Annotated in this window: 49 protein-coding genes; 30 read left to right on the forward strand and 19 right to left on the reverse strand. The window is 69.5% G+C overall.

The annotated features are described in order from the left end of the window. The first annotated feature begins 221 nt into the window (after positions 1 to 221). From AB0I88_RS29665 to AB0I88_RS29675, 3 genes are all read left to right on the forward strand, one after another. On the forward strand, positions 222 to 1499 hold the full coding sequence (locus AB0I88_RS29665; protein WP_361031789.1) for a glycosyl hydrolase family 18 protein: 1278 nt from the start codon (positions 222 to 224) through the stop codon (positions 1497 to 1499). 40 nt (positions 1500 to 1539) lie between these two features. After that, positions 1540 to 2745, forward strand: a complete 1206-nt coding sequence (locus tag AB0I88_RS29670) for a glycosyl hydrolase family 18 protein (RefSeq protein ID WP_361031792.1) — start codon at positions 1540 to 1542, stop codon at positions 2743 to 2745. A 149-nt stretch (positions 2746 to 2894) separates the two neighbouring features. Next, positions 2895 to 3809, forward strand: a complete 915-nt coding sequence (locus AB0I88_RS29675) for a hypothetical protein (RefSeq protein ID WP_361031795.1) — start codon at positions 2895 to 2897, stop codon at positions 3807 to 3809. Positions 3810 to 3870: 61 nt separating this feature from the next. Here the strand turns inward: AB0I88_RS29675 and AB0I88_RS29680 are convergent, their stop codons facing one another. Together AB0I88_RS29680 and AB0I88_RS29685 are read right to left on the reverse strand one after the other, a co-directional pair. After that, complete coding sequence (locus AB0I88_RS29680; protein ID WP_361031797.1) at positions 3871 to 5055, reverse strand: WD40 repeat domain-containing protein; 1185 nt, start codon at positions 5053 to 5055, stop codon at positions 3871 to 3873. Between the two features lie 139 nt (positions 5056 to 5194). Continuing rightward, entirely contained in the window at positions 5195 to 5506 is a 312-nt protein-coding gene (locus AB0I88_RS29685; protein WP_361031800.1) for a hypothetical protein, read from the reverse strand. Positions 5507 to 6029: 523 nt separating this feature from the next. On the opposite strand from AB0I88_RS29685, the gene AB0I88_RS29690 reads away from it, so the two are divergent. From AB0I88_RS29690 to AB0I88_RS29700, 3 genes are all read left to right on the forward strand, one after another. Then, positions 6030 to 6233, forward strand: coding sequence for a cold-shock protein (locus AB0I88_RS29690; protein WP_361031803.1), 204 nt, complete (start codon positions 6030 to 6032; stop codon positions 6231 to 6233). 311 nt (positions 6234 to 6544) lie between these two features. Beyond that, positions 6545 to 7198, forward strand: coding sequence for a lysophospholipid acyltransferase family protein (locus AB0I88_RS29695; RefSeq protein WP_361031806.1), 654 nt, complete (start codon positions 6545 to 6547; stop codon positions 7196 to 7198). Positions 7199 to 7349: 151 nt separating this feature from the next. Next, positions 7350 to 9368 carry a hypothetical protein gene (locus AB0I88_RS29700; protein WP_361031809.1) on the forward strand — a complete coding sequence of 673 codons (2019 nt, stop codon included), beginning with the start codon at positions 7350 to 7352 and terminating at the stop codon, positions 9366 to 9368. A 187-nt stretch (positions 9369 to 9555) separates the two neighbouring features. Here the strand turns inward: AB0I88_RS29700 and AB0I88_RS29705 are convergent, their stop codons facing one another. The 3 genes from AB0I88_RS29705 to AB0I88_RS29715 are packed head-to-tail and all read right to left on the reverse strand — an operon-like array spanning position 9556 to position 11939. Next, positions 9556 to 10137 carry a helix-turn-helix domain-containing protein gene (locus tag AB0I88_RS29705; RefSeq protein ID WP_361031811.1) on the reverse strand — a complete coding sequence of 194 codons (582 nt, stop codon included), beginning with the start codon at positions 10135 to 10137 and terminating at the stop codon, positions 9556 to 9558. Positions 10138 to 10155: 18 nt separating this feature from the next. After that, positions 10156 to 10842, reverse strand: coding sequence for an ABC transporter ATP-binding protein (locus tag AB0I88_RS29710; RefSeq protein ID WP_361031814.1), 687 nt, complete (start codon positions 10840 to 10842; stop codon positions 10156 to 10158). Next, positions 10839 to 11939 carry an ABC transporter permease gene (locus tag AB0I88_RS29715; protein ID WP_361031817.1) on the reverse strand — a complete coding sequence of 367 codons (1101 nt, stop codon included), beginning with the start codon at positions 11937 to 11939 and terminating at the stop codon, positions 10839 to 10841. Before AB0I88_RS29715 ends, AB0I88_RS29710 begins: the two co-directional genes overlap by 4 nt. A gap of 174 nt (positions 11940 to 12113) precedes the next feature. Between AB0I88_RS29715 and AB0I88_RS29720 the strand changes: the two genes are divergently transcribed. Both AB0I88_RS29720 and AB0I88_RS29725 read left to right on the forward strand, forming a co-directional pair. Beyond that, positions 12114 to 12740, forward strand: a complete 627-nt coding sequence (locus AB0I88_RS29720; protein WP_361031820.1) for an ATP-dependent Clp protease proteolytic subunit — start codon at positions 12114 to 12116, stop codon at positions 12738 to 12740. Further along, positions 12737 to 13351, forward strand: a complete 615-nt coding sequence (locus tag AB0I88_RS29725; RefSeq protein ID WP_361031823.1) for an ATP-dependent Clp protease proteolytic subunit — start codon at positions 12737 to 12739, stop codon at positions 13349 to 13351. Before AB0I88_RS29720 ends, AB0I88_RS29725 begins: the two co-directional genes overlap by 4 nt. Here the strand turns inward: AB0I88_RS29725 and AB0I88_RS29730 are convergent, their stop codons facing one another. After that, positions 13352 to 13705, reverse strand: a complete 354-nt coding sequence (locus AB0I88_RS29730) for a helix-turn-helix transcriptional regulator (RefSeq protein WP_361031826.1) — start codon at positions 13703 to 13705, stop codon at positions 13352 to 13354. Positions 13706 to 13816: 111 nt separating this feature from the next. Beyond that, complete coding sequence (locus AB0I88_RS29735; RefSeq protein WP_361031829.1) at positions 13817 to 14308, reverse strand: hypothetical protein; 492 nt, start codon at positions 14306 to 14308, stop codon at positions 13817 to 13819. Between the two features lie 298 nt (positions 14309 to 14606). On the opposite strand from AB0I88_RS29735, the gene AB0I88_RS29740 reads away from it, so the two are divergent. Both AB0I88_RS29740 and AB0I88_RS29745 read left to right on the forward strand, forming a co-directional pair. Beyond that, entirely contained in the window at positions 14607 to 15560 is a 954-nt protein-coding gene (locus AB0I88_RS29740; RefSeq protein ID WP_361031832.1) for a hypothetical protein, read from the forward strand. A 72-nt stretch (positions 15561 to 15632) separates the two neighbouring features. Next, positions 15633 to 17117, forward strand: a complete 1485-nt coding sequence (locus AB0I88_RS29745; protein WP_361031834.1) for a gamma-glutamylcyclotransferase family protein — start codon at positions 15633 to 15635, stop codon at positions 17115 to 17117. 173 nt (positions 17118 to 17290) lie between these two features. Here the strand turns inward: AB0I88_RS29745 and AB0I88_RS29750 are convergent, their stop codons facing one another. From AB0I88_RS29750 to AB0I88_RS29760, 3 genes are all read right to left on the reverse strand, one after another. After that, positions 17291 to 18040: a SprT-like domain-containing protein gene (locus AB0I88_RS29750; protein ID WP_361031837.1), complete on the reverse strand. Its 750-nt coding sequence runs from the start codon at positions 18038 to 18040 to the stop codon at positions 17291 to 17293. Between the two features lie 187 nt (positions 18041 to 18227). Beyond that, entirely contained in the window at positions 18228 to 18947 is a 720-nt protein-coding gene (locus tag AB0I88_RS29755) for a hypothetical protein (RefSeq protein WP_361031840.1), read from the reverse strand. A 131-nt stretch (positions 18948 to 19078) separates the two neighbouring features. Then, positions 19079 to 19966 (reverse strand): NYN domain-containing protein, encoded by an 888-nt coding sequence (locus AB0I88_RS29760; protein ID WP_361031843.1) that lies wholly within the window; start codon positions 19964 to 19966, stop codon positions 19079 to 19081. Positions 19967 to 20319: 353 nt separating this feature from the next. Between AB0I88_RS29760 and AB0I88_RS29765 the strand changes: the two genes are divergently transcribed. Together AB0I88_RS29765 and AB0I88_RS29770 are read left to right on the forward strand one after the other, a co-directional pair. After that, positions 20320 to 21498: a GTPase domain-containing protein gene (locus AB0I88_RS29765; protein ID WP_361031846.1), complete on the forward strand. Its 1179-nt coding sequence runs from the start codon at positions 20320 to 20322 to the stop codon at positions 21496 to 21498. Beyond that, positions 21495 to 22208 carry a hypothetical protein gene (locus tag AB0I88_RS29770; RefSeq protein WP_361031849.1) on the forward strand — a complete coding sequence of 238 codons (714 nt, stop codon included), beginning with the start codon at positions 21495 to 21497 and terminating at the stop codon, positions 22206 to 22208. The genes AB0I88_RS29765 and AB0I88_RS29770 overlap by 4 nt, the downstream gene beginning before the upstream one ends. Before the next feature lie 298 nt (positions 22209 to 22506). Here the strand turns inward: AB0I88_RS29770 and AB0I88_RS29775 are convergent, their stop codons facing one another. The 3 genes from AB0I88_RS29775 to AB0I88_RS29785 form a co-directional block, all read right to left on the reverse strand. Continuing rightward, the gene (locus AB0I88_RS29775; protein ID WP_361031852.1) at positions 22507 to 23322 is read right to left on the reverse strand and encodes an alpha/beta hydrolase; all 816 of its coding nucleotides are present in this window, start codon (positions 23320 to 23322) and stop codon (positions 22507 to 22509) included. 10 nt (positions 23323 to 23332) lie between these two features. Beyond that, on the reverse strand, positions 23333 to 24166 hold the full coding sequence (locus AB0I88_RS29780) for an alpha/beta hydrolase (RefSeq protein WP_361031855.1): 834 nt from the start codon (positions 24164 to 24166) through the stop codon (positions 23333 to 23335). A gap of 102 nt (positions 24167 to 24268) precedes the next feature. Further along, positions 24269 to 26989 (reverse strand): AAA family ATPase, encoded by a 2721-nt coding sequence (locus AB0I88_RS29785; RefSeq protein ID WP_361031858.1) that lies wholly within the window; start codon positions 26987 to 26989, stop codon positions 24269 to 24271. Positions 26990 to 27511: 522 nt separating this feature from the next. Between AB0I88_RS29785 and AB0I88_RS29790 the strand changes: the two genes are divergently transcribed. The 9 genes from AB0I88_RS29790 (at position 27512) to AB0I88_RS29830 (ending at position 39615) form a co-directional block, all read left to right on the forward strand. Beyond that, positions 27512 to 29296, forward strand: coding sequence for a CHASE domain-containing protein (locus tag AB0I88_RS29790; RefSeq protein ID WP_361031861.1), 1785 nt, complete (start codon positions 27512 to 27514; stop codon positions 29294 to 29296). Positions 29297 to 29310: 14 nt separating this feature from the next. Continuing rightward, positions 29311 to 29760 carry a response regulator gene (locus AB0I88_RS29795; protein ID WP_361031864.1) on the forward strand — a complete coding sequence of 150 codons (450 nt, stop codon included), beginning with the start codon at positions 29311 to 29313 and terminating at the stop codon, positions 29758 to 29760. Continuing rightward, positions 29757 to 31736 (forward strand): response regulator, encoded by a 1980-nt coding sequence (locus AB0I88_RS29800; protein WP_361031867.1) that lies wholly within the window; start codon positions 29757 to 29759, stop codon positions 31734 to 31736. The genes AB0I88_RS29795 and AB0I88_RS29800 overlap by 4 nt, the downstream gene beginning before the upstream one ends. Positions 31737 to 31866: 130 nt before the next feature. Next, positions 31867 to 32460 (forward strand): hypothetical protein, encoded by a 594-nt coding sequence (locus tag AB0I88_RS29805; protein WP_361031870.1) that lies wholly within the window; start codon positions 31867 to 31869, stop codon positions 32458 to 32460. A 55-nt stretch (positions 32461 to 32515) separates the two neighbouring features. Next, complete coding sequence (locus tag AB0I88_RS29810; RefSeq protein ID WP_361031873.1) at positions 32516 to 33079, forward strand: hypothetical protein; 564 nt, start codon at positions 32516 to 32518, stop codon at positions 33077 to 33079. Positions 33080 to 33300: 221 nt separating this feature from the next. After that, the gene (locus tag AB0I88_RS29815; RefSeq protein ID WP_361031876.1) at positions 33301 to 35628 is read left to right on the forward strand and encodes a S8 family serine peptidase; all 2328 of its coding nucleotides are present in this window, start codon (positions 33301 to 33303) and stop codon (positions 35626 to 35628) included. A gap of 82 nt (positions 35629 to 35710) precedes the next feature. After that, positions 35711 to 38023 (forward strand): helix-turn-helix domain-containing protein, encoded by a 2313-nt coding sequence (locus AB0I88_RS29820; RefSeq protein WP_361031879.1) that lies wholly within the window; start codon positions 35711 to 35713, stop codon positions 38021 to 38023. A 108-nt stretch (positions 38024 to 38131) separates the two neighbouring features. Beyond that, a complete protein-coding gene (locus AB0I88_RS29825; protein ID WP_361031882.1) occupies positions 38132 to 38533 on the forward strand; it encodes a hypothetical protein in 402 nt (133 codons plus the stop codon). 14 nt (positions 38534 to 38547) lie between these two features. Beyond that, entirely contained in the window at positions 38548 to 39615 is a 1068-nt protein-coding gene (locus AB0I88_RS29830; RefSeq protein WP_361031885.1) for a serine hydrolase domain-containing protein, read from the forward strand. A gap of 302 nt (positions 39616 to 39917) precedes the next feature. On the opposite strand, the gene AB0I88_RS29835 is transcribed toward AB0I88_RS29830, so the two are convergent. The 3 genes from AB0I88_RS29835 to AB0I88_RS29845 all read right to left on the reverse strand — a co-directional run bounded on the left by AB0I88_RS29835 (position 39918) and on the right by AB0I88_RS29845 (position 42780). Then, complete coding sequence (locus tag AB0I88_RS29835; RefSeq protein WP_361031888.1) at positions 39918 to 40121, reverse strand: hypothetical protein; 204 nt, start codon at positions 40119 to 40121, stop codon at positions 39918 to 39920. Between the two features lie 51 nt (positions 40122 to 40172). Next, the gene (locus AB0I88_RS29840) at positions 40173 to 41807 is read right to left on the reverse strand and encodes a PQQ-binding-like beta-propeller repeat protein (protein WP_361031890.1); all 1635 of its coding nucleotides are present in this window, start codon (positions 41805 to 41807) and stop codon (positions 40173 to 40175) included. Positions 41808 to 41904: 97 nt separating this feature from the next. After that, on the reverse strand, positions 41905 to 42780 hold the full coding sequence (locus tag AB0I88_RS29845) for a hypothetical protein (protein WP_361031893.1): 876 nt from the start codon (positions 42778 to 42780) through the stop codon (positions 41905 to 41907). A gap of 501 nt (positions 42781 to 43281) precedes the next feature. Here AB0I88_RS29845 and AB0I88_RS29850 point away from each other — a divergent pair. Then, complete coding sequence (locus AB0I88_RS29850) at positions 43282 to 44052, forward strand: arginase family protein (protein WP_361031896.1); 771 nt, start codon at positions 43282 to 43284, stop codon at positions 44050 to 44052. A 134-nt stretch (positions 44053 to 44186) separates the two neighbouring features. On the opposite strand, the gene AB0I88_RS29855 is transcribed toward AB0I88_RS29850, so the two are convergent. After that, complete coding sequence (locus AB0I88_RS29855; RefSeq protein ID WP_361031899.1) at positions 44187 to 45161, reverse strand: AraC family transcriptional regulator; 975 nt, start codon at positions 45159 to 45161, stop codon at positions 44187 to 44189. A gap of 390 nt (positions 45162 to 45551) precedes the next feature. Here AB0I88_RS29855 and AB0I88_RS29860 point away from each other — a divergent pair, with 390 nt between their 5' ends. From AB0I88_RS29860 to AB0I88_RS29870, 3 genes are all read left to right on the forward strand, one after another. Continuing rightward, positions 45552 to 46952 carry an MFS transporter gene (locus tag AB0I88_RS29860; protein WP_361031901.1) on the forward strand — a complete coding sequence of 467 codons (1401 nt, stop codon included), beginning with the start codon at positions 45552 to 45554 and terminating at the stop codon, positions 46950 to 46952. A gap of 101 nt (positions 46953 to 47053) precedes the next feature. Beyond that, positions 47054 to 47956, forward strand: a complete 903-nt coding sequence (locus tag AB0I88_RS29865) for an NmrA family NAD(P)-binding protein (protein ID WP_361031904.1) — start codon at positions 47054 to 47056, stop codon at positions 47954 to 47956. Between the two features lie 1175 nt (positions 47957 to 49131). Beyond that, positions 49132 to 49581 (forward strand): NUDIX domain-containing protein, encoded by a 450-nt coding sequence (locus AB0I88_RS29870; protein ID WP_361031907.1) that lies wholly within the window; start codon positions 49132 to 49134, stop codon positions 49579 to 49581. 39 nt (positions 49582 to 49620) lie between these two features. Here the strand turns inward: AB0I88_RS29870 and AB0I88_RS29875 are convergent, their stop codons facing one another. Further along, the gene (locus AB0I88_RS29875) at positions 49621 to 49836 is read right to left on the reverse strand and encodes a hypothetical protein (protein ID WP_361031928.1); all 216 of its coding nucleotides are present in this window, start codon (positions 49834 to 49836) and stop codon (positions 49621 to 49623) included. 654 nt (positions 49837 to 50490) lie between these two features. On the opposite strand from AB0I88_RS29875, the gene AB0I88_RS29880 reads away from it, so the two are divergent. The 5 genes from AB0I88_RS29880 to AB0I88_RS29900 all read left to right on the forward strand — a co-directional run bounded on the left by AB0I88_RS29880 (position 50491) and on the right by AB0I88_RS29900 (position 54328). Then, the gene (locus tag AB0I88_RS29880) at positions 50491 to 51246 is read left to right on the forward strand and encodes a metallophosphoesterase family protein (protein ID WP_361031910.1); all 756 of its coding nucleotides are present in this window, start codon (positions 50491 to 50493) and stop codon (positions 51244 to 51246) included. A gap of 92 nt (positions 51247 to 51338) precedes the next feature. Further along, positions 51339 to 51680, forward strand: coding sequence for a hypothetical protein (locus tag AB0I88_RS29885; RefSeq protein ID WP_361031913.1), 342 nt, complete (start codon positions 51339 to 51341; stop codon positions 51678 to 51680). A gap of 428 nt (positions 51681 to 52108) precedes the next feature. Further along, the gene (locus AB0I88_RS29890; RefSeq protein ID WP_361031916.1) at positions 52109 to 52408 is read left to right on the forward strand and encodes a hypothetical protein; all 300 of its coding nucleotides are present in this window, start codon (positions 52109 to 52111) and stop codon (positions 52406 to 52408) included. Positions 52409 to 52498: 90 nt separating this feature from the next. Then, complete coding sequence (locus AB0I88_RS29895; RefSeq protein ID WP_361031919.1) at positions 52499 to 53263, forward strand: TSUP family transporter; 765 nt, start codon at positions 52499 to 52501, stop codon at positions 53261 to 53263. A 78-nt stretch (positions 53264 to 53341) separates the two neighbouring features. Next, positions 53342 to 54328 carry a TauD/TfdA family dioxygenase gene (locus tag AB0I88_RS29900; RefSeq protein ID WP_361031922.1) on the forward strand — a complete coding sequence of 329 codons (987 nt, stop codon included), beginning with the start codon at positions 53342 to 53344 and terminating at the stop codon, positions 54326 to 54328. 121 nt (positions 54329 to 54449) lie between these two features. Here the strand turns inward: AB0I88_RS29900 and AB0I88_RS29905 are convergent, their stop codons facing one another. Beyond that, complete coding sequence (locus tag AB0I88_RS29905) at positions 54450 to 57473, reverse strand: BTAD domain-containing putative transcriptional regulator (protein WP_361031925.1); 3024 nt, start codon at positions 57471 to 57473, stop codon at positions 54450 to 54452. Between the last annotated feature and the right edge of the window lie 197 nt (positions 57474 to 57670).

Genomic DNA, 57670 nt, shown 5'->3' on the forward strand with positions numbered 1-57670 from the left:
CCTGTTCCTGCTCCACAACCCGTGTGGGGTTAACAAGGACAGCTGACACTGACGTACGACGAACGGGGCGGCCTCTGCGGAGGCCGCCCCGTTCGTCGTACGGTCCTCGCCGCCGCCTCGCCGGGATCGAGATTTAAGGATGTTTAAGGCGGCCGCGCTTTACTTCACTGTTAACAGTCCTAAGGATTGGAGGATCCCCGGCAACACTTGGAAGGACGGCGATGAAAGCCTCCAGATCGGTCATCCTCGCGACGGTCACGGCGCTGGTCGCCGGTGGAGCGGCGACCTGGTTCACAGGCAACGCCTCGGCCGCCACGGCCTGTGCGCCCGCGTGGAGTTCGACCGCCGTGTACGTCAAGGGCAACGTGGTCTCCCAGAACAGCCACAACTACACGGCCAAGTGGTGGACCCAGAACGAGTCGCCGGCCGTGCGCAGTGGCCAGTGGGACGTGTGGGCCGACAACGGCGCCTGTGCGGGCGGCACCACGCCCCCCACGACGACACCGCCGACCACCGCGCCCACGACCACACCGCCGACGACGACTCCGCCTACCACCACACCGCCGACGACTCCCCCCACGACGACTCCGCCCACCGGTTCGCTTCCCAAGCACTTCCTCACCGGTTACTGGCAGAACTTCGACAACGGCGCCGCGGCCCTCAAGCTCGCCGACGTGCCCGCCACGTACGACCTGATCGCGGTCGCCTTCGCCGACGCCACCGCCACTCAGGGCGCGGTCACCTTCAACCTCGACCCGGGCCTGGCGACCGCGGTCGGCGGCTACACCGACGCCCAGTTCAAGGCGGACATCGCCACGCTGCACTCACGCGGCAAGAAGGTGATCATCTCGGTCGGCGGTGAGAAGGGCACGGTCGCCGTCAACAGTGCGGCCGCGGCCACCGCGTTCGCCGACTCGGTCCACTCGCTGATCCAGAAGTACGGGTTCGACGGCGTCGACATCGACCTGGAGAACGGGCTCAACCCGACCTACATGGCGAGCGCGCTGCGCAGCCTGCGAGCCAAGGCGGGCGCCAACCTGATCATCACGATGGCGCCGCAGACGATCGACATGCAGAACCCGCAGTCCTCGTACTTCAAGCTGGCACTGGACATCAAGGACATCCTGACCGTCGTCTTCACCCAGTACTACAACTCCGGTTCGATGCTGGGCTGCGACAACAACGCCGCGTACAGCCAGGGCAGCGTCAACTTCCTGACCGCCCTCGCCTGCATCCCGCTGCAGAACGGGCTCCGCCCGGACCAGATCGCCCTCGGCCTGCCGGCCAGCACCCGGGCGGCCGGTGGCGGCTACGTCGCCCCGTCGGTCGTCAACAACGCGCTCGACTGCCTGGCCAAGGCCACCAACTGCGGCACCTTCAAGCCCCCGGCCACCTACCCGGGCATCCGCGGCGCGATGACGTGGTCGATCAACTGGGACGTCACCAACGGCAACGCCTGGGCCAACACGATCGACCCGCACCTCGCCACCCTCCCCTGACCCCTCTCACCCCTCTCACCCCTCTCAGGGAGCATCCCCCGTGAAACTCAGCAGGAAGATCGCCGTCGTCGCGGCGGTCGCGGCGAGCGGCACAGCCGTCGCGGTCCTCCCGATGGCCACCTCGAACGCGGCCGTCGCGTGTGCCCCCGCCTGGAACGCCTCCGCGGTGTACGTGAAGAGCAACGTGGCCTCGCAGAACGGCCACAACTACACCGCCAAGTGGTGGACGCAGAACGAGTCACCGGCCACCAACAGCAGCCAGTGGGCGGTCTGGGCCGACAACGGCGTGTGCGGTGGCACCACCACCCCGACCACGCCGCCGACCACCAACCCGACCACCAACCCGACGACCAGCCCGCCGGCGACCGGCACCAAGATGGCGGCCGCGCCGTACATCTACCCCGGCTGGGGCAACCCGCCGGCGCCGGCCACGGTCGTCAACGCCACCGGCATCAAGGCCTTCACCATGGCGTTCGTGCTGGCCAGCAACGGCTGCAACCCGGCCTGGGACGGTTCCACCGGTCTGACCGGCGGCGTGCACGCCAGTACCATCGCGGCGATCCGGGCGGCCGGCGCCGACGTGGTCCCGTCGATCGGCGGCTGGAGCGGCAACAAGCTCGGCCCGAACTGCTCGACCCCGGAGGCGCTCGCCGCCGCGTACCAGAAGGTGATCGACACCTTCCAGCTCAAGGCGATCGACATCGACATCGAGAACACCGACGAGTTCGAGAACTACGTGGTGGCGGACCGGATCGTCGACGCGCTCAAGATCGTCAAGCAGAAGAACCCGGGCGTGAAGACCATCCTCACCTTCGGCACCACGCCGTCCGGGCCGAACGCGCACGGCGTACGCCTGATTCAGCAGGCCAAGGCGAAGGGCGCGAACATCGACGTCTTCACCCAGATGCCGTTCGACTTCAGCGGCCACGCCGACATGTACGCGGCCACCGTCGGCGCCACCGAGGGCCTGAAGAACGTGCTCAAGTCGACGTTCGGCTACACCGACGCCCAGGCGTACTCGCGGATGGGTATCTCCGGCATGAACGGTCTCTCCGACCAGCAGGAGGTCACCTCGGTGGAGACGTGGACCCGGATCCGGGACTACGCCAAGAGCAAGGGCCTGGCCCGCTTCGCGTTCTGGTCGGTCAACCGGGACCGTGGCTGCGCCGGGGGCGGCGTGGTCAGCGACTGCTCCGGCATCGCCCAGGCGGACTGGGCGTTCACCAAGGTGAGCGCCGGCTTCTGAGGCGACCGCACGGCCGGGGGCCGGCATCCCGCACGGGATGCCGGCCCCGATCGACGTTATCCATCCGTTACCTGGCTCCGAGAACCACCCCGCCCGCGGCGGCATCGCACCAGATGTCAGAACGACCGTGAGGAAAACGGGGGACTCCGATGAACATCTTCAACCGCAAAATGCTGGCCGTCGTCGGCGCGGCGACCATGGCCGTTGCCACCAGCCCTTTCTTCGCCTCCGCGGCGCAGGCCTCGACCGTCGGCACGGCCCGGGTGGTCGGCATCGACAAGACCATCGTCCGGTTCACCGCCGCGGCCGGCCAGGCGAACTCGCTGACCCTCACCATCTCCGGCCGGACCGTCACCCTCGACGACAAGGTCGCCATCAAGGCCGGCAAGGGCTGCAAGGCGGTCAAGGGCGACAAGACCAAGGTCAAGTGCACCACCTCCCGTACGCCCACCGAGCTCAGCATCATGCTCGGCGACAAGAGCGACAAGGTCTACAACCGGACCACCGCACCGATGGCTGCCGACGGCGGCTCCGGCGACGACGTCCTGAGCGGCGGCTCGAATCAGGACCGCCTGAGCGGCGACACCGGCAACGACAAGCTGAGCGGCAACGCCGGCGACGACGCGATCGCCGGTGAGGCGGGCGACGACTACCTGTACGGCGGTTCCGGCAAGGACTGGCTGAGCGGCGGCTTCGGCTACGACATCGTCCTGGCCGGCAGCGGCGACGACACCGTCAACGGCGGCGAGGACGGCGACGACCTGCACGGCGACGGCGGCGACGACACGATCCACGGCGGCAACGGCCACGACGCCATCGCCGGTGGCCCCGGCAGCGACCGGATGTACGGCGACGCCGGCGACGACGGCATCGTGGGCGGCGAACTCGACGGCGACGTCCCGGACAGCGCCGACTACATCTCCGGCGGCGCGGGCGACGACACCCTGATCGGCCAGACCGGCAACGACCGGATGTACGGCGGCCCGGGCGACGACTCCCTCACCGGCGGCGCCGGCAAGGACACGCTCAAGGGCGGCCCCGGCGTCGACCGCATCCGCCAGTGACGAGAACTCCCGGCGTCAGGCGGCCGGTTCCGCAGCCGCCTGACGCCGGACCCTCAACCGCTCAGGGTGCCGTCGGAGAGCCTTTGCCGGTGATGCGCCACAGCCGCACCTTGTCGTCCGCCGCGGCCGTGACCAGGCGCTTGCCGCCCGGGGCGATCCGCAACGCCCAGACCGGCCCGTCATGCCCGGTCAGCGGCGAGCCATGCGGTCCTCCGGTCGCCGTGTCCCACAGCCGTACGCTCCCGTCGTCACTGCCGGTGGCCAGCAGTTTTCCGTTCTGGCCGAACCGCATGGCACGCACCGGCCCGGTGTGCCCGGTCAGTGGCGCGGCGGCCGGCCGGCGAGTCGCCGTGTTCCACAGCCGTACGGTGTTGTTCCCGCCGGACGAGGTCGCCAGCAGCTTCTTGCCGACGCTGAACGTGAGGGCATAGACCGGCCCGGAATCGCTGGTGATCGGCTGGCCCGCGGGTTCGCCGGTGGCCGGGTTCCAGAGCCGCACGACGTTGCCGCCACCGGAGGCGGCCAGGAGCCTTCCGTCCGGGCTGAAGCTCGTCGCGTACACCGGGCCGGGGCTCACGGTCAGCGGCGCACCGATGGGCCGGCCGGTGCGGGCCTCCCACAGCCGTACCGTGTCATCGGCGCCGGCGGTCGCCAGACGCCTGCCGTCCCGGCTGAACACGACGGTCCGTACGCCGCCTTTGTGACCGCTCAGGGTGTGCACCGCCCGGCCGGTCGAGGAATCCCACAGCCGGGCCGTTCCGTCGTCGCCGGCGGTGGCCATCAACCGGCCGGTGGCGCTGAAGACGACCGAGCGCACCGGTCCGGTATGGCCGGTAAGCGGCGATCCGGACGGCTTCCCGGTCACCGGATCCCACAGCGACACCCCGTTGTCACCCGCGACGGCCAGCAGTTCGCCGTCCGAGCTGAACTCGATCGAGTGAACGGTCCCGGTGATGCCGCTGAGCGTCTTCGCGACCGGGCGCCCGGTCGCCGTGCTCCACTGTCGCACCGTCGCGTCGCTCACGGTGGCGAACACTTTTCCGTCCGGCCGCAGGGCGATGCGCCCGTTCACACCGGGCACGACGCTACGCGGGCGGGTGTCGACGGCCGCGCCGGTCCGCGGCTCCTGAGCGAACGCGGGTTGCGGGGAGACCGGCGCGACGGTGACGGCGGTGAGCCCGAGCAGCCCGGTCACTGCCGCGGCGACGGCTCCGGCTTCGCCTCTACGCTTTCCGTGTGTAGCCATATTCGTACGGTAACAATGCTTTTAGGTTGTTTTCGGCTTCTTCGTCACATTCGCCGAGCGGGCCGGGCCGTACACCCTCATTGTCGTCGTCCCGCGGCGGCCGCGGGGCCGCACGGCGCCGCCGACCACCGGAAATCGGCTATGACGCGGACCGTTGCTGGACCTGGGCGAGGGGCGCCAGCTGCACGGTCCAGGTCCGGGCCGTCCCGACGCTCTCCATCGCCCGGCAGAGCAGGGCGCAGCCGATCTGCGCGTTGCCCTCGGCGAAGCCACGGTTGACGAGATTGACCACCCTCGGGTGGTCGCCCGCTTCGAGCGCCTCCTCCAGCCCCGCGGCCAGCACCGCGGAGAGAGCGGCGTGGAAACTGGCTTCCCTCTTCTCCCGGAGAGTCTTGGCGGGCGCGGACAACGCCGACGAGGTCAACGTCGACGGGCTTGACATCAGGTTCACGTGATTCTCCGGGGGATATCGGTGTCACTCGGTCCGGACGGTCGGATCAGCACGCCCCCGCTCGCCGGCACCGCGCGGCAGGCCGGGCGGTGAAGTGACGACGGAGGCCCCGGGCGGACGATTCGTAGAACCTGCTTTCCGAAGAAGGATCTGCCACCAGCCGGCCCTCGAACCCGCGGATCGCTTGCAGGACTGCCGAGACCGGGCGCCACGCCCGACAGGCGCCGGCCCGCCGAAATTGTTGACGAACTGATCCGGTACCCACTCTACGCGCGCTCCACGCGCGGCCGCGCCTCTGCCGGTCCAGAAACCCGGCTCCCACGGTTGGTGGCGATCAACGAATTCTGTGCTACGGTTGCCCGGTTGCAGTTTTGATTTCCGTAGACGTTTTCGGCGCCTGCTGGGTTTCAGATTACCCGGCCAGGCGCTTTTTCGTTTTTCGTGTCTTTCCGACGCGGGTGATCAACGCGGCGGCGTGAGGGTCCGCACGGTGCGGCCCCTAACAGCCTGCGAAGGAGCAGACATGGCTACAGGAACTGTGAAGTGGTTCAACGGCGACAAGGGCTTCGGCTTCATCGCCCAGGACGGCGGCGGCGCCGACGTCTTCGCCCACTTCTCCGCGATCTCGGCGAGCGGTTTCCGCAGCCTGGAGGAGAACCAGCGGGTGGAGTTCGAAATCACGCAGGGCCAGAAGGGCCCGCAGGCGGAGAACATCCGCACCCTCTGATTCACATTCTTCGAACGGCGGCCCGACTGGTTCAGCGGGCCGCCGTTCGGCGTTACGCGTCACTCCCGGACGGCGAACGGCGCGCGAAAATGAAATGCCTCACGTCGGGGAAACCGGTCCGCGGTCCGTATTCGCCATCGCCCACGAAATAGGGTCCGGCGAAAACGTCGCGCGCGGGTCGCCGGTTCCGGCGGCACCCGTTCGGCCCCGAAATACCGCCGTCGCGTTGCCGGGAACCGCTCCGACCTGTTAAACAGAGCCGTTGAATCGCCGTCCACGCACGGCACCGGCCTGGACAGTGAGAGTGATCCATGGAACGCGATCGTTCCGCCCCCGCGGACGGCGACACCGGCCGTATCGCACCGGTCTATCGGGCGGTCATGGCGGCGGCGATGCCGATCGTCCGCTGGTGGGGCCGCCTCGAGGTGGCCGGCTTGCAACACCTCCCGGCGCACGGCGCGACCATCGTCGCGGCCAACCACGACAGCGCCTGGGATCCCGTGGTCATCGCGTTCGCCGCCCGCCGTCGCCGGCAGATCCGCGCCCTGGCCAAAGACTCGCTCTGGAAGAATCCGCTGCTGCGCCGGGTGCTCGACGGGATGGGACAGATTCCGGTCCGGCGCGGCCAGGCCGACACCGGCGCGCTGGACGCGGCGGTGCGGTGCCTCTCCACCGGCGGCTGCCTCGGCATCTTCCCCGAGGGCACCCGCTCACAAGGCCGGCAGCTGCGCGCCCGCAGCGGTGTCGGGCGCCTCGCCCACGCCGTACCCCAGGCCCGCATCGTCTGCGCCGCGGTCTCCGGCACCGTGGACATCGCCCGGTTCCCGCGACGCCCCCGGCTGAAGGTGACGTTCTTCGAGCCGACGCCGCCACCGCCGTCGGAGTCCCCACTGGAGTTGTCCACCAGGCTGACCGCCGAACTCCGCGCCGTCGCCCCGGTGGCAACGTCGGGGCGGCGCGCGTAACCTGCCGGCTCGCCACACCCGCGAACCTCACGGTGCCGCCGCGACGTCGCGACGGTGCCGTCCCGGCTCGCCCGTTCGGTTGATCAACTAACGCATCGATTCACATAGGCTGTCTGAGCCGAAATCCGCTCCGACTCCGTCCGAGGTACCCATGCGTGTCTCCCGGGCCGCTCTCGCGGTCGCCGTTCTCGCCGGCGGCCCAGCGGTCGCGTTCGCCGTGTCGACGGGCTCGGCGACCGCCGCCGACCTGCGGGTACTTCCCGCGTCCGCCGCCCGGCCGCTGCCGGTCACAGCCGTCAGCGACGTTCTCGTCGACCCGGCCCACCGGCACGTCCTGATCAGCGATCACGAGTCCGGCCGTCTGGTGGTGACCAACTACGGGGGGACCGTCCTGGCCCGCCGCGACGGCCTGCCCGGCATCCGCGGGCTCGCCCTCTCCAGCGACTCGTCGACGATCTACGCCGCGCGTACCGACGCGCACGCGATCGTCGCGTTCGACGCCGCGACCGTCACCCAGAAGGCCAGCTATCCGCTCGGCGACACGGTGTACCCGTACGACGTCGCGGTGGCCGGCGGCAAGGTGTGGTTCGGCTACATGGGCGACTGGGCCCCGGGCGGGTTCGACGGAAGCTTCGGCTCGGTCGACGTGAACGCCGCCGAGCCGACGGTTCACCTGCACGACAAGGCCTCCGACGACAGCGCCTTCTACCTGGCTCCGCTCGTCGTGTCGTCGCCGGCCGCGCCGGACCGGCTGGTCGTCTCGGACATCTCGCACAACGGCGAGACGTCCGCGACCGCCGCCGCCTACGACGTGTCCGGCGGCACCGAGAAGCGGATCAGCGCCGGCACGGTCGTCGACAGCTACACCAACGAGACGATCCTGAGCGCCGACGGCAGCCGGCTGATCAGCGCGGCCTTCGGCGTCTGGAGCAACCCTCTGGACGACCTCGGCGCCCGGAACCGGCTGACCCAGGACAACGCGCCGGCGGACACCCTGGCCCTCCTCGCGGACGGCCGCCTCGCCGTCGGCCTGCCGAACGCCAGTACGACGTCACCGGACGTCGCCGTCTACCCCACCGGCTCGACACAGCCGGAAGCGGGATTCAAGTTCTCCAAGGTGGAAACCTACTCGGTGCCGCTGCCGCACCGGGTCCTCACCGAGCCCGAGGGCCGCCTGTTCGCCGTCTCGCGCGGCACCCTCTACCACTTCTGGCAGCTCAGCGGGCCGGAGTTCCCGGCACCCACGATCACCGTCGACGCTCCGGCCACCGCCGTCCGCGGGCAGGTCCTCACCGTGACCGGCACCATCGGCGGGGCGGCCGGACTGCCGGACGGCACCGAGTTGAACGTCACGCGTACCGATGTGGAATCGTCCAACGGCAAGGTTCTCACCAAGGCGAGGGTCGAGGCGGGGACGTTCCGTTTCAACGACGTGCCGCCGGCGGGCGGCCCGGTCGAATACACGGTCTCGTACTCGGGCGGCGAACTGGCCGACGCCGCCACCGGCAGCGACACCGTCCAGATCCCGCGGGCCACCCCCGCGCTCGCGCTGACGGGGAACAAGTCGGTCCACATCACCGGCGACACGGTGACGGTCACCGCGACGCTGGGCGCCACCCACACCAACCGGACCGTCGAGTTCTGGACGCAGCGGGCCGGTGACGAGGCGGGCGCCCAGCCGGTCTCGACGGCGAAGGTGAACAGCGCCGGCAAGGCATCGCTGAAGCTGCGGCTGAGCCGCAACACCACGGTGACGGTCCGGTTCGCCGGCGACGGCCGGTTCGCGCCGCGGTCGGTGGCCTCGCTCGTCTACGCCAAAGTAAAGATCAACACCGCTCTCTACAACGACTACAAGACCGCGAAAATCGGATCCCGAACGTACGAGTACCTGCGCACCACCGCGGACCCGAAGTTCGTCCACATCGTGACGCCGTACCCGAACCGCACCGCCCGTACCGTCGTGCAGTACTACTCGGGCGGCACCTGGAAGACCTGGCGCACGGTGACCACCAAGCTCACGTCGACGGGCAAGGCCACGCTCACGATCGCCGGGAACTACAAGGCCGGCGTCAAGTGGCGGGCCCGCGCCGAGTACCTCTACGGCACCTCCGGCGACAAGGTCCACCACACGACGGCCGGCGCCTGGAAGTACTACACCTTCACCAAGTGACCCCTGAACCTCCACAGCAGAACGGGGCCGACCGCGACCAGCGGCTACGGCCCCGTTCCGCGTCACGGCGATCCCGGGTCACCGGCGCACCGATCCGTTCCGCGGCGGGACGGTCGATCCGGGCGGCGGCGCCACCGAGCAGTCCGCTCGTACCCGATCATGATCTGCTCCGGGAATGGACGCGGGGTCACCGCGCGGCGTGCAGGAAGGGCCCCAGCAGTTCACCGGCGCGGGCGCGAACACCAACAGGATCGTTACCCGCCTCGATGAGGCTGGACGCGCTGTAGACGATCGCGTTGATCATCTCCGCGGTGGTCGCCGGGTCGGGCAGGTCCATCGCCCGCAGCGCGTCGAGCAGCGGATGAGACAGCTGCTCGTGCATGACCCGGCTGCTGTCGTCCAACTGTTGACCGGGTGCGATCGTGGCGAGGGCCCGTGCCACCGCGTGCTCGCCCTCGGCGACCAGTTCGAGGTTGGTGTCGACGTAGGCCAGCACCTGTGCGCCCGGCGCACCCGCCGCGGCCATCGCGTCGGTCACCCGGCTCGACCAGCGGGGGAAGACGTCCTGGATCAGGGCGTCGAGCAGGTCCTGGCGGGAGCGGAAATACTCGTACGCCGAGGAGCGGGCCAGACCGGCGCGGCCGGCGACGGCCGCGAGCGACGGAGCAGCGCCCGGCTCCTCGGCCAGGATGGCACGGGCCGCGTCGAGCAGCGCGCGGTGCTTGGCGGCGCGGTGCTCGGCGACGGTGGGCGCCGAGATGCGCGGCACCGTGCCTCCTTCAGTCGCCTAACCGGAAAGCTTCCCGTCGACCATTTCTACCACCCGGTCACAGTGCTGGAGCACGTCGGTGTCGTGCGTGACCATGACGGTCGCCACCCCGGCGCGTACGGTCTCCCGGGCCAGCAGCTCGACCACCTCGTGGCTGCGTGCCCGGTCGAGCGCGGCCGTCGGTTCGTCGGCGAGCAGCAGAGACGGGCCTCCGATCAATGCCCTGGCGATACCGATGCGCTGTCGTTCACCGCCGGAGAGCTGGTGCGGGCGCCGGTGCGCCTTGCCGGTCATCCCGACTTCGGTCAGCCACTGCTCGGCCTCGTGTGCACCGGCTCGCCGCCGGTTGAGGTGGTGGATGAGGCGCAGCTGGTCGATCGCGGTCAGCGCCGGGATGAGGTTGCCGCTCTGAAAGACGAAGCCGATGTGCTCGCGCCGGTAGGCGGTGCGCGCCGCGGCCTTCATGGTGGCCAGATCGTTGCCGTCGACGGTGACGCTGCCCTCGTCGGGCAGGGTCAGCCCGCCGGCCACGGCGAGCAGGCTGGACTTGCCGGCACCGGACGGTCCGACCACCGCCACCAGCTCGCCGGGCGCGACGGCCAGGCTCACCGCGTCCAGCGCCGTGATGGTGTCGTCGCCGTCGCCCAGGCGCAGGGTCACGCCGGCCAGGCGCAGTCCGGTACGGGTCGTGGTGTCGGTCTTCATCGCTGGGCTCCCAGGGCGGCCAACGGGTTCACCGTGGCGATACGGACGATGGCGGTGGCGGCTCCGAGCAGGCCGAGCGTGATCAGCAGCCCGGCCGCGGACAGGACGGCGGGCAGCTCCAGGGTGAACGGCACGTCCCCGCCGGCCACGAGCGCGCCCACGCCCAGTCCGGCCAGCACCCCGGCGGCGCAGGACGCCAGCAGGATGAGCAGCGCCTGGGCGAGGCCGTCGCGCAGCAGGTACGCCCGGGACGCGCCGATCGCCCGCAGGACCGCCAGCTCGTGCCGGCGATGGATGGTCCACACCGTGAAGAACGCGCCCACGACCAGGGCGGAGATGGCGTACAGGAAGACCTGGATGAGCGTGAGGGTCGAGGTCTCGGCGGTGTAGCCGGGCGACGTGGCGTACGCGCCGGCGAGCGTGAGGCTCGTGGTACGGGCGGCGGCGTCCCCGGCCGCGAGGTCGAGCTCGGCGCCGTCACGTGCCTTGATCGCCACCGCGGTCGCCTCGCCCTCGCCGCCGGTGTGGATCCGGCGCCAGGTGTCGAGCGGCAGGTAGGCGACGTCGACGTGCCCGAACGTACGCTGATCGGCGACCGCCCCGATCACCGTGAGTTCAACGCCGAGCCGGTCGATGGTGATCGTGTCACCGAGGCGCAGGCCGGCGTCGAGCAGTGTGCTGGAGACGACGAGTCCGTCGGCGCTGCCCAGCCGCGTACCGCTGACGGGAGCCGGGTCCAGGAACGAGCCCGGCTGGACGCCGAACAGCGCCAGGTCGATCGGCGTCCCGGCGCCGCTGTGCGCGTTCACCAGCGTGTTGCCGAACGGCTCGGCCGCCTCCACCCCGGGCTGCCCACGCCAGGCCTCCACCTGCCTCGCATCGATGACGCTGCGCGAGAACGCACCGTCCACAGCGGTCCCCTCGGCGAACCCGAACGCGGTGACCGGCATCCGCCGCAGCCCGGACACGCCATCGTTGACCAACCCGGAGGACAGACCGGACAGCAGCACCATGAGCACGGCGATCAGTGCCACCACCGCACCCATCAACGCGAATCTGGAACGCGCGAACCGCAGCTCACGCAACGCCAGGAACATGACCCCTCCAACAAACTTACCGACATGGTGTCGGCAACTATACCGACACCATGTCGGCAAAGGTCCACCGCAAGCTGGCTGAAGAATCTCTGCTGACCGCAGATCGGCTTGGCCGGCGGGCGCCGCCGCCTCGAAGGTGGAGACGGCACGCAGGCCGAGCCGGAGGAGAAGACCATGCATCCATTCACTGCCGCGACACCCGGCGGAACCGGATCCGTCGACGACCAACTGTCCGTCCAGCTCCTGCACCAGCGCATCATCGTGCTCGGGGCCGAGGTCGACGACCCGATCGCCAACCGGATCTGCGGGCAGCTCCTGCTGTTGTCGGCGGAGGACCCGCTGAGCACCATCAACCTGTACATCAACTCGCCGGGCGGGTCGGTCACCGCCGGGCTGGCGATCTACGACACCATGCGGCTGATCCCCAACGACGTCAGCACGCTGGCCCTCGGGCTCGCCGGCAGCATGGGACAGTTCCTGCTCACCGCCGGAACCCCCGGCAAGCGGTACGCGCTGCCGCACGCCCAGATCCTGATGCACCAGGGCTCGGCCGGTTTCGGCGGCACCGCGGCGGACGTGGAGATCTACGCCAACCAACTGGAGCGGCTCGGCCGGACACTGCTGAGCCTGACCGCCGAACACACCGGGCAGCCGATCGACACGGTCGAACGCGACAGCCGGCGTGACCGCTGGTTCACCGCCGAGGAGGCACTCGAGTACGGCCTCATCGACCGCGTCCTCGACAGCGTCGACCACGTACGCCCCGAAATGACCCGCCAGCCGATGGGACTGAGCGCATGAGCCACTACACCATCCCGACCGTCGTGGAGAAGACGCCGACCGGCGAACGCGCCTTCGACATCTACTCCCGGCTGCTGTCGGACCGGATCATCTTCCTCGGCACCGAGATCGACGACGGGGTCGCCAACGTGGTGATCGCCCAGTTGATCCACCTGGAATCCAGCGGCGAACAGGAGATCGGGCTGTACATCAACTCCCCGGGCGGATCCTTCAGCGCGCTGACGGCCATCTACGACACCATGCGCTTCGTCCGGTGCGACATCGCCACCATCTGCTTCGGCCAGGCCGCGTCAGCGTCCGCGGCGCTGCTGGCGGCCGGCACCCCGGGCAAACGATCAGTGCTGCGGCACGCGAAGGTCACCCTGCATCAGCCGTCCGGCCAGGCCCGCGGCACACTGCCGGACCTGGCCGTGGAGGCCAAGGAGGTGGCCAAGGTCCGGGCCGAGATGGATCAGATCCTGGCCGAGCACACCGGTCATTCGATCGCCAAGATCAGGGAGGACACCGACCGCCGGATGACCCTGACCGCCCCCGACGCCGTCACCTACGGCCTCGCCGATCGGGTCATCACCCGGCGCGAACCGCGCGGTTACCGGCTCAACGCGGCCTGATCAGGCGGCCAGCAGAACGACATCGCCGGGTCGGGAGCCGCGCGGCGCGTGTGCCGCGCGGCGCAGCCGGGCCGTCTCCAGCCGGAGGACCGGGGCATGGTGCACCGTGAGGTCGCGCCCCACCTCGGCCAGCAGGTCGGCCAGCCCGATGCCCAGCGAGTCGCAGACGGCGGCCACGATCTCCGAGCTCGCCTCCTTGCGGCCGCGCTCCACCTCCGACAGGTACTGCACCGAGACGCACGCGTCCCGGGCCACCTCGGCAAGGGTCCGCTCCTGCTCCAGCCGGCGGCGCCGCAGCACCTCGCCGAGCAGGGTGCGCAACAGAGGCCGCGATCGGTACGTCACGTCTGTCATGCGCCGACGGTAGTGAACCGGCGCCGTCGACGACACCCGATCGCGCCCCGTTCTGCCAGCAGCGTAGGAGCCCCGGGTGTCCGGAGTGGCCGCGGTCCGCCGGGCGCTGCGTCACTGGTCCCACTGGGTGCGGCGGCGCTCGGACGAACTCGTGGCCACGACCAGGGACCAGCCGGTGGCGTGGAGTTCGTCCAGCACCCCGTCGGTGAGGCCGCCGACGTCCGTGATGAGACATCCCACCGAGTCGAGGCCACGGGCCGGTTTGCCGAGGCGCTGCAGTACCTTCCGCGACGGCTCGAGATCATGATCGGCCCAGTCCGGGCCGATCAGTTCGGCGGCGAGATCGCGGGCGCCGTCGAGGTCGGCGGTGAGGGCCAGACCGGCCGCGAGTTCGGCGGCGAGACCGTATTGCGACCGGATCCGCAGCGTCGTGTCCGCCGGCCGCGGCAGATCTTCGACGGCCCGCCGTGGAGATCCGAGACGCTGGAACACCCAGACGCCGGAGCCGCCGACGTAAAGGTGCCCGACGACGTCCGCGAAACGCACGCTTCCGGAGTTGCGGTGGGCGGGCCCGAAGATTACCGCCATAGCGAGGTCAGACATAGCTTTGCCTTTCGGTCGAAACAAGGGGTCAGGGCTCCGAGAACACGGAGGAATCACTACTTCGTTCCGGCCCAGCCGGTCGGCTGCGCGCTGGAAGTAGTAGATCCGGCGACCTGGAAAATTTCGCGCCGCGGCCGCCTTTGGGGTGCTCGCCTCGCCCGTTGATGGCTGCCACACAACGGTGACGTCCGTCCCAACTCCTTCAGCGGTCGAATCGTGTAGGCGATGGAAGAAGCCATGCGGGCGCGCCGGCTCTCGCTTCGACATGACGCGTTCTTCGACCTCAGGAGTTCCAGCCGTGCCAGCCAGCGACGCCGTCTCCCCCGCCGAGAGGAAGAGCAAGAGGACGTTGAAGGAGGGCCGGGCGCCGTCCGCACCGATCAAACGGGTGATCGCGTTGTTGAGGATTCTGACCGGTGACGCCCACTCACACCGATATGAGACCTTCACCGACAACTTGCTGATGGAGAAGGTCGACGGCTACGGAAAGCTTGAAGGCAAGTACGCCGTGAACGTGATTCGCATGCTGAACCACGACAAGGCCGCCCTCCAGGCCCGCGGACTGATCGAACGGGTGCCGCTCCGAACGCAGCCACCCACGTGGGGAACCCGCCGGGCCGAATACCCGCAGAAGGACGAGAAGTTCTGGATGGACTGGGAGGAACTCGACACACTCCGCCGGGTCCGGCAGGCCCGCATCGCCCGCAGAAGGTCAGCGGGCAGCCCCACCGGCGGCTTCCCGGTGGGCCCCACATCCCCGCCCACGGACCGGGTGGAACGCGGCAACACGACCGTCGACGACGCCCTGCGCTTGTTGCGGCTGCTGGAGGAGAACGACGGCTCGTTGACCGTCGAGGAAATCATCGACTACTTCGGCATCGGCGAACGGCGAGCCCGGAACTGGCTCATCCAGGTATACGACGGACTCAACACCGGGAACACCGGTCACGTCACCCTGGAGACGACCGACGACGACCGCAGCCTGCTCGTGCTCGAACAGAACGCGAGACACGGCTCCCCCTTCGCGCAGACCGGAACGGCTCTGCTCGGGCTGTTCGGATACAGCCGGGCGGAGGTGGCCGAACGGCTGGAACTGATAGCCGAGCACCGCCGGCTCGAAACCGTCGACCCGTCGACGGAGATCCGGCTGAGCCGCATCGAACGCAAACTACGGGCCTGGGGCCGCCACCTGGCCGCCATCGATGACGGCATGCCCACCGAGACGTACGACGAAGAGCCGCCGGTGTCCTGATCATTTTATTCCGGGGTGGCGGGTCTACTACCTGTCACGTGGCCGCCGGGCCACAACGAACGGAGTAGACCCATGGCCGACACCCCCGCCTCTCACCAGGACTTCACGGACGCGGACGACGCCGGGGCCGTGCAGCGGCAGGTGGCCCGCATGGTTGCCGACGCGATGCGCGACGCCGGCCTCACCGTCGAGATCGGCGACTACGGCGGTTTCGCCTCGGCCGAGGTGCTCGGGGGTGACGGCCGCCGGGTGATCGCGGTTCCGCTCTACGACTGGGACCCCGAGGATGACGATGCCCGCGACGGCTGCTGGGAGTACGCCGTCCGCGACTGCGACGGCGAACTGCTTCCGCTGCCCGACGACGACGAATGGTGGGGCTGCCCGGACATCTGGCATGTCGCTCACGTGGGGCTACGCCTCGGCGAGGGGATCGATGGTCTCACCGAGGCGATGAGCATCGCCGGGGAACTCCTCGGCTGGAAGCCCGCCGTCGCGGCGGCGGGAACCGGCCGGGTGTTTCCCGGGCAGTCCGCCACGGACTACGCCGTCGACCCGTACCCCGGCACCCGCCCGGTGGGCTCCTGGGTGATCGACCAAGACGAACGGTGCTGGCCGGTCGTGCCCGACGAAGCCATGCCCAGCGGCTGGGCCGTCGTCGCCGCGCCGAACAGCCGGGTGTGCCTGGACACCTGGCTGACCGGGCAGGGCGCCGCCCCGCTCGCCGGCCGGGTACCGGTGCTCAGTTACGGATCCAACGCCTGCCCGGGCAAGGTTCTGGCGAACATGACCCCCCTGCCGGCGGTCAACCTCGCCTGCGAGATGGAGGGCCTGGCATCCGTCCGGTGCACCGGTGGTGCCCCGGTCACGCTGGCCTCCGTACCGAAGCACACCGAGACCGCGGTCGTCACCATGGCCACCCCCGCCGATCTGAGGGTCCTCGACGTCGTCGAAGGCCGGCGCGGCGGCTGGTACACGTTGCAGACGCTGCACACCGGCCGGGTGGTGCTGGAGAACGGCGCCCGGGTGCCGCGCCCCGCCGCCTACGTCGGCGCCCGCCCGGAACGTCACCCGCTGCTCGTCGACGGCCGCCCGGTGCCGCGGACCCTCGCCGCGGTCCCGTCCGGGGAAGGTCACACCGGTGACGCAACGGTTCCGGAGCCGATCGGCGACACCGTGCCCGTACCGGAGTATCCGAGCCCGGGCGAATGCATCCCGGCCGTGTTCGTCTACGGCACCCTCATGCCCGGCCGGACCCGCTGGCACCTGATCGCCGACCAGGTCACCTCCGAACCGTGGCCGGCCCGGATCTTCGGCGACCTGCGCGACACCGGCTACGGCTACCCCGCACTGACCGCCGCCGCCGACCGCAAGGCGCCCGGCGTGCTCTGCTCGTTCCCGCCCGAGACGATGACCGGGATCCTCACCGTCCTCGACCAGGTCGAAGGCACCGCCGGCGGCCTGTTCAGCCGTCACCCGCGCAACATCGGCGGCGTACTCGGCTGGGTGTATCTCGCCGACAAGTGCGCGGGCACCGGTACCGCCATCGACGCCTGGTGACCGCCGCGGGCCGGCGCCGCGACGCGGAACCACCGGCCCGCGGCGGACTCCGCCGAAGAACGCCCGACCCGACCACACCACGTGCCCGGCTCCCGTGCTCGACACCGCTCTCGCGGCTCGAACACGAGGGCCGGGCACTCGCAGCAGCAGGCTTCACTCGGCCGGAGCCGGGGTTACCGGGATCCGTTTCCGTCCCGGGGAGACGTCGGCGCCGTGGTGACCGGTTCCACCATGGCGAACGGGACGCCCAGGACCCCCACGTCCGTCTGCACGTGAAACCGGGTCCGTCCCCGTTTCACGAGAGTCCCGGTGAGGCCGCCGTACCTGCCTCCGCCTTTCACCAGTACCCGGTCGCCGGCCCGCAACCGTGACGTGGCATCGGCTGCGCTCGCCGGCACCGGTTCGGCGGCGGGCTTTGTCGTGCGGTTCCGGATCCGCGCCAACTCGGCCACATAGTTCGGGTGCATCGGCGCCGGGTTTCCCCGGTACGTCCACTCGTACAGTGCGGAGGCGTCGAATGCCGGAGAGCAGTCGGGACACGAGCGGACACGCACGGGCCTGCGGTGAGCCGTCACCCGGTGCCCGGCCGAGCAGACACCCACCCAGTTCCCCTCGACCCGGGGTACGTCCTCGGCTACGCAGCGGGCACCGGAACAGCCGATCCGCAGCGCCTCCGCACGCCACACCGCATCGTGGCCGTGACCGGGCCCGACCAGGGCATGTGCGATCTCGTGCAGCACCGTCTCGGTCACCTGCTCGGGCGAGTACAGGCCGACCAGCACGCGGGACAGGCCGATCACCTTGCGGTCCGGACGGCACACTCCGGCACGGGTCCTGGCGTCGTCGTACACCAGCCTCCAGTCGGTGAGCCCGTGCCGGGTCATCAGGCCTACCGCGAGTTCCCGTGCTTCCTTCAGATCCACCCCTGCTACTCCCTCTACGCCGCTCGCCCGACCCGCCGGGCGATCAGTAGTACACATCCATGTTCGGAAAAATCCGGTCGCCTGCCCACTGCGCCGTCCACGCTTCACGGCGTACGGGAATGGAAAGGTCACCACCGGCGCGGACATCGACCCGCCCGCGAACCGGTGGCATTTCCGGCTCGGCGGATCAGCGGTAGCGGAACGGCTTCGAGCGGACGTCGCCCTTGCGGTAGTCACCGTTGGGGTGGAAGTCGTCCCACATCCGGACGCGTTTCGCGCCCGCCTCCCAGAAGGTCATTCCGTTCACCCGGGCGGTACGCGAGGTGCGCGGCATGCAGTCGACCGGAACGGTGAACACGACCGTGTTCTTGGCGTAGTCCGCCTTCTGCCGGATACGGCTCGTCGAGTCCGGGTTCAGGCACGGGTTCGGAATCTGCTTGTTGACGTCCTTCAGGTTCATCGCGTCGGCGGAGGCCTGACCGAACGAACCGTAGGTGACCTGCCAGCGCAGATTGCCGAAGTAGACGAACGCGGAGATGGTCGTGGGAATCGAATGCCATCCGTCGCGCACCTGCTCTTTGAGGTGAGCGGGCTTCAGATCGGCGACGCGTACGGTCAAAGTGACGTTGCCGCCCTTGGTGGCCGCGGAGACCGCACGCAGGTCGAGGTCAGCCTTGTGGTGGGTGTTCGAGGACCAGTTCTTCAGGACGTCATTCGCGGCGTCCTTCACCTTGACGGAGGTCGGCGTCGAGGTCGCGCTCGCCGAAGCGGGGGTGATCATGACGAGTGCCGACCCGAGCACCGCGGTCAGCACAGCACCGGCGGACCGCCGGTTCCGGCGCCGCTTCTGCCCGTCCGTACCGGTGGAGAGGACGGCGTTGCTGATCATCACGGGGGCGTTGAACATGGGACTTCACTCCATTTCCCGGCCTCGGTGGCCGTGAGATGCAGTCAACGCCCCGGCCTGGAAAATTTCGTCACACGCCGGCCCGGCCGCCGGATCAGCGAGCGCGAGCGACCACCCGGTGGGCTGCCGGCCTACTGCCCGTAGGCCTCGTCGTACTTCGCCCAGAACTGCGCCCGGAGTTTGTGCCGGACCGCTTCGTTGAGGTCGATCTCACCGAGACGATCCGACAGATCGGTCAGTAGTGCTTTGTCGATGTCCCGGGGAATCGATGGCTTGCCGGCCGCGAGTGCCGCCAGTTCCTCCGCACTGGCAGACTTGCGGAAGGTCGTCAGGACTCCGTTGACCACCGAGTCGATTTGTTCGCTGTCGATGGACGTGCCGGACGGGTACGTGGCCGGCGGGTGGAACGGGTCCGAGTCTCCCCGCCCGTCCAGGCTCATGGGTATGGCGTCGGCTTGCGGTCGGCCGGCTTTCGATGCCACCACCATCGGAGGCATCTCCACCTTCGTCACCGTCCGGTCGATGATCTCCGGAAAGAGGATCTTGAGACCATCGGCTGCCCGAATCAGATGCCGGCTGATTCCGTGCGGCCTGTCATCGGCGCTGGGAACGGCGAGCAGGAAAACCTGCACACCGTGAACTTGAGCCTCCTCGACGGCCTCGGTCAGATCATCGTCGCCCGAGACGAGGAAGAAGACCTCCGAGACTCCGTTACGTGCGTGCGTTACGAGATCGAGGCCGATTCGCAGGTCGACGCCTTTCTGCTGGCCTTCCACACCGAACCGGCCGAGACGCAACTTGACGTTGGACAGCTCACCGATGAACTGCTGTTGAGTGTCGGGCACGCCGTCTCTCGCGGAGTCGTACCAGTGCACTCGCAGCACCGGCAGTTCCGACAGTTTCTCGGCCTGCTGAACGAGTTCGTCGACCAGCGACTCGTAGTCGACCTGAATGCCGTTGCGCAGCGACGTTCCCGTCACCCGGACGGCCGCGGCGCTGAGCAGGTAACCGACGTCCACATAAAGGGAGCACCTAGGCCTCACGGTCCAAAGGATGTCACGGTCATGCCGGTGGGCTCGAGCGACGGTCTGAGCCCGGCGAGACGCTGCGCCTTCCCATGCAAGCAGACGGCATGGTCCCCGGGCGCGGTCCCTGTGCAGGGCGACTCCGGCTCGGCCGGGCCGGACCGGGCGCGAGGGTCCGGCGCGGGGAGCGGGTTCGGCAGGCGTACCGGTGCCCATCGGGGGCGGCTTGCGCCCCGTACCGTCCATGACGGCCGGTGCCGTGGACCGATCAGCCCATGTACACGATGGAGCGATCTTGCCACCGTGATCTGGTGCTCTACGACCACGAACCGGGGTGGCCGGTGCCGATGACGCGAACCCTGCAGCACGCCGCCGCGGCCGCGCTGGTCGTGTTGCTGTCCGCGCTCGTCACGGCCGCGCCGGCGATCGCCGAGGCGCCGACCCCGCAGCCCACCTCGCGGACCGACGTGGAGCGGCGGACGGTGGTCTACTACGACCCGAAGACCGGGAAGCTGAGATACACCCTGGTGGCGCCTTCCGGCGACCCGGCCGAGGTCGACGTCTCCGACATGCGGATCGACCCGGCATGTGCCTTCTACTACTACTGGAGCCCGAACGGGAACATCCGGATCAGCCTGCTGCGGCAGGGTTGCGCGACCCTGCTTCCCGGGAAGGGCACCCCCGAGGAGCAGGAGGCCCAGCAGCAGGCGCCGAAGCCGAGCGCCTCCGCGTCGGCCGGTCCCGCCGCCGCGGGCCAGGGCGAGACACCGTCGGACACCTGGCCGAAGGTCCGGACCTGGTTGGCGGGCAACTGGCTGGACGCGCTCGGCGTGGTGCTCGCCATCGGGTTCGGCATCACCGGGCTCGGCTGGTACGTGTCTCGTCGCGACCGCCGCAAGGTCCGGGTGCTGCTCGCCGGGGCGCCCAGCGCCGGCAAGTCCGGCCTGTGGCGGGCGATGAAGGACGGCACCGCACCGTCCGGCCTACGGCCGTCGGTCGGCAGAAGCGTGCCGGCGAAGCTCGACCCGATCCCGTTCGGCACCTACACCCTCTATCCGGCGGTCACCGACACCGCCGGCTCCGAGCCGTGGGTGGTCCTCGACGAGATGGGGATCCGGCGGAACCGGAAGAGGCAGAAACTGGTGCTCGTCGTGGTCGCGTCACCCGTCTCCGGCGACAACCGGGTGAGCACGCCGGGCGATTTCGACGACGCGTTCATCAAACGGCAGGAGGGCTACATGAGCCTGCCGCGCGGCATCATCGGGTCCGCCGACAAATACCGGCGGCCCGACCTGGTGGTCTTCTTCGTCAGCAAGTTCGACCTGGTGAGCGCGGTGGCGCCGACCGATTCCACGGCGACCGGCGCCCGGCAGAAGGTGACCGCGGCGTTCCGCGAGCACGCCAGGCTGCTGGATTCGGTGTGCCGGGACAAGGGGGTGCCGTACCAGTTCGTGATCGGCAGCGCCACCGAGGGCTGGGGCATCGACACGGTCACCAAGAAGCTGCAGGGGGTGATCAAGCTGTGAGCGGCTTCCGGGCGGCACACGCGCTGGTCTACGCCTTCAGCGGGGCAGCGCAGTTCCAGATCGTGGCCGGGGAGACCGCCGGGATCGACCCGGACCTGCTCGAACAGACGCGGGCGGCGGCCGCGGCGGCCGCCGCCGACGCCACCGCGACCCGGTTCCCGGCCGGGCGCTCCGGGCGTCGCGGACGGCTGTCCTGGTTCGCGGTCGCCGTCCCGACGAGCGCGGTGGAGGCGATGTCCGGCCGGGACGGCCTCGCGGTGTCCTTCGTGATCATCAGCCGGGGCTTGCGCCTTCCGCCCACCGACTTCTTCCGGGACGCCCTTGCCGCGCTGGAGACCGGCCTGCGGCGGGCCGTCCCCGGCACCCGGGGGCTGCGCGACGGCTCGCAACTGCTGGCCTCGGCGCTGCAGCGTGGCGACGGCGGGGACGCGGTCGCGGGGGCGCTCGCGGCGTACACCGGCCAGGTCACCCATCTGCTGGACGCCATGGCCGGCACGCACCGGGCCGCCGGGCTGGACGGCGAGGTGCCCACCCGGGCGGACCCGCTGCCGTACGAGGTGCTGGCGACCCTGGTCGAGGGCACCCGGACGGCCCGGCGGGCGCAGCAGTGCCTGGTGGCGTACCTCGGTGATCCGGTCCCGTTCCGGGCCACGGCGCGCGCGCACCGCCTCGCCGGTGACCTGGTGGTCCTGTCACAGGACGTGCCCTGACACCCCCTGTGGGTGCCGGAAGCCTCATCCGCCCGAACCTCTGACGTTCAGATCCGGAGGTGGGCGCCGGCGACCGGCACCAGGTCACCCACGTCGCCGGCCACGCCATCCGCTGCCGGCGACTCTTGCGCTTTCCGGTGCATCGGCTGTTCCCTCGCCGCGCCTGCCACCACATCGACTTGGAAGAGGCCGGCGCAGATCTGGCCACGTTGATACAAGACCGCGTACGCACCCCGGGCCCCCGTGACGAGGTCGCTGCAGTCGGGCGCGACCGGAATCCGCGGGGGCCCGGGGCGGGTCAGTCGGCGGCGCGGACGATGAGCTTGACGACCGTGTCCGGACGCGAGACCGCCACGGCGTGCGAGGCTTCCTCGACGGTCACGGTGCCGCGGGAGCCGGCCCGCTCGGCCATGAACTTCTGCGCCCGCAGGGGGATGTTGTTGTCGGCGCCGGCCAGCAGGAACCACGAGGGGATATTCGCCCAAGCGGGCTTGCCGGACGCTTCGCCCAGCGCCGTATCCCGGATGGGGCGCTGAGTGCTCGCCATGAGGGCAGCCTGTCGCGCCGGGACGTCGGCGGCGAACTGCTGCCGGAAGAGCGAGGGCTTGATGTAGAGATCGTTCGATCCGTCCGGCAGCGCGACCGGCGCCAGCGTCACCCCCAGCGTGCTTCCGGGATACTTCCCGGCGAGCTGTGCGGCGGCCTCACCGTCGGCGGGGGCGAAGGCGGCGACGTACACCAGCGCCTTGATCTTCGGGGAACGTGCTTTCACGTTGGTGATGACGGCACCGCCGTAGGAGTGACCGACGAGGACTACGGGCCCGTCGATGCCGGCGAGGCGAGCGTCGAGGGCGTCGGCGTCTTCGCGGACTCCGCGGAGGGGGTTGGCCACCGCGACAGCGGTGAAACCGCGCCGCTGCAGGCGCTCGATGACGGGTGCCCAGCCGGCGCCGTCCGCGAAGGCGCCGTGGACGAGGACGATGGTCGGCTTCGGCGCTGCCGGCGGGCCGGCTACCGCGTTGGACGTGCCGAACAGGGCGAGCCCGGCGGCAACGACGAGCGCGGTGAGCAGCGCGGTGATGCGTACGGTGAAGCGGTGCATGAGCGTGTGCATGTCCGGGCTCTCAGTTGGCGAGGAAGGCGATGAGGGCGGCGTTGACCTCGGCCGCATGGGTGAGCAGCAGGCCGTGCGGAGCGCCCTCGATCTCGACGTAGCGCGCGCCGGGCAGGCGGCGGCGGAACTCCCGGGCGGTGGCGTCGATGGGCAGGATGCGGTCGGCGGTGCCGTGCAGGATCAGCGATGGCACGTCGATGCGCTCCACGTCGGCCCGGAAATCCGTCAGCCACGCCGGCACGCACGCGTACGCTGCCACGGGTGCCGAGCCGATGGCGGTGGCCCAGTTCGCTCGCAGCGCGGCCTCGCTGAGCCGGGACCCGAGCGTCTCGTCGGTGTTGAAGAAGTCGATGAAGAAGTTTTCGTACCAGGCGTAGCGGTCGGCCTCGGCTTGTTCGGCGATGCCGTCGAAGACGCTCTGCGGCACGCCGGTGGGGTTGTCCTCCGTCTGGAGCAGGAACGGCTGGAGCGCACCGAGGAACGCGGCCTTGGCCACCCGTTCCGAGCCGTAGGTGCCGAGGTAGCGGGCGACCTCACCGGAGCCCATCGAGAAGCCGACGAGGACGACGTCCCGCAGGTCGAGCTGCGTCAGGACGGTGTTCAGGTCGCCGGCGAAGGTGTCGTAGTCGTAGCCCGTCATGGTCTTGCTGGACCGGCCGAAGCCCCGGCGGTCGTAGGTGATGACCCGATAGCCGGCCTTGACCAGCGCATCGGTCTGCTTCTCCCAGGACTGCCCGTCCAACGGGTAGCCGTGGATCAGGACGACCGGCTGGCCGGAGCCGTGGTCCTCGTAGTAGAGCTCGATATCGGTCGAGCCCTCGGTACCGACGGTGATGGTTCCCATGGTGTGCCTTTCCGCCCGTTCGCCGGGTGCGAACCGGGCATGGCACCAACCTAGGAATCGGGAGGATCGACCGCGTCGGGCGAATGACGTCTTCGGCGTACGTCATCGTGCCGCCAGCACCGCTGCGAGCTCGCCGCGGGTGGTCACACCCAGTTTGGGGAACATGCGCTGGAGGTGGGTGCTCACCGTTCGGGGCGAGACGTACAGCCGCTCGCCGATCTCCCGGTTCGTCAGACCCTGCGCGGCGAGCTGGGCGACATGCAGCTCGGTCGAGGTCAGCTGGTCGACCGCGGCCGGGTCCTGGCGAGGGGACGACGCACCCGCGGCGCGCAACTCCTGGCGTGCACGCTCCGACCACGCTGACGCGCCGAGGGCGTCGAACACCTCGCGCGCCGCCTGCAGGACGACGCGGGATTCCGCGGGCCGCCGGTGCCGCCGCAGCCACTCGCCCAAGGCGAGGTGCACCCGCGCCCGCTCGAACGGCCAGTCGACAGGAACGGCGTCGAGGGCCGCCCGGTAGAGCGGCTCGGCGACGTCCGGTGGGCTCAGCAGGGCACGAGCGAGGCGCAGCCCGCAGAGCAGAGCGGGCGAAGGCGCCAGCTCTCCGAGTGGGGTCAGTTCCTCGAGTATGTCCCGTGCCGCCTCCGTGGACTCGCTGCGTACGGCCGCCTCGACCAGTTCGGCGACCGCGTAGAAGCGCAGCCAGGGATGGAAGGCGGGGTCGGCCGGGTCGAAGACGCGACGCAGGTGCCCGAACGCGTCACCGTACCGGCCCTGGCACAGGGCTGCCTGCCCGCGGGCCGACTGCACGATGGCCAGCACCGGGCGCACCCCTCCGGGGAGGGCCGCACGTTCCGCCGACGCCGCCCACGCCTCCGCCTCCGCATCGCCGCAGACGGCGGCCAGCTGCGCGCGGATGGCGTGCACCATCGCGTGCACGAGAGGCTGACCGGTCTCTCGGGCCAGATCAGCGGCTTCCTCGGCAGCGAGGTGACCAGCGCGCACGTCACCGAGCCGCGTGGCGCTGCCCGCCAGGGCGCAGAGTGCGCGGGCCAGCAGCGACAGCCGGCCTTGCGCCCGCAAGGCGTCCAGCGACCTCGCCGTCAGCCGAATCGCCAGGGCGGGAGCGCCCACCGTCACCGCGGCCCCTCCCAGGAGCTGGTCCCCTTCGGCGTCCTCGGACGAACGCTCCAGCTGACCGGCCAGGGACTCCAGAACGGCTCGTCCACGTTCGACCGGCGCGCAGTACGCCCGCAGGGCCACCAGGTAGGAGTTGCCGGCGTCAACGGGCATCCGGTCGGCGGCCGCGGCGACCCGTTGCCGCGCGACAGGCCCGAGCTCTCCGTAGTAGCAGTGCAGGATGGCGCCCCACAGCATGCGAAGACCCAGCAGAGGCTCACCGGCGGCTATCTCGACGGCCAGCTCGGCCAGCTCGGCGGTCGCGGAGCCCTCGCCTTGCGCCCACTGACCCCGAACGATGCCCACCCAGGACGCACGACCCTGGTCCCGGATCGTGAGGTCCAGCGAGCCGGCCTGGGCCAGCAGGTCCGCGACGACCGCGGACTGGCCCGACTCCAAGGCGAGCTCCGCCGCGCGGAGCAGCCGGTCCGCGCGAGCGGACGGGTCCGCGGTCAGCTCAGCGGCCCGCCGTAGCGCGGCCAGAGCCGCGGCGACTCCGCCCCGCCGCAGTGCCCTGCCGGCAGTGCGGTCCAGGTCCCGCGCCGCGAGCTCGTCGGGGCCGGCGGTGGCCGCGGCGCGGTGCCACGCCTGCCGGTCGGGCTGCCCCTGGAGCACGGCGGCGAGAGCGGCGTGCGCGGCCTGTCGTTCCGCGGCGGTCGCAGCGTGGTGCATCGCCGAGCGGACGAGCGGATGCCGGAACTCCTTTCCCCAGGGCTCCACCAGCCCCGCAGCGACCGCCGGTCCCAGGGCCGAGGCGTCGACCGCCGTCCCGAGCATCCGGACGGCGGCGGCGAAACACTCGTCCATCGTGCCGTCACCGTTGAGAGCCGCGAGGAGCAGGACCGCCCGGGTGTCGACCGGCAGGCCGGAGACCCGGGCCGCGAAGGTGCGTTCCAGACGTTCGGTCAACGGCAGCGGACCCGGGGTGAGCGCGTACGCCCCACCGACCGATCGCAGCGCGACGGGCAGCTCGGTCAGCGCCAGCGGGTTCCCGGCCGCCTCCTCCAAGAGCCGCCGCCTCACCTGCTGCCCCAAGCGGGGGGCCACGGCGTCCAGCAGTTCCCTCGACACCTCGTCCGTCAGCGGGTTCAGGTGCAGCACCGGCAGTCCGGCACCGCCGAGCCGGTCGTCGAGGCCGCGGGTGACGGCGATCAGGACGAGGGGATCGGACTCGATTCGCCGTGCGACGAACCCGAGCACATCGAGGCTGGCTCGGTCCATCCAGTGGGCGTCCTCGACGACCACCAGCAGCGGGGCTTTCACCGCCGCGTCCGACAGCAGGGTCAACGCGGCCAAGCCGACGAGGTAGAGATCGGGCACGGCATCGTCGGCGAGCCCGACGGCTGCGCGCAGCGCGGCACGTTGCGGCCCTGGCAGGTCGTCGATTCCGTCGCGCAGTTGATGGACCAGTTGGTGCAGGCCGGCGCAGGGCACGTCCTCCTCGGACTCCACCCCTACCGCCGTGATCACCCGGGTCCCGCTGCGCGCGGCCAGTGCTGCCGCCTCGGCGACCAGCGCCGACTTGCCGATCCCGGGAGCGCCGAGGACGACCATCGCACCACCCGACCCGGAGGCGGCCTGCTCGACCAGGGCAGCCAGTGCGCGACGCTCCGCCTCGCGACCCAGCAGCGCCCGTCGTTGCATGCCTCGCTCCATCCTCCCGCGCGACTCCCGCCGCTCACAGGGTGCCGCGTCCTCGCCGGACCGGGCGACCCCGGCCTTGACTCCCGCGAGCCGACCGGAGGCCGGTAGGGAGGCGATTCGCACAATGACACGCACACCGTTCGGCGGGATGAAGGGGGCTGCGGGACTGGAGGCGCATTTTGTCGGCCAGACCGGACATTGCAGGCGCTTGCTCCGCCACGGGTGGTGGGCATCACCTCCACGCTTTCCGGCAGCCGTCCTCGGCCGTCGGACAGCAGGCCCCGCCTCATCCGGTTCCTGGGCCGGTTCCGGCCGCCACCGCCTCGAAGCCGGCAGAGAGCTCGTGCTGCGCGTGCACCTCATCGGCGAGCTGCTGCCACTGGCCTGACCGGCTCGCCTGCCCCACTTCCGAATAAGTGGATATAATTCGCACTTCGACAGTCTTTATCAGGGATGGTCGGGCGCCTGATGAACAACAAGATTGCAGGCCGGGCGGGCGGGCGGCGCTCCGCCTTGGCGATCATGACTGTGTCGCTGGCACTGACCGCGTCCGCCACGCTTTGGTCCGCGGCGACGGTGGCCGACAGCGAGGCCACCGAACTGCGCAACCGGGCCGCCACCGCCCAACAGTTGATCAACGGCCGGCTGGGCACCTACACCGAGATCCTGTACGGCCTGCGGGCGCTGCGCGGCGCCTCCGAGGAGCTCCGTCGCCGGGAGTTCCACCAGTACATCGCCTCCCTGCGGGTGCTCGACCGCTACCCCGGCGTCCAGGTCATCGGCTTCGCTCCGCTGGTTCGGGAGAAGCCCGCGGCCTTCGAGGCGAGCGTCCGCGCCGACGCGGCCGCGTCCGGCCTGCCGTACCCGAGGTTCGCGATCCACCCGCCCGGCGTGCGGCTCCAGTACGCCCCGATCAGCTTCATCGAGCCGCAGACGGGCAACCTGCCCGCGTTCGGCTTCGACTTCCTCAGCGAACCCAGCCGGCGGCAGGCCCTGGAGCGGACCCGGGACACCGGCCAACCGGCGGCTACCGCCCCGGTCACGCTGGTGCAGGAGACCGCAAGCCAGACCGGGTTCCTGATCATGCTGGCGACGTACCGTCCCGGCCTGCCGCTGGGCACGTTGACTCAGCGGCGGGCCGCCTTCCTCGGCGTGGAGTACGCCGCGTTTCGCATGGGCGACCTGCTCGCCGGCGTGCTCGGGCAGAACGCGTCTCGGCACGCCCTGGAGATCTACGACCGAGGGCCGGCGGGCGACCCCGAGCCGGCCCCGCTCAGCGAGGCGACCCGCACCTACGACACCGACGAGCGGGCCGACGCCGTGTCCGCCAACGGGGGAAACCGCACCGAAGCCTTTCCGGTCATCGTCGGGGGCCGCCGGTGGGACGTCCACTACCGGGCGGCCGAGGCGCTGGTGTCGCCGCAGGAGAGGGCCGCTCCATGGACGATCGCCGGGTTGGGGCTGCTCCTCAGCCTGCTGCTGACGTGGCTGTTCTGGATCACGAGCACCGCCCGGGAACGGGCGGTGGCACTCGCCGGCCAGATGACGGTCCAGCTGCGGGAGAGCGAACGCCGGCTGGCCCGCTCCAACCGTGAGCTGGAACGGTTCGCCTACGTCGCCTCCCACGATCTGCAGGAGCCGCTGCGGACCGTCAGCAGCTTCGTGGGGCTTCTCGAGCAGCGGTACGGCGACCGGCTGGACGAACGCGCCCACCGGTACATCGAGTTCGCCGTCGACGGGACCCGCCGCATGTCCGGGATGATCTCCGACCTGCTCACCTACTCCCGGGTCGGCCGCGGCGACAGCGGCCCGGTGCCCACCGACCTCGCGGCCGCCTGGGACGAGGCGGTGGCGAACCTGCGCGGTGCGATCGAGGAGGCCGGCGCGCAGGTCACCCGCGGCGACCTGCCGACGGCACAGGCCACCCCGCTGCACGCCGTACAGCTGTTCCAGAACCTGATCAGCAACGCGCTGAAGTATCGCGGCCCGCAGGCGCCGGAGATCGTCGCGGGGGCAGTGCCGGCCGAGGGCGGGCAGGAGTGGCACATCACCGTCAGCGACAACGGCATCGGCATCGATCCCCGGCACCACGACCGGATCTTCGTGGTCTTTCAGCGCCTGCACACGGCCGACGAATATCCGGGGACGGGGATGGGCCTGGCCATCTGCAAGAAGATCGTCGAAAGCTACGGTGGCCGGATCTGGGTGGAATCGCAGGCCGGAGACGGATCGCGGTTCCACCTCACCTTCCCGGCCACGGCGGCCCCCGCCACCCGGCCCGGCCGAGAACTGGCCGGCGTACGGTGAGCGCTGCAGCCGGAATGTCCACGGTGCCGCTGCGGCTCCTCCTGGTCGAGGACTCGGCCGCGGACGTCGCGTTGATCGAGGAGTTCGTGGGCGAGCTGGAGTCGCGCGTCGAACTGCACGTCGCCCGCGACGGTGAACGCGCCCTGCGTTTCCTGCGCAGGCAGGGTGAGTACGGCGAGGCGCCGCGGCCGGAGCTCGTCCTGCTCGACCTCAACCTGCCCGCCCGTAGCGGGCTGGAGGTGCTCGACGAGCTGCGCAACGACCCGGATGAGAACCTGCGCGTCATACCCGTGCTGGTGCTGACGACATCGCGGGCGCCCGAGGACGTGCACTCCGCCTACCGCCTGGCCGCGAACGCCTTCATCACCAAGCCGATCGAAGTGCAGCGTCTGCGCCAGGTCGTGCACTCCATCGGCTCCTTCTGGATGGAGAGCGCCAGTCTTCCCGGAACCGGTGGGCGATGACCGGGTCACCGCTGGACGTCGTACTGATCGAGGACAATCCGGCTGACGCGGCGCTGGTGGCCGAGCAACTCGCCGACGCCGACGACGACTACCGCCTGCGCCACTTCACCCGGCTCGATCCGGCCCGCGAACACCTGACCACCCAGGGTGCGGACTGTGTCCTGCTCGATCTGTCACTGCCGGACGCACAGGGGCGGGAAGCGGTCGACGATCTGCGCCGGGCGGTGTCCGGCGTACCCCTGGTCGTGCTCTCCGGCACCCGCGACCGGGAGCTGATGCTGGCCAGCTTGCGCGCCGGCGCCCAGGACTACCTCGTCAAGGGCAGCGTGGACAGTGAGCTGCTGTCCCGGTCGATCCGCCACGCGATCGAGCGGATCCGCATCGGCGAGGAGCTGCGGCGCCAGCAGGAGCAGAGCCGGCTGATCGTGGAGACGGCGACCGACCCGTTCGTGAGCGTGGACCACGAGGGCGTGGTCGTGGATTGGAACCACAGCGCCGAACGCGTATTCGGCTGGTCGCGGGCGGAAGCGGTGGGACGCCCGCTCGCGGACACGATATTCCCGCACGACCTGGGGCAGGACGGTCCGCACCCGCTGGCCGAGTCCTGGGCGGACGGAGAGGCCGACGCGCCGGGACGGCGCACCGAGACCGCGGCACGGCACCGGTCCGGTCGGCGGCTGCCGGTGGAACTGGCCGCCTGGCGCGTGGGCGACGGCCCGCAGCAGCGGGTGTACGCGTTCATCCACGACATCACCGATCGGCTGGAGCTGCAGGCGGAGCGGGAGCGGGCGAAGGCACGGGCCGAGCGGGAGCAGTACGAGCGGCGGCTGCAGCAGTCGCAGCGACTCGAGGCGCTCGGGCAGCTGGCCGGCGGCGTGGCGCACGACTTCAACAACCTACTGGCGATCATCACCAACTGCACCGAGTTCGTGGCCGAGGACGTGGCGGCCGCCGCGCACACCGACCCGGAACGCTGGCGCCGCACCACCCGGGACGTCGGGCAGATCCAGAGCGCCAGCGAGCGGGCCATCCGCCTCACCCAGCAGCTGCTCGCCTTCGGCCGGCGGGATGTGGCCCAGCCCGAGGTGCTGTGCCTCGGCGACGTGCTCACCGAGGCACAGCAGCTGCTCCAGCGCGCGGTGGGGGAACAGATCAAGCTGGTCGTGGTCCGGGACGCCGGCCTGTGGCCGGTGAGCGTGGACCGCGGCCAGATGGACCAGCTGTTGCTCAACCTCGCCGTCAACGCCCGTGACGCGATGGGACCCGGCGGCGAGCTGACCATCTCGCTGCGGAACGCGCCGCTCGACCAGGCACAGGCCGCCGAGGTCGGGCTCACCTCCGGCCGGTACGCCAGGCTCACCGTCACCGACACCGGCGTGGGCATGAGCAGCGATGTCCTCGACCGTGTGTTCGAGCCGTTCTTCACCTCCAAGGCGGAGGGCACCGGCCTCGGGCTGGCCATGGTGTACGGGGTGGTCGCGCAGGCCGGCGGATCGGTGCGGATCGAATCGGAGCCGGGGCAGGGAACCAGCGTCACCGTGCTGTTGCCTGCCACCGACCGGCAGCCGCAGCCCAGCACCGGTGACCAGCCCCGCGCAGACCGCTCCGGAGACGAGACCGTCCTGCTCGTGGAGGACGAGCCCGAGCTGCGCGAGGTCGTTCGGCGCCTGCTGGCCCGCAACGGCTACCAGGTGATCGTGGCCGAGGACACCACACACGCGATCGAGTGCGCGCGATGCCACCCCGGTCGCATCCACCTGCTCCTCACCGACGTGGTGATGCCCGGCGCCAGTGGCCTGCAGGTGGCGGGCCTGGTGGCCGAACTGCGCCCGGACATCCGGGTGCTCTACATGTCCGGTTACGCGCACGGCACCCTGGCCGCACACGGCGTCGCGGAATCCGACATCGCGCTGATCCCGAAACCGTTCTCCGAGGCGGCGCTGCTCGACCAGGTACGCCGGGCGCTGGAAGAGTGAGTGAGGCACTGACGCCGCATCGGCCGTTATCCAGCCGTTACCGAATTTCGCGAACTCGGCCCCCGCCGGACGCATCGCACCGTAGGACAGCACCTCAGGAATCGAGAGAGGCAACACGATGCGACGCACGATGACGGTTCTTGGCGCGGTCCTCGGCATGGCGCTGCTCAGCGGCTTCGGCACGGCCGCCCGTCCCGAGCCGGCCGCGGCGTCGACGGCGGCCGTTTCCAGCGCGGTGACCTCGGCGGCCGATTCCGGCACGTCGACCGTGACGGCGGCGTCCGCGCCGAAGAAGGGCAAGAAGCTGGTGCTCGGGCCGAACGGGCTGGGCGCCCTGAAGCTGGGCATGACCCGCCGCCAGGCCGAGAAGACCAAGCTGCTGACGAAGCGCCCGGTGGAGGTCCGCAACAAGGTCTGCAACGCCGACTACCGGATCAAGGCCGCGAAGACCGACGCCCCGGTCTTCCTCTCGAAGAAGCTCGGCATCGCGTCGATCACCGCCTACCCGGGGCTGGCCACGCCGCAGGGCATCAAACTCGGCAGCTCGGCGAAGGCGGTCAAGAAGGCGTACCCGGGCTGGCGCAGTGCCACCGACACCGGCATGAAGGGCCGGGGCCTGGTCAAGGTGCCCGGCAACCGCAAGGCCTACTACAACATCACGATCTCCGGCGGCAAGGTCACCGACCTGCAGCTCGAGCTGCGTAACCAGAACTGCTACGAGTAGGCGGCCGTGTGGGGAGGCCTGATGTGATCACGCGGCACAACTCATGGGCGGCAAGATGACGCGGCGAACCGTTCTGGTGCTCGCGGTGGCGGCGACCTTGGCGCCGGTCACCGGATGCGGTGCCGCGCCGGAGCGGGTGACCGGCGCCGCCGAACCGGCCGGCGGCATCCGGCCCACCAGCGCCGCCGCCACGTCAGCGCGGCGGACACTGGGACCGGACGGTGTGGGTGCCCTCAAGCTCGGCATGAGCAGGGACGAGGCGGACGCGACGCAGTTGGCGGACTGGGAGGGGGAGCGGTACGACAGCGGCTGCAACCCCGAGTACCGGTTGACGTACGGCGGCGCGGAGGCCGTCGTGTGGCTGTCCGCGGACCTGGGCATCGCGTCGATCACCGCCTATCCGGGGCTGGCCACGCCGCAGGGCGTCGAGCTCGGCAGCCCGGCCGAGGCGGTCCGGGCGGCGTACCCGGACTGGCGCACCTTCACCGGGCCCGGGACGGAAGGGCGAGGGCACGCCGCGGTGCCCGGCAACAGCGACGCCGTCTACAACATCACGATCGACAACGGCGAGGTCGTCGCGCTGCAGCTTCAACTGCGCGCCCAGGACTGCTACGAGTGACCGCAGGCGCCTGCGACGGGGCGTTACCACCTCCTCGGCCGGATCCTGTCGGTGGCCGCTGCGCTCCCGGCGTCCGCCGATCGGGCGGCCACAGCAGGTCCACCAGCGGTGGCCACCCTGGCCGGAAAGCCTGGAGCAGCGGTGACCGTGGATTTCCGGCGGAATCGACGTGACGGGACCGTACCGTTGCGGCTACAGTCTCCCCATCTTCATTGATCTCGATGCGGGAGCCGTCCGTGCGCGCCATCTCCTCCAGCCTGATCGCCGTGTTGCTGACCGGGCTCTGGGTCTCCCCGGCCGCCGCGGCCGAGTCGACCGTACGTCTTGATGTAGGACTCACCGACGGTGCCAACGCGGCCGGCGTCGTCGGGCGCCTCACCGGCTCCGTGACCGGATGGAACCGGGTCACCGGCCTCGACGCGATCACCCTCGACGTGCCCGCGGCGCAACGCGACACGGTTCTCCGCCACCTGAAGGCTGATCCCGGTGTGCGGTTCGCGGAGCCGGGCGCGACGGTCCACGCCGATTCGCCCTCCGTCGACATCACCGACTACTACGCCGACGGTCCGCTCCTTCACCCGACTTCGGCGAACTACCGATGGTTCAGCATGGCGCAGATCCCGAGTGCCCTGAGCTGGACCAGAGGCAGTTCGTCGGTGACCGTCGCCGTGGTGGACACCGGGGTGAGCGCCAACCCCGGCCTCGGCTCGGGCAGGCTGTCGGCCGGCCGGGACTTCGTCGACGGCGATGCCGACGCCTCCGACCCGGACGGCCACGGCACCCTGATGGCGAACCTCGTCGCCGGGAAACACACCGCCGACCAGCCCAGCAGCACCGGGATCTGCTCCGCCTGCCGCATCCTGCCGGTACGCGTGCTGAGCCCCCGCGCCGACCGTCCCGCCGAGGGCACCTCAGCCGACGTCGCCGCGGGAATCGTGTGGGCGGCCGACCATGGTGCGGACATCATCAACCTGTCGCTGAGCACGCCGGCTCCGAGCCGATTGTTGTCGGAGGCGGTTCAGCACGCCGAGGAGCGAGGCGCCCTGGTCGTCGGCTCGGCCGGCCAGACCGCGACGACCGCCCGGCAGTACCCGGCCGCCCTCGACACGGTTCTGGCCGTCGGCTCGATCAACGAATACGGTGCGCCCTCGATCGGCTCGAACCGCAACTCGCCCGAGGACCGATGGATCGACGTGCTGGCCCCGGACCGTGCCTGGGTCATCAACCGTGACGGCAACCGCGAGGCCGCCAGGGGCACGTCGGCGGCGACCGCGCTCGTCTCCGGAACAGCGGCGCTGGCGCTGTCGGTACAGCCGAAGGCGACCGCCGCGGAGATCCGCAAGGCGGTGACCGAGACGGCGATGTCCACGGTCGGCCACACTCCGGTGGAGCCTCACGATGCGCGGGTCCTCAACGCGGCACGGGTGGTCCATGACCTCGGCAACCTCGAAGACGCTCGGGCACCCCAGTTCAAAAGTGACCTGGACCTGATTGACGGCGCCGTCATCAACGACGACGCACGAAGCGTGAAGAACGTGTGGCTCGCCGACGATCACGGCATCGACCGGATGGACCTGCTGGTCGGGGGCGAGGTCGTCGACTCCACCCCGGCCGCGCCCTGGGCACGGTATCTGACCCTCGACCCGCAGGACGACTACAACGGCGAACTGACCGTGACCGTACGCGCCGTCGACTACGCGGGCCTGCACGTCGACCGCACCGTCAAAATCCGTGTGGACAGCATCGAACCGACCGCCTCGGTGACCTCTCCCCACCCGTACCAAATGGTGGCCGGCCCGATCCGGGTGGCCGTCACCGCCACCTCCCCCGATGTGGAACACGTTCTGGTCAACGGTGAGCGCATGACTCGGACGCCCGGCCGCGACGAGTGGACGGCAACCGTCACGCCCGAACGCGACGCCGGCGGTCAATACGGATACACGTTCTTCGTATGGGACAAGGCGGGAAACGTCATCCCGCTGTTCCAGCACGTGACGTACGACCCGACCGGCCCCACCGTCAGATCGATCAGCCCCGCCGCGGGCGCCCGGGTGCGCGGCACCTTCACCAGCACGTTGAACAGCGTCGACGACCCCGCAGGCATCGCGAAGGCCGACCTGTGGGGCAACGGCACCTACATCGGCCGCGACACCACCGCACCGTATTCGCTCAAGGTCCCGACCCGAACGGCGAACGGCGCCATGACACTGAAGTGGACCGTGACCGACAAACTCGGCAACGTCAGCACCCACACCCGGACCGTCATCGCCGACAACCGGGGCCCGTCGCTGTCGATCACCAAGGCGCCGAAGAACCGCGCCAAGGTCACCGGCACGGTCAAGGTCTACGTCAAAGCCACCGACACCAGCGGCATCGCACGCGTCGAACTGCTGGTCGGCGGAAAGGTCGTGGCCACCGACACCAAGGCCGGCTACCTGCTCACCCTCAACACCCGGACACAGAAGAAGACCATGAAGGTACGGGTTCGCGCGTACGACAAACTCGGAAACGTGACCTACACATCCATCCGTACCTGGCAGCGCGGCTGACTTTCGATCCGTCCCGGCGGTAGCGCTCATCCGGCTCCGCCGGGACGGTCAGCACCGCTGACAGCCGATTAGGATCGTCTGGATGCGGGAGGAACTGGCCGTCCGGCTGCGGCTGCTACGGGATGCGACCGGGCGCAGCCTGCGCGAACTGGCCCGCGACATCCATGTCAGCAGTTCCTCGCTGTCGCGTTACTTCTCCGGTCAGGCCGTCCCGCCCTGGCCGACGGTCGTGTCGCTGTGCCGGGTCGCCGGCCGCGACCCGCGGCCGCTGCGTGAGCTGTGGGAACGGGCCAAGGACGGCCCCGAGCCGACCGTCGTCGCCGCCGCCCCGCAGGTCCGCAACGACCTGCCGCACGACGTCTCCTCCTTCACCGGGCGCCGCGCCGAACTGGCGGCTCTGCTGGACGCCGCCGGGGACGGCTCGCTCGTCGCGATCGACGGTATGGGCGGCGTCGGCAAGTCCGCGCTGGCCGTGCACGCCGCGCACCGGCTGACCGCGAACTTCCCCGACGGCCAGTACTATCTGGACCTGCACGGATTCACTCCGGGCCGGAAACCGGTCGAGCCGGCCGAAGCGCTGCGGGTGCTGCTGAGCGCGCTCGGGGTGCCGTCGGGCCGGATCCCCGACGAACTCACCGAACGGGCCGCGCTGTGGCGCTCGGAACTGGTGCCGCGGCGCGCACTGGTGCTGTTGGACAACGCCGCCGACGAGGACCACGTCCGCGATCTGCTGCCCGGTGCCGGCGCCACCTTCGTCCTGATCACCAGTCGGCGGCGGATGGTGGCGCTCGACGGCGTACGACCGATCTCCCTCGACGTGCTGCCACCCGCCGAGGCCGCCGCGTTGTTCACCGCCTCGGCGGGCGGAGCCCGGCCCGGAGACGTCGGCGAGGTGCTGCGCCGGTGTGGGAACCTGCCGCTGGCGATCCGGGTGGCCGCCGCCCGGCTGCGGCACCGGCCCGCATGGACGATCGACACGCTGGTGGAACGCCTGCAGGACGGCGAGCTGGTGGTCGCCGAGGTCTTCGCGATGTCACTGCGGCAGCTCGACACCGCGCAGCGCACGATGTTCGGGCTGCTCGGACTGGTGCCGGGAGACGACATCGACGCGTACGGTGCCGCCGCTCTGGCCGGTGTCTCCCTGACTGACGCCCGGGCGCTGCTGGAGGACCTGGTCGACGTCCACCTGTTGCAGGAGCCGGCGGCCGGCCGTTACCGGATGCACGACCTGCTGCGGCAGGCCGCGCGGGCCGACGTCGCCGCGGGTGACCCGCAGGCGGCGATCGCGCGCCTCGGCGACTACTACCTCACCGGCATGCTGACGGTGAAGGAGCTGGTCGGCACCCTCGTCCCACTGCCGGTCAGCGTGACGCACCCACCGCCCGCGCTGCCCCGGATCGCCGACTTCGACACGGCGGTGACCTGGACCGACACCGAGTGGGCCAACGTCACCGCGACGTTCGCGCTGGCTGTGCAATGGGGACTCGACGGCTTGGCGGCCGGCCTCGGACAGCTCGCATCAGTGCTCAATCTGGGGCGCGGCGCCGCCGCCCCGCAGCGCCGCTGGCTCGAGGAGAGCCTGCCCGCGGCGCACCGGAACGGCGACCGCCGCATGCTCGCGTCGCACCGCTACCTGCTCGGTGCGGCCCTGGTCCGTCTCGGCCGGGCCAGGGAGGCGGCGGTGCAGCTCGACGAGGCCCGCACGTTGATGGCCGCGCAAGGCGACACCACCGGGGAGGTCTTCGCTCTGCTGCAGCTCGCCGACGTCCGTGTCCAGCTCGACGATCCCGAAGGCGCCGCCGGTCTGCAACGCCGGGCGCTGTCGTTGCAGCCGCCCGGCGCGGCGGTCCGGGTGCGCACGAGCGCCGCGCTCGGCCACACCCTGGTGCTGCTCGGACGGCACGCCGAAGCCCGTGAGGTGGTGGCCGCGGTCATCGACACGGCGCGCGGCCTCGACCCGCAGACCCTGCGGATGTGTCTCGACGTGCTCGGCCGGGCGGTACTCGGCGAAGGTGACGCGCAGAGCGCCGTCGACTTCGCCGAACAGGCCCACGCCCTCAACCTGTCGACTCGCAGCCCGTTGTTCGCCGCGGGCAGCCTCACCGACCTGGCCGTCGCCCTCTGTCACCTCGGCCGCCCCGCCGAGGCGGCCGCTCAGCACGCTGAGGCGGTGAGAATCCTGGAACGGCTCGGCGAGCCTCGCTCGCTGGCGCGCAGCCTCATCTCGTACGCCGAGGCCTGCCTCGTCGCGGGCGACGCGGCCGCGGCTGAGGCCGGTTTCCGTGCAGCCGTGGAAATCTGCTCCACGCACGGGCTCAGCGAGCTGGCGCCGGTCGCCCAGGCGGGGTCGTCCCGGGTGTCCCGTCCCGTCCCGGGACACCCGGGCAGCACCTGACCCCGTAGCTAACGCCGCAGGTCAGAGCGGTATCGGTGGGCCCGTCCCGTGCCACGGGGACAGTGACCCGGTTGTCCCGCACCGGCCACCGGGCCGAAGCTTCCGGCCATGCGGAACTTCACCGAGCAGGACAAGAACACTCTCCGGACCGCCGCGTACGGCGCGGTCACGCTGCTGTCGGCCGCGGACGCGAACGGCTCCCCGCACAAGCTCGCCACCGCCGGCTTCCTCGCTCTGCACTCGGCGATCGGACCGGTCGGCCACGTGCTGGCCGAGAAGTCGAGGCTACGCGACCTCGACGGCAAGTCGGTCGCCGCGATCGCGGACCGGGTGCTGCCGGCCCTGACCGCATCGACGGTCCTGCTCACCGAGCGGGACCCGGCCGAGGCGGACAACTTCCGCGACATCGTCGCCGTCGCCGTGGACGCCGCACTGGAGGCTCGCGGTGGCACGCCCGGCCCGGTTCTGGCCCAGATCACCGACAAGATCAGCGAAGCGCTCGCCCGTTGAGGAGGAACCATTCCATGACCAGCCACACCGAACTTCAGAACGCTGTCGAAGAGTTCGTCGCCGCCGGGTTCGCCGGGCTGCAGATGCGCGTCAGCGACGAGCACGGTGATTGGGCCGGCAGCGCCGGGATCAGCAGACTGGGCGAGGCGAGCAGGCCACCGACCGACGGCCGGTTCTGGGCGGGCAGTGTCGCCAAGACCTTCACCGCCACCGTCGTGCTGCAACTGGCGGCCGAGCAGGCCCTCGATCTGGACGCCCCGGTGACCGAGCACCTGGCCCATCCCGGTCTGGACAAGCGGATCACCGCCCGGATGCTGCTGCGGCACACCAGCGGCCTGTTCAACTACACCGGCGAGTACCTCCCGGACGGCACGATCGTGCCGGGGATCCCCGCCACCGGTAAGGACTGGGTCGACGCCCGGCTGCGCGGCTACCAGCCGCAGGAGTTGGTCGAGCTGGCGCTGTCCCGACCGGCGCGGTTCGAACCGGGCGCCGACTGGAGCTACTCGAACACCAACTACACGCTGGCCGCGCTGCTCATCGAGGAGGTCACCGGCGGGTCGTACGGTGATCAGATGCGCCGGCGCATCCTCGAGCCGCTCGGCCTTCGGGACACGGTGCTGGACGGCGACGTCACGGACCTGCCCGAGCCGCACGCCCATGGGTACTACCGGTTCCAGGACGGCGGCGAATGGAAGGTGGTCGACGTCTCCCGGCAGAACCTCTCGATGCTGCTCGGAGCCGGCGGGGCCATCTCGACCACCAGGGACCTGCACGTCTTCTTCGCCGCACTCAACAGCGGCAGGCTGCTGCCGGCCCCCCAGCTGGCCGAGATGCGCGAACCGCACGGGCCGATCGGCTACGGCCTGGGACTGTTCGTGCAAGAACTCGGTCCCGGTATCACCGTCTACCACCACAACGGCGGCGCCCCCGGCGGCTACGGCGCCCTCATGTACAGCACGCCTGACGGCGGCAAGACGCTCACCGCCGGGCTGACCATGGGCGACGCCGCGGTGGATCCGGCCGAGGTGTTCCCGCAGGCGCTCGACGCCCTCGTCCGAGTCGTCTTCACCGGCCGGTAGCGACCGACGTTCACACCGGTGGGAGCGGGCCGACGCAGCGCTGGCGCGGCCGCTCCCGCCGGAACGTCGCCTGTGGACCTTCAGGCGAGGCTTGGCAGAGCAGTCGCCCCCGCCGGCCTCCAGCGCAGGTTCCGCCGCATCGACTTCCACCGGATGCAGCGCACCTTGCGGTGCTGCGGGCGGGCCGGGTGCCGGGGCCGACACGGTCGCGAGGACACACGCATCGGCACCGTCCGCAGGCGGCGCTGGACGCACGCCAGCGCGGGTTGCACCAGGCCCGCCGCTGCGGAAGCCACCGTCGATCATGCGGCCGATACGGCCTGGTTCTCGCCACAGGCAAGGGCCAGGCCGTTCGCGGTCAAGGTCAGCGGCGGTACCAGGTACGCGCCGACGTGGTGGTCACGTTGCCGGCCCGGTCGTGTACCCGTAGCCGGACCTTGACCTTCTTGAGCGGCCTCGATCAGCTTGAACGCCGTCGCGAGCCCGGCCGCCTTCGAACCCGGCACCTCGGTGACCTCGGTACGGTGCCGGACGGTCGCGAAGGTCGACGCGAGCCGTCACGGTCCGAGGCCAAGACGCCCTCGCATCGACTGGGTCACCAGGCTCGCCACCTGTGGCACCAGCTCGGGGTGCCCGCCGATCTGCACGTGCACGACTACAGCGCCCACCCGGATGATGGCGGACGTCGGATCGGAGCTGCCGTACTCGGAGACCTGATATACGCCCGGGCCGAGCTGGACCACCGGCGCCTGGTTGTCGCGGTATACGGCGATCTCGCTGTCGAGCAGGGCGGCTGCTGCGGCCGGCTCGGTCGCGACCCACATGACGGTCACCTCGACGGCCACCCCCGCAAGGTCCGATGGGACCAGCAGACACCTGTTCGGTTGCGGAAAGTGCACGCCCGGCAGGTCGTGCCGTCCAGGTTCGGCGACATAGCCGGCGGCTACATCGTCGAGATCGTCCGGGGTCAGCAGCTGACACGCGTCGGGCCAGGAGTCGGCCGTAGGCCCGCCGAGGACCGGTTCTCTCTCCCCGTCGACGACCGGAGCGTACGAGGTGAGCCGCATCCCGGTAGGGGTCACGTGCCGGACGAAGATCATCCCTGCTGCCGCGCCCAGCAGTTCGGTGGACAGGTAAGTGACATCGAGCGGAAGGACGACCATGCGGCCGTCGACCGGATCGAGGAGGCTGATGAATTTCGGCAGTAGCCATCGCTCGTCGCCGACCAGCGGATCCGAGACCAGGTACCGGTGGCCGGATGTGAGCAGCACATCACCGAGGTAGAGGTTCAGCCGACGGCTCCAGAGCTGCCGGCCGGAATCGGTCTGCCACGCCTGTGCGGGGTACCCGCCCTCGTCGTCGGGGGCTCCGGCCACGGAGATCAGGCGGTCATCGTGTGCCGCGATGGCCACCGGATCGTCGAGGCAGCGGCTGGGGAGCCGCTTCAGATCGGGCAACAGCGCTGAACATGCCGTGTCTGATCCGGCCGTCGTGATGGGCAGGATGCTGGTGCCGTCGGCGGCGATGGGGGGACGGCTCTGGATGCCTTCGTCCTGTTCGCGCCAGGACGCGACCTCAGCGAACGTGTCGGGATGGTAGATCGCGGTTCGGGGCTCGGCTTCGCACCTCGATGGCGGGTTCGGCAACGTTGTCGACAGCAGGAGGGCTACGGGGGTCGTACGCACGAATATCTGGCACGGGGTGGTGATCGTGTGCCGCCACCGGGTCTGTCCGGTCAGCGCGTCCAGCCCTTCCATGTCGGTGTCGCGTACGACGAGGACGGTGCCGCCGCTGGCCGCGACATCGGGCGCGATGACTTCGGCCCCGGAGCCGGACTGCACCGCGGGCGGGACCGGCCGGTGCCACAGCCGGCGACCGGTGGCGAGGTCCTGCGCGACGAGCAGTTGGCCGGGCCGCTCGCTCACGTAGTGGACGACCAGCACGGCGGGGGTGCCACCGACGCGGAACAGAAGCAGGTTGGCGATCCGTACGCCCGGAGCGTCTCGTATCTCGGCGTCGGGAGCGGCCTGTCGCCGGACCGCCCCGGTCACGGGATCGTGGACCGCGAATCCGCCGGGGCGCAGATCCGGCACGATGACCGCGTCCCGGTCGAAGAGGTACGGCCCGGTCTCGTTGAATCGGACCGGGTCCGGGGCGGGGGCGCTCCACAGGGGTACGAGGCGAGTGGGCATCGGCAGGTCCCCGGGTCTGCCGGGCGGAAGGCCATCGGCCGACAGTGCCAGCAGCAGGCCGCAGGCGATCACCCACCGCGCCGGGGTGCGGCGCACCTCAGCAGCCCTCGGAGCGGTCGAAGAACGAACACAGGGTCGGTGTGTCCGCGCTCCGGTAACCCTCGCCGACGTCTGCCACCAGGACGGTGCCGTACCGGTGATAGTCGGGCAGCTTGCCGGTGACCCGCAGCAACTGCCCGGCCCCGTCGATGACCTGTTCGTAGCTCTCGCCGTCGCTGACGACGGTGGCGACGAAGTCGAACTCGTAGGTATTGCGGTTGGCGGTGAGCGTGATGTCGAGCGTCTCCCGTTCGCCGCGTGCAAGATCGATCTGTTTCCGGGAGAAGTACGGGTCGTGCGGCGCGTCCGGAAGGCGCAGCACCGGATCGGCCGCGTCCAGGGTGGCCGACATCTGAATGCTGTCGTCCTCCCCCGCGTTGACGACGCCGAGATAGGTGCCGGACAACACGCCGGTGACCTTCCTGATCCGTACCTTCAAGTCGGTGACCCGCAGCGAGTTCCGGTCGCCCTCGAGGACGAGGCGGACCTTGATCTGCCCGACCGCTGCGGCGGCGTGCCGGCGCAGCAGGTCCGGTAGTTTCGAGGAGGACGCCGAGGAATCCAACAAGACGGCGCGGTCGGCGGCTTCGGTGACCTCGCCGGGCAACGCATAGTCGTCGGCCGAGGTGCGCACGGGCATGATCCGCAGCGCCGGGGCGCCGGTCCAGGCTGCCAGGGTGTCCCGGCCGTGCTGTGGCACCCAGGCGGTCAGAACGGCCACCAGGGTGGCGGCGGCCACACCCGCGAGCCAGGCGGCCGGCCGCGACACGAGACCGGCGAGCCTGCCAGGACTCGAGGAGGTCGCGCCGTCGGATTCAGGTGCGGGACGAGGGGCGGCCGACGGCCGTTGCCGGCTCTTCCGTTTCTTCGGCATGCCACCCTCGTTCGTCAGATGGGTTACGCCCAGACGAGGTCCGGCCGTGTCCAACGATCGCGTCGTTTCACACTATCGGCTTGCGGTTGTGGAATCCGTCGCCCGTCCGTCCATCCAGGATCGCCGGCCGTCGCGACTCGGGATCCATTCGGAAGAAGGACCGTTCATGGATTCGGCTGACCACCCCGCCGCCGACCGCGCGAGACCGGCCGACTGCCGGAATCAGTCGTGCAGGGACTCGTCGACGTCCGGTGCCTGCTTCACCTGCAGATACGCATCGAGACTCATCAGCGGACACTGGAGCGGGTCGAAGCCGACGATGACCGCGGGAGCCCCGTTCACCCGAGCGCCGCGTACCGCGGCTGCACTCGACACTCAGGTCGGAGAAGTCTGGCTGGGTGTGCTCGGGAATGGCGACATCACCGAACGTGGTGCCGCGGGAACGGACCGGTCACTTGCCGATCCGGGCAGGACGTCGTAGGAAGCCCATATTCTGCTCGGGTGCCCGACGTGATCCTGCTGCCTTTCCATCAAGACGAACGACTGCCCGACCACACCCTCGACCTACCGAGCACGATTCTGGCGAGGATCGTTGATCCCGACCTTCCCGACGATGACCAATGGACTCGACTCGTCACGCTGTACGACGCCTTGGCGCACCAGGTCGCCGCTGGAGCGGCGGCCGGGCCGACGGTGTCGGTGACTGGCGACTGCCTGGCCACTCTCGGCACTCTCGTCGGTTTGCAGCGCGCAGGTGTCACTCCAACGATCGTCTGGTTCGATGCCCACGGCGACGTCCACACGCTGGCGTCGTCGGAGTCGGGCTATCTCGGGGGCATGGCGCTACGGATGGCGATGGGCGGCGACCCTACCCGGATCGGTGGCCCGTTGGGGCTGAGGCCACTCCGTGAGGATCAGGCCGTCCTTGTCGATGCACGTGACCTCGATCCAGCCGAGGCCGACTACCTCGCGGGCAGCCAGGTGCGCCACACAACCGTCGCGGACGTGTCGGTGAGCGACCTTCCGGACGGACCGGTACTGCTGCACGTTGACATCGACGTGATCGACGCGAGTGAGGTGCCAGGGTTGCGCTTTCCGGCCGCCAACGGGCCCAGCAGCGCGAGCGTGATGTCCGCACTTGGCAGACTTCTCGCGAGTGGTCAAGTCGCGGCGTTCGACATCGCCTGCCCATGGCGTGAACCGGCCACGAGCGCCGAGTCCGAGGTGCGCCGCGACGTCCTGACACGCCTACTCGCCCTCGCCGCTACATAGCCGGCAGAGCACCTTGACATCATCGGCAGATCCGGACGGCGCCGGGGCGGCCACCCCCTTCAGATGATCTTCCGGTGGGCCGTCAGGTCGATACCGGTCTGGTCATCCCGCCGGGCGCACTGTGGAGGAACGGTTCAGGAGGTGGCCGCCATGGCCTCGGTCCGGGTGCCGTGCCGGGGCTGGCGGTGCTTGCGCTGCCGGTAGCTGCCGGGGGTGTCGCCGATCGTCTTACGGAACGCGAGATGGAAGCCGACGGTGCTCTGATAGCCGACCAGCTGGGGTATCGCACTCAGCGGGGTGCTCGTGTCGGTCAGCAGTCGCACCGCCTCACGCATGCGCCGGCGGGTCAGATGCTGTGCCGGGCCCTCGCCGACCAGGTCGCGGAAGGTCTTGGCGAACGTGGAGCGGGACATGCCGGCGCGGCGGGCCAGTGTGTGCAGCGACCAGGGCTGTTCGAAATCGGTGTAGATGGCGGAGAGCGCCTTGCTGATGCCCGGGTGGATGAGGGCGTGCAGGGCCGGGTTGTCGGTCGTGCGGTTCTGCAGGGCCACCCGCAGCGCCAGCACGAACACCATCTCGAAGGCGCGCAGGGCGATCAGCTGGCTGCCCGGGCCGGCTCGCTCGGTCTCCGGGACCAGGCATTCCAGAGTACGGGTCAGCAGCGGCTCCTGAGCGAGCATGTGCCGGTCGAGCACGATGACCGCGGGCAGTGAACGGTAGAGCGGAGGTTCTCCGGCCGGGTCGTAGTGCACGCTGGCGCACATCAGCTCGGTGGTCTCGCCCTCGGTGCCGAGCCGAATGGTGGCCGAGGAACCGAGCCGGCGGTGGGTGAGGACGGATTCGAGCGGCTGGGTCGGCTCGGTGGAGCCGTCCCCGAGCGTGTGCGCCGTTCCGTAGGGGAAGACTGCGAGGTCGCCCTCGTGCAAAACGATGGGCGGCTTTCCGTCGATGGTCACGAAACAGCGGTTGCGAAGGACGTAGTGAAGCACTGCACATTCGTCGTCGTCACCCTGCACGTTCCACGGCCCGCGCACCACCCAGCGGCTGTGAAAGACGCTGGTCAGGTGGAGGGGGTGGAGTAGATCGGTAAGCACGTCATGGTCAAACACGGACGATCCTTAGTTTGTGACGGCTGATTCTTTATTGATCGTATCAATGCGGCCCGGCAAGCTCACTGTTGGCAAACAAAGCTTGACGGCGGGTAACTACGCCCGCGAATCACCGGGGGTCACCGACTTCCGCCGGACAGCAGTCTGCCCGCGGTGCGGCAAGGGCCGTGGGAAGCAGCGGGGGAATGGAAAGTCACATGCGCGTCGTCATCGCCGGTGCAGGTATCGCAAGGGCTGACCACCGCACTGATTCTGGGTGCCGCAGGCCTCTCCGACGTCATCGTCGCCGAGGCCGCAGCAAAGATCCGGCCATGGGGGGCCGCCGACGGAAGCGCCGACCGGGGGCCTGAACGGAGGCCACAGCCACCGGACACCAACGGAAGTGATGGCATGTCTGATCCATGGAAGGCCCTCGCGGTCCTCGCCTCGACCCAGTTCCTGCTGATCCTCGACACAGCGCTCGTCAACGTCGCCGTCCCCTCGATCGGTACGGACCTGGACATCTCACCGCCCGGCCTGTCCTGGGTGGCCAACGCCTACCTGATCGCCTTCGGCGGCCTGCTGCTGCTCGGCGGGCGGGCTGCCGACCACGCCGGCCGGCGCCGCGTCTTCCGCATCGGGCTGGCCGTGCTCGTCGCCGGCTCGGTGATCGGCTCGGTGGCCGGCTCGGCGGGCTGGCTCATCGCCGGGCGGGCCGTGCAGGGCGCGGCCGCCGCGCTCGCCGCCGCGGCCGCGTTCGCACTGCTGTTGGCGATCTTCCCGGACGGCCCGGACCGGCACCGCGCGCTCGGCATCTTCGCCGCGATGGCTGGCGCCGGCGGGGCGGTCGGTACCGTGCTCGGCGGGGTCCTCACCGACTGGTGGGGTTGGCGGTCCACGTTCGTGCTGAACGTCGCCGCCGGGCTGATGTTGCTGGTGCTGTCGATGCGCCTGCTGCCCGAGGCGCGTGCCGAGCGCCACGGTAGGGGCTTCGACGTCGCCGGCGCGGTCACCGTCACCACGGGGCTGGCACTGCTGGCGTACGCCCTGGTCACCACCGGCGAGGCCGGCTGGACCGCACCTCGGACGCTGGTCGCGGCAGCCCTCGCGGCGGTGCTGCTGCTGACGTTCGTGCTGATCGAACGGCGTACCGCCGCGCCGCTGGTGCCGCCGGAGGTGCTGCGCCGGCCGCTGGTGCGTGCCGCCAATATCCTCGCCGGATTGTCCCAGGTGACCCTTTTCCCGATGTTCTTCCTGGTCAGCCTCTACCTCCAGGACGTGGTCGGGCATTCGCCGCTGGTCGGCGGCCTGGGCCTGCTGCCGCTGTCGATCGTGGTGATCCTGGTGGCGGGTCTGACCGACCGGATCATCGCCCGGTTCGGCCTGCGGACCGTCATGATCGTCGGCTTCGGGCTGGTGACCGTGGGGATGGCCTGGCTGTCCCGGCTGTCCGCGGAGGGCGGCTTCGTCAGCGACGTGCTCGGCCCGACTCTGATGCTCGGTGTGGGCCTGCCGCTGGTCGCGGTCAGCACCAACATCGCCGCGGCGGCGGACATCCGGCCAGACGAGGCGGGCCTGGCCTCCGGCCTGGTCAACACCAGTCTGCAGTTCGGCTCGGTGGTCGGCCTCGCGGTGATGACCGGGGTGGCGGCGGCCCGCGCCGGGGACACCGCCGATCCGGTCGCGGTCACCGCCGGGTTCCGGATGGCTTTCCTGGTCGGCGCGGTGGTCGCGCTGGTGGCGGCTCTGCTGGCGGCGCGGCTTCGGCCGACCGCTGTCACCGCGGGCGAACCGGCGGCCGCGCGCGGCTGACCCGTGGACGATCCATAAACCCACAGCCCAAGATCTTTATCAACGGTACGACCGGGGCCGCGGCAGTCTTCTACCGGGCACACGACGAAGGGGATTTGACGATGAGTCACCTGGTGTTCGGCGCCACCGGCGCACAGGGCGGAGCGATCGCGCGGGCATTGGCCGAGCGTGGCCACCCGGTCCGCGGCTGCACCCGGCGTGCCGCGACCGGCCGGCTCGCGGTCCCCGTGACGACCGGTGACCTGGGTGACCGCGGCGACGTCGGGCGGCTGTTCGACGGCGTGACCCATGCCGTACTCACGCTGCCGCTGGTGTACGACCCGGACACGGTCGCCGGTTACGCCCGCAACGTCGCCGAGGCTGCCCGGGCGGCCGGCGTCCAGCGGCTCGTCTTCAACACGAACACCTCGATCCCCGACCGGATCACGCCGTACGCGGCGTTCGAGACACGGCGTGCCGCGGAGGCGATCCTGCGCGACAGCGGCGTTCCGCTGGTGGTTCTTCGCCCGCCGGTTTACCTGGACAACCTGCTCAACCCGGCGGTCGGTGCGGGGATCGTCGATCAGGGCGTGCTGGCGTACCCGCTGCCCGCCGACCGCCGGGTCGCCTGGCTGTCGCACACCGACCTGGCGGCGGCGGCGCTCGCCGCCCTCGAGACGCCCGGAATCGACGGCCAGACCGTCGACGTCGGCGGCGCCGAGGTGGTCACCGGTGCCGAGCTGGCCGCGATCATCGGCCGGGTGGTGAACCGGAACGTGACCTACCTGCCGCTCGAGCCGGAAATCTTCGAGCGGGGGCTCGCCCAGGCGATCGGCGCCGAGGCGGCCAGCGGCGTTGCCGGGCTCTACAAATGGGCCTCCGACCCGTCCGGCCGGGACCTGTACGACGTGGACCCGGCGTCCGCGTCCCGGGTGCTCGGCTTCCACGCCCGGCCGATCGCCGAATGGGCCGCCGCCCAGCCCTGGCGCCAGTGGGCACGCGCGGCCTCGACCAGCAAGCCGTAAGCGCGCACCGACGGGTGTCCCCGGCGGGCCGGGAACCGACGCCCTTACTCCTGATGTTTCTGTGACACCGGCGGAGGAACGTGCTCCGCCGGTTTGTCGTATCCGAAGTGGTCGCCTGCAGACGGGCCCCATCGACCGGAGCGCTGACCAATCAACAACGAGCAACCGGGTGTCGATGACCTCCTTGAGCGCTGGCAGCATCAACGCCACCGCACCGATCACCGCCATCCCGCACCCCGTCGCTGTCGCCGCCAGCTGGGCCCACGGCATCGACAACTCCGGGTTGTCGGTGATGACGAAGAACGCCTCCGCCATCGGGACGGCGCACGCCACACGATCAGGGCACCCGGTAGCAATGTCGCCGCCGTCTGCCCCAGGAGCACCAGCCGCAACGTGCCGACGGTGACACCCTGAGCCCGCAACGACGCCAGTCCACGACGCTCTTCGGTGAGCCGGTCCAGGAGGCGACCGCCAGAGACAGCGTTGAGACGATGAAAGCCAGCGCAAATCCGGCCCAAGCCACCTTCCGGTACGTTCTGCTCGCCGACTGCGCTTCCCAGATCTTCGCCTCTACGTCGAAGACCTCCCTGCTGCCCCTGGCTTGTAGACGCTCGACAGCCGTTCGCACCCGTTCCACGACGGCGGGATCGCTGCTCGACACGGTCACCAGCAGATACCGCGCCGAAGCGGCGCGAAGCGCCTCCTCCGGCACGCAAGCAGCAAGACCGGTCTGCGGTCCATCCGTAGCTCCCGAGACACAGCTCCGGAGCGCTCATCAGGAGACCCGTCATGCTGAACGCTGCGCTGAGGAACAGTGGCACAGCGGCCATGTCTTGGGAGAGATCTGCCACGATCAGCCAGACAGCGAGTGCCACCCCTGCGGCTACCCGCAGGACACCGACATTGTCCGTCACGATCGGCTTGAACACGTACTACCGCGGATCGTCTGCCCCGCGCCCTGGGCGCGGTCACCGATCTACCCACCGCCGCCCGGATCTTCGGGACTCGGCCGGTCCCTGGCCTACGATCTCGCCCGCACCGACCGGTTCACGGCACCGCTCATCCGCGCCGGCACCCGCTACCGCGTACCCGTCTGCTCATAGGAGCTGTCCGCGGCACGGGCTGGGGACCGTGAGCTGACCGAGAACATCAACCACGAACCCCAGGAGAACATCATGAGCGGCCGATACCGGAGCATCGTTGACGTCTACGTGCTCCTGCGCAGAGCCGACGGCAACATCCTGCTCATGGAGCGCGCGAACACCGGCTACGCGGACGGTCAGCTATGCCCTCCGAGCGGACACCTGGAAGACGGGGAATCCGTCATCGCAGGCGCGATCCGGGAGGCCGCCGAGGAGGCCGGAGTCGAGCTCGCAGAAGCCGACCTCACCTTCATGCACGTCGTCCATCACCGCAACGCCGACGAGGAAGGGCGCATCGGCTTCTTCTTCCTCGCCGACGACTGGCGAGGCGAGCCGGTCAACCGCGAGCCGCACAAATGTGCCCGTCTGATCTGGGCGGACCCCACCAATCCACCCGCCAACACGGTGCCCTACACCGCTGCAGCGCTGGCACAGATCGCCGGGCGCCAGACCTTCTCACTCGACGGCTGGGACTCCCCGTAGGACCTGGAATCGCCATCCAACGGGCGCCAATGACCGCGCTCAGGTGATTCTTTCTAGTGCGTACCTCGCGGCTTCAGCGACGAGGGTGTTGTCGACCTTGGTTTTGCGGCCAATACGGCTCGACATGATGGAAACGAGGACGGGATCGGCGGACGGCGCGGGCCACACGAGGCCGATATCGTTCGCGATGCCGTAGAAGCTGCCCGTGCCGGTCTTGTCGGCCACGGTCCAGCCGCGCGGCACGGCCCCCCGGATCCGATTCCTGCGAAGAAGTCATGAGTTTCCGCTCGGAACCTGGTCGTGTGTAATCGATCAACCAGCCTTCATCCCGCCGAGTACGCAGGAATGCCCTCAACTCGGCACGGTCGCCCTTTGGCCGTAGCTACGTGCCGGAGGGCATGCTTGTCCTTGATGTGGTCGACAACCTGATCATGTACGTCGGAGTCATCGACCGGTCACCCCTCAGCTGACACTCCGTGCTCTCCGGCGCAACAAGCCCCCCAACCGCGCCTTACACGCCGCAATGAGTGATTCGTGGGGACTGTAAAAAGTTGACAGTCCCCAAGACGGGTGCCGCAAGAACGCGACACGCGAGACACCTAGTCGGCCATCAGCCACGCGGCACCCGACCCCGATTGCGGCCAGACGCCTCGCGACCTGCGATGGCACGGGCCAGACCGTAGAAGTGGGGTCCGGCAAAACCTGTCGTCGGTCCGGACAACCGGCCATGAACATCCGCGTGCGGGGCGCACAATTCATCAGTCCGGCCCACACCACATCGGCTATTCAGGCAGCCTGAACGCCTTCCGTCGACCCGATGGGCTCATCGCCATGACCTACGCAATCCGGCGGAACCATCACCTGGGCCGGCGCCACCCTTCCCGGGCAGCGACCGTAGACACTAGGACGATGCGTGAACGTGTTGCTGTCCTTTCCGACGTCCACGGAGTCCTTCCAGCTGTCGAAGCAGTCCTGGCCGAACCGGAAGTCGCCGCTGCGGACCTCATCGTGCTGACCGGAGACGTGGCCTGCGGCCCGCAACCCGCCGCGGTCATGGACCGGCTGCTCGGCCTGGGCGACCGCGTTGCCTGGGTCAGGGGCAATGCCGACCGAGAGCTCGTCGAATACCGGCGGGGAGCGTGTACCGAGATCCCCGACCCGATCGGGCCGTCGGCCGCCGAGAATCTGCGTGAGGAGCACGTCGACTTCCTCGCCGAGCTGCCGATCAGCCTCACCCTGACCGTGCGCGGGCTCGGCAAGGTGCTGTTCTGCCACGCTACGCCCCGTAACGACGAGGAGATCGTTCTGGTCACCTCCAGCACCGACCGGTGGGCGGAAGTCCTCGCCGACGTCGACCCGGAGGTGACGACCGTGGTGTGCGGGCACACCCACATGCCGTTCACCCGGCTCGCAGCGAACCGGCTGGTGGTCAATCCGGGCAGTGTGGGCATGCCGTACGGCCGGGCCGGGGCGCACTGGGCCATGCTGGGCCCCGGCGTCGAGCTGCGCCGGACCATGCTCGACGTGCCGACCGCCACGGCCAGCATCGCGGCCGGCTCCACCTTCGTGCAGGCCGAGGAGTGGGCCGACTACTGCCTGAACGCCCGAGCGACCGAGCAGGACGCGTACGCCATCTTCGCGCCCGCGGAGCGCGCCGGCGCCTGAGCCGGCGGCCTACGTCAGCCCGGGTTCGAGCCACCCGCAAGCGCCGGCACACCGATGCGTGCCCGGATCGCCGGCCAAGGAGGACGTCGCGGATGAGGACTGCGGCACGCGCCCTGGTGTTCGACGACGCCGACCAGCTGTCTCTCAACAGGTACCGGCCCATTCGCTTACGTCCGCGCTCGGGCGAGAGCCTCACCTTCCGCCACGGCGTTCTGCAGTTGCTCGACGAGTTGGCGCAGGCTTGCGTCGAGTTCGACCTGGTCTCTCGTCTCCGCGAAGATCTCTTCACATACGTCGTCGACGAACGGCTGCCAGGCTTCGCGAGCGCGCCGCGTGCCCTCGGTGGCTACCTGTTGCAGCTTCTCGACCGCCGCCTTTTCCTGGTTCGGACGCGCCCGGCCCGCTCACGGTCGTCAGCGACTTTCGCCAGGTAGACGGCAAGGGGAAGCGCGGCTTCGGCGACGCCGATGTACCGTCCCAGTTCGCCGGCGGCCTTCACCGCTTTGGCCTTGCCACCGGCGATGGGCCCGAGTGCGTTGTTCGTGGCCTTCAACGCACTGATCAACATGGTCCCGACCGTCTGGACATGTTCGGCGGCACCGCTGGGCGCTGCCCGGGTCGTGGTGGCATCCTGCGCGGACTTGAGATTTACAAATGTGCGCTCCGGCTTGGCGGGATTGGCGCGGGGAAGGCGGATCCCGCACAACCCAACCGGCGGCGAACTTCCGGCTCTCGTCTTCCGGCCTCGTCGGAACCGGCGAAATCGGCACGACATCAGGGTGAAAGGGAAGCCCACTTGACTTCTTCCTGACCGCTCGTTCCAGCCTGCGACAACCGCAGCACACGAGCACGGAGGATGAAGATGAACAAGACCAGTGCGGCAGCGGTAGTCGGCATCGGCCTCGTCGCGCAGATCGCCCTCGTCGCCGCGCCGGCATACGCCGCCAGCCTCGCCCCCACCTGCATCACTCGCACCATGTCCTCGCTTCCTTCGCCGGTCGGCGAGATCTACGAGGTCGTCGTCAAAAACAACTGCACCACCACATGGAAGGTCAAGGTCGTCATCGACTCGTGGATCGACAGCGACTGCTGGTCGCTGACTCCGGGAACCAGCAAGCGGCACACCCACCAAGGCCGCTACAACTCGACCGTGCTGTGCTGATCCTTGCCCGCCGATGCTCGGCCGAGCCGACGGTGACCGCCATGCACCCACCGTCGGCCCGGCCGAGCGAAAGTCCATCGCGGGGATGCGATGGAGATTCATGACTACGCGATTCTGCTCTTGATCGCGGCCGCGGCCGGATGGGTCGATGCGGTGGTCGGTGGCGGGGGGCTGATTCAGATCCCGGCCCTGATGCTGGGTGTGCCAGGAATGACGCCGGTCATGGCTCTCGGCACAAACAAGCTAGCCGCGGTCGTCGGCACAGCCTCCGCGGCGGTGTCCTATGCACGCCGCACCAAACTCAACTGGCCGATCGTGGCACCCGCCACGGTGATCGCCACCGTATTCGCTGGTTTCGGGGCCAATGCTGCCTCCAGGGTGCCGGCGGAGTACTTCCGGCCGTTCACGATGGCCTTGCTGGTTCTGGTGCTAGTCATCGTGGTGGCGCGCCCGTCCTTCGGGATGACCAGCGCTGGGGGGCCGGCCAGACTTAGGCGCCAAGTCGGCATCGTCCTGCTCGTCGGTATCGTGATCGGCTTCTATGACGGCATCTTCGGCCCCGGCACCGGGACCTTTCTCATCATGGCTTTCACCACTGTGCTGGGACTGAACTTCCTGAGTAGCTCGGCCAGCGCCAAGTTCATCAATGCGGGGACCAACCTGGGAGCACTCGTGGTCTTCGCGGCCAACGACCAGGTTCTCCTAGGGCTGGGAATCGGAATGGCCGTGTGCAACGTCATAGGCGCTCAGATCGGGACTCGGACCGCATTGAAGCGCGGCGCCAAGTTCGTCCGAACCGTATTAGTGGTCGTGGTTCTAGGTATGGTCGCCCGCCTCGCGTCCTACTACATCTGACCCGCATAGCGTTCGCGTTCCACCAGCCTGGACCACCGTTCGGGCCCACGCTCACACGAACAATGTGGAGGATTCAACATGGCCATCACGTCCGAAATGGTCCATGAATACACCGTCGACGATGACGAGCGCACCGTTCTGGCCGAGCTGGCCGAGAGCGCGGCGGTACAGCTGTATGCGAAACCCGAAGCCGTCGTCGATCAAATTCTGGAGATGCCTGCGGAATTGCGACATCGCCTGCTCGCGTTCGCGGACGACTCGCCATCCGGCTTCTTCCTCATCCGGGGCCTGGAAACCGGATCTCTGCCGGAGACGCCCACCACACACGGCGGGACCGTCCTCACCACACACGTGACCACCGGTTTCATGGTGCTGGTGGCCGAGTTGCTCGGATCGCTCACCGGATATGCCGACGAGAAGGGCGGCGACCTGGTCCATGAGGTGCATCCGGTGCGCGGTGAGGAGCAGCGTATCGAGAACACCGGTTCGGTGGCCTTCGACTTCCACACCGAGAACGTGCATCATCCGCTACGACCGGACTTTCTCGCACTGCTGTGCCTGCGGCAGGATCACGACAAAGTCGCGGCAACCCGCGTCGCGTCCATCAGGGAAGCCGTTTCGTACCTTTCGCCGGAGCACCTGCAAGCGCTGCGTGAGCCGGCATTCGACAGCCTGTACCCGACCTCCTTCACCCGAGGATCGAGTGGGCAGCGACCGGTCTCCCCATCGCACCCTGTCCTGTTCGGCAACGAGGAAAAGCCGTTTATGCGCTTCAACTCGCACAACACCAAGGCACGTGACGCCGTGGGGCGGGCCGCGCTGCAGGCGCTCACCGAGGCGCTCGAACATGTCAGCCGCGACGTGGTCCTCAACCCCGGTGAAATGGTGATCGTGGACAACCACATCGCCGCCCACGGCCGGTCCGCGTTCGTGGCTCGCTACGACGGCAAGGACCGGTGGTTGCGCCGGTGCTACTCGCTTCGCTCAACCCCTCGCTGGACCGAGGCGATGATGGACCGTCCCCGGGTACTTCCGTCGCTGAGCGGGATCCGCGGCGTCCTGTGATCGGCTGGCGGCGTGATCCACCCCGCGTGGATCGCGCCGCCGAACCGCCGGTGGCGGCGGACCGGAGGTGACGACGGCGGGGGCGGGTTGGGGCTCCGCTCCGCCGCCACCGCACCGGCAGTCATTTATGAGCGGCCAGATGCCGTAGCTCAGCGATCCTGTTGCGGCAACGCTGCAGCCACAGCGACGCATGGATCCGATCAGACAACGACTCGGCCTCCCGCAGGTACCGCAGTGCGCCCTCGGGACGAGACATCGCCTGCTCGTATTCGGCGAGCGCCAGAAGGGTCGGTATCTCGATCAGGTGATCACCGATCTCGGCCGCCTCGATCCGGGCCTCGGTGAGCAGCACCTCCGCCTGCGAAAGATCACCTTGACGCACCTTCGCAAGACCGAGACCGTGTAGCGCGTAGCCACGCCCGCGGCGGTCCCTGATCTCGGTGACAATGCGCAGGACCTCCGTGAACACCGCTTCGGCTTGCGGTGTCTCTCCGCGGGCCAGCGCGAGTTCCCCCAGGCGATACTGGGCTTGAGCGTGGCTGCGTTGCGAGTCCGAGGACATCTCCGCTGCCCTGGTGAGGTGATGTTCCGCCTGGTCGAAGTTGCCGGTTTCCAGGTGCAGCTGCCCTATCCATCGGACCACGTGTGTCTCTGCGCCGCGATCACCCACGTCATGCAGGATCCGCTTGGCTTCCTCGTACTTGGCGAACGCCTGGGACAAGTTGCCCACGACACTGTCGGCGTAGGCGGCTTTTCGCAACGCGACGGCATATCCGTGCCGCTCATTCACCGTCGAGAAGATGGCGAGTGCTTGGCGGAGATGTTCGGAGGCCTCCTCGTACCGATGCAGGGTGACGTAGAGATCGCCCAGGCCCGTGTGAACTGCGGCCTCGCCACGCATATTGAGCGCGCCGCGGACAGCGGAAAGGGCGGTCTCATGGGTTTCCCGCCATTCGTCGTAATGGCTTCGCGTGCCGAACAGGGAGATGGACGAGACGGCGAGGTCCCAGCAGTGTTCGTCGAGGTTGTGGTCGGCGGCCTGATGTATGGCCGCGACAATCGATTGGCGTTCGGCCTCGTACCACACGGACGGCTCGCCGATCAGCTCGTCGCAGAGCCCACGATCTAGGCCCCAGCGCTCCCCGGATCCGTGAATGACGGCGAAATTTCCGCCCAGTATTCTTTCGTGGGCTTGTTCCACGAGTGCGAGCCAGGTGCCCATCATGCGCACTATCGCGGCATTCCTGTCAGCGGGCTTCTCTTCTAGCGCGGCCCGTTCCCTCGCATACAGTCGAACGAGGTCGTGCAACCTGTAGCGGACCTGTCCCGTCTCGTCGCGACCGAACACATCGACGAGTTGCGCGTCGACCAGTGTCTCCATCAGGTCCTCGGCAGTCACGGCACTGGTCCCCATGAGTGGAGCACCCACCCATGCCGCGAAATCCGGTGCCTCGACCAGCGCCAATCGGCGAAACAGACGCCGGGCATCGCGGCTGAGTGAACGATATGAGAGGGCTATGCTCGCTCGTACCTCAAGCGATCCGTGCTTCATCTCGTCCAACCGGCGGCCCTCATCGGTGAGCCGCCGCGCGAAACGGCTCAGCCGCTGGTGCTTTCGGGCGGCCAGGCGCGCACTGACGATGCGAACAGCAAGCGGAAGGCCCCCGCAGCACTGGACCAATTCCCGGGCGGCGGCAGGATCCTCGCCGATACGTTCCGGCCCGGTCACGCGGGCCAGCAGCGTCATGACGTCGTGGTCCGGCAGCAGACCCAGTTCCAGATGTTCGGCCCCGTCCAAGCCGGTCAAACGCGTGCGGCTGGTGATCAGAGCCGCGGATCGACCTGAGCCGGGAAGAAGGTGCTGGACCTGGGTTTCGTCGGCGGCGTTGTCGAGCACCACGAGGATCCGCCGGCTGGCGAGAGCGCTACGGTACATGGCCGCACGTTGCGGGAGGGAGTCCGGCAGGATCGCGTTGTCGACTCCCAACTCCCGCAAGAAGACGCCCAATACCTGCATCGGCCGGGCCGGAGGTAGTTCCGCACCGTTCAGATTGACGTAGAGCCGGCCGTCCGGGAACCTGTCCCCCACACGGTGGGCGACCGTTATCGCGAGTGCGGTCTTGCCGATTCCTCCGGGCCCCGAAATCGCCACAACCTCGAGTTTTCCATGGTCGCTGTCACCGGTCAGTGCCGCAGACAGTGCGCTTGTCTCGGCGTCGCGGCCCGCAAAATCCGCGGTTCCGGCGGGCAGCATCTGGGGTGGAGGACGAATGGCCTTCCCGCTGTCCTGTTCCGTGTCATCGCCGTTTCGGTTGGCGCGAAAGTCATTCGCGGATGATCCTCCACCCGGCCGTTCCGGCCGCCTCGGGGCGGATTCGGTCGCTGTGACTCTTAAGGTGCCCTTCAAGATCGCATCATGAAGGGCACGTATTTCCGGCCCAGGTTCCAGTCCCAATTCCCGGTCCAGCAGCTTGCGCGTGTCTTGGTAGAGGCTCAGCGCGTCCGCCTGCCGCCCTGTGCGGTACAAACTCAGCATCAGTTGGCGACGTGGGCGTTCACGAAGCGGGTTGGCGGCCACGAAAGCGGTAAGCTCACTTACGAGCTCATGATCGCGGCCTAGTCGCAGTTCCGACTCCGCGCACTCCTCTGCCAGCACGAGTCGCTTCTCCTCCCAGCGGGCCACTTCGGGTCCGAGCGCTGGGCTGGTCAATCCGGCGAGCACCGGCCCACGCCAGAGGCCGATGGCCTCCCGAAAGCGATCCACAGCCAGCTCGTGATCCTCATCCGCCAAGGCCTTGCGAGCGGCGGCCTCCAGTTCCTTCGCCCGCTCGATATCCAAAAAATGGCCGTCAAGCCGGACGAGATAGCCGGGTGCGTGTGTTTCGATGAGCCCGGCACCTGCGCCGGCGTTGCTGAATGCCCGACGTAATGCCGAAATGCAGATGGCGATCTGATTTTCCGGATTCCGGGGAAGCCTTCCGCCCCAGATGGCCTCCGCGAGACGTCCGACGGACACCACTCGGCCGGCGTCCAGCAGGAGGGTTGCGAGGGCGGCTTTTTGTCTGGTCGCCGTGAGCGGAATAGTCTGGCCCCGGACAGTTGCCGAAATCGGACCGAGCACTCTGAACTCGAAGGCTTTCTGCATTCCATCCCCGTTGTATCCTTTGTCTTCACGACACGGAAACAATAGCCGAGGGTCGATCTAACTCCATGGCATTGCATGGTTCAAGAACGTAACCTACATCACTGACCTGATCTCAACAAGATCCGGATAGGTATTTGTATTCGTAGTGGGTCAGGTGTAGCGCGGCGGCGACGATGTCGCCGGTCCGGCGAGGGCTG

Origin of the sequence: Actinoplanes sp. NPDC049802 (assembly GCF_040656595.1) — a bacterium.
Classification (GTDB): domain Bacteria; phylum Actinomycetota; class Actinomycetes; order Mycobacteriales; family Micromonosporaceae; genus Actinoplanes.

Bases quoted from the DNA above. Each gene is read 5' to 3' on its own strand.
- AB0I88_RS29665 (WP_361031789.1), top strand. From the start codon at position 222: ATGAAAGCCTCCAGATCGGTCATCCTCGCGACGGTCACGGCGCTGGTC.
- AB0I88_RS29675 (WP_361031795.1), top strand. From the start codon at position 2,895: ATGAACATCTTCAACCGCAAAATGCTGGCCGTCGTCGGCGCGGCGACC.
- AB0I88_RS29680 (WP_361031797.1), bottom strand. From the start codon at position 5,055: ATGGCTACACACGGAAAGCGTAGAGGCGAAGCCGGAGCCGTCGCCGCG.
- AB0I88_RS29690 (WP_361031803.1), top strand. From the start codon at position 6,030: ATGGCTACAGGAACTGTGAAGTGGTTCAACGGCGACAAGGGCTTCGGC.
- AB0I88_RS29695 (WP_361031806.1), top strand. From the start codon at position 6,545: ATGGAACGCGATCGTTCCGCCCCCGCGGACGGCGACACCGGCCGTATC.
- AB0I88_RS29700 (WP_361031809.1), top strand. From the start codon at position 7,350: ATGCGTGTCTCCCGGGCCGCTCTCGCGGTCGCCGTTCTCGCCGGCGGC.
- AB0I88_RS29710 (WP_361031814.1), bottom strand. From the start codon at position 10,842: ATGAAGACCGACACCACGACCCGTACCGGACTGCGCCTGGCCGGCGTG.
- AB0I88_RS29715 (WP_361031817.1), bottom strand. From the start codon at position 11,939: ATGTTCCTGGCGTTGCGTGAGCTGCGGTTCGCGCGTTCCAGATTCGCG.
- AB0I88_RS29720 (WP_361031820.1), top strand. From the start codon at position 12,114: ATGCATCCATTCACTGCCGCGACACCCGGCGGAACCGGATCCGTCGAC.
- AB0I88_RS29725 (WP_361031823.1), top strand. From the start codon at position 12,737: ATGAGCCACTACACCATCCCGACCGTCGTGGAGAAGACGCCGACCGGC.
- AB0I88_RS29730 (WP_361031826.1), bottom strand. From the start codon at position 13,705: ATGACAGACGTGACGTACCGATCGCGGCCTCTGTTGCGCACCCTGCTC.
- AB0I88_RS29735 (WP_361031829.1), bottom strand. From the start codon at position 14,308: ATGTCTGACCTCGCTATGGCGGTAATCTTCGGGCCCGCCCACCGCAAC.
- AB0I88_RS29745 (WP_361031834.1), top strand. From the start codon at position 15,633: ATGGCCGACACCCCCGCCTCTCACCAGGACTTCACGGACGCGGACGAC.
- AB0I88_RS29755 (WP_361031840.1), bottom strand. From the start codon at position 18,947: ATGTTCAACGCCCCCGTGATGATCAGCAACGCCGTCCTCTCCACCGGT.
- AB0I88_RS29765 (WP_361031846.1), top strand. From the start codon at position 20,320: ATGACGCGAACCCTGCAGCACGCCGCCGCGGCCGCGCTGGTCGTGTTG.
- AB0I88_RS29775 (WP_361031852.1), bottom strand. From the start codon at position 23,322: ATGCACACGCTCATGCACCGCTTCACCGTACGCATCACCGCGCTGCTC.
- AB0I88_RS29780 (WP_361031855.1), bottom strand. From the start codon at position 24,166: ATGGGAACCATCACCGTCGGTACCGAGGGCTCGACCGATATCGAGCTC.
- AB0I88_RS29785 (WP_361031858.1), bottom strand. From the start codon at position 26,989: ATGCAACGACGGGCGCTGCTGGGTCGCGAGGCGGAGCGTCGCGCACTG.
- AB0I88_RS29790 (WP_361031861.1), top strand. From the start codon at position 27,512: ATGACTGTGTCGCTGGCACTGACCGCGTCCGCCACGCTTTGGTCCGCG.
- AB0I88_RS29795 (WP_361031864.1), top strand. From the start codon at position 29,311: ATGTCCACGGTGCCGCTGCGGCTCCTCCTGGTCGAGGACTCGGCCGCG.
- AB0I88_RS29800 (WP_361031867.1), top strand. From the start codon at position 29,757: ATGACCGGGTCACCGCTGGACGTCGTACTGATCGAGGACAATCCGGCT.
- AB0I88_RS29805 (WP_361031870.1), top strand. From the start codon at position 31,867: ATGACGGTTCTTGGCGCGGTCCTCGGCATGGCGCTGCTCAGCGGCTTC.
- AB0I88_RS29810 (WP_361031873.1), top strand. From the start codon at position 32,516: ATGACGCGGCGAACCGTTCTGGTGCTCGCGGTGGCGGCGACCTTGGCG.
- AB0I88_RS29815 (WP_361031876.1), top strand. From the start codon at position 33,301: ATGCGGGAGCCGTCCGTGCGCGCCATCTCCTCCAGCCTGATCGCCGTG.
- AB0I88_RS29820 (WP_361031879.1), top strand. From the start codon at position 35,711: ATGCGGGAGGAACTGGCCGTCCGGCTGCGGCTGCTACGGGATGCGACC.
- AB0I88_RS29825 (WP_361031882.1), top strand. From the start codon at position 38,132: ATGCGGAACTTCACCGAGCAGGACAAGAACACTCTCCGGACCGCCGCG.
- AB0I88_RS29830 (WP_361031885.1), top strand. From the start codon at position 38,548: ATGACCAGCCACACCGAACTTCAGAACGCTGTCGAAGAGTTCGTCGCC.
- AB0I88_RS29840 (WP_361031890.1), bottom strand. From the start codon at position 41,807: ATGCCCACTCGCCTCGTACCCCTGTGGAGCGCCCCCGCCCCGGACCCG.
- AB0I88_RS29845 (WP_361031893.1), bottom strand. From the start codon at position 42,780: ATGCCGAAGAAACGGAAGAGCCGGCAACGGCCGTCGGCCGCCCCTCGT.
- AB0I88_RS29860 (WP_361031901.1), top strand. From the start codon at position 45,552: ATGTCTGATCCATGGAAGGCCCTCGCGGTCCTCGCCTCGACCCAGTTC.
- AB0I88_RS29865 (WP_361031904.1), top strand. From the start codon at position 47,054: ATGAGTCACCTGGTGTTCGGCGCCACCGGCGCACAGGGCGGAGCGATC.
- AB0I88_RS29870 (WP_361031907.1), top strand. From the start codon at position 49,132: ATGAGCGGCCGATACCGGAGCATCGTTGACGTCTACGTGCTCCTGCGC.
- AB0I88_RS29880 (WP_361031910.1), top strand. From the start codon at position 50,491: ATGCGTGAACGTGTTGCTGTCCTTTCCGACGTCCACGGAGTCCTTCCA.
- AB0I88_RS29885 (WP_361031913.1), top strand. From the start codon at position 51,339: ATGAGGACTGCGGCACGCGCCCTGGTGTTCGACGACGCCGACCAGCTG.
- AB0I88_RS29890 (WP_361031916.1), top strand. From the start codon at position 52,109: ATGAACAAGACCAGTGCGGCAGCGGTAGTCGGCATCGGCCTCGTCGCG.
- AB0I88_RS29895 (WP_361031919.1), top strand. From the start codon at position 52,499: ATGGAGATTCATGACTACGCGATTCTGCTCTTGATCGCGGCCGCGGCC.
- AB0I88_RS29900 (WP_361031922.1), top strand. From the start codon at position 53,342: ATGGCCATCACGTCCGAAATGGTCCATGAATACACCGTCGACGATGAC.
- AB0I88_RS29905 (WP_361031925.1), bottom strand. From the start codon at position 57,473: ATGCAGAAAGCCTTCGAGTTCAGAGTGCTCGGTCCGATTTCGGCAACT.